Raw genomic sequence first — 57,671 nt, 5'->3', positions numbered from 1 at the left:
CAAGCGCCTCTTGGGTACGTCGCAGGGCAACCCAGCAGTTCGCGAGGTAGCTGTCGACGCCAACAGAGTGATCAACGCTAATTAACGCCTCTTGCGCCTGCTCAAATACTGCACGGCTCAAGGCATGCTGGGTGACGATGTCACTCGTCGGCGCCCACATCACCTGCGAGACCTGGCCTTGGCCCCGATCAATAGGCATGAAATGGCACAAGGTGCCGTGATGCTGATAAAGCTCGCCCCTCAATTGGCTAAGGCCCGCGACAAAGACCCCGAGTTCAGGCGGCACATTGATGAACCCAAGCATCGGCTGCGCGCCATCAGTCGACAGCGGGGTATTCATCCAACGGCTCGGCCCGCTGGGCAACGGGTCGTGATGGTTGACCATCCGCTCATGCAGCAACGACTCAGCCGCTTGCACAAAGGCCGCGTCTGCCGCACGCGGAGCGCCATAGGTGTAGAGTTGCAGGTCGGCAATATGCCGACGAATGCGCAGCATTTGGCTCAGGATCAACGCCACAGCCCCGTTCAATCCGTGCCCGCAGACCAACACTTTTTGACTGACGCAGCATTTATTCAAGTACGCGCCCACGCAGTCATAAACGTGCTTGGCGGCTTCGTAAAAACCGTGATGCACACAGCCCTCGCCCTCTGTAAATGGCACCTGGCGCATATCAGTGTCGCGCATGAAGTCAGCCGCCTTGCGCGTGCCGCGAAGGGCGATCAATAGCACGTCATCGTTATGGGCGATCAGGACCTGAGCCGTCGACACCGGCGCCACCTGCAAACGCTTCGAGTACGCCACGTCTTCGTAGAGCGGGCGGTAAGCTCGATGAACAGCGCGGTCTTGCGGTTGTGCAAAGGGACAATCATCCGCCGCGGCCATCAATGCCATTTGGTAGCGATTGAGTGCAGACAACGGTGCAGCGGCGCAGAGCATGGGGCTCAGTGCTCGCAACGGCCTAACCTGAAGCACCGTGAACCGGCCAACGGCCAAGCCCAGACCAAACTGACCACGCGCCTGCATGCAGTGTTGAGTGGGGGTATTAAGGGGGTAATGGCAATCGACCAAGGGTGGCAGGTGCGAAACATGCTCGACCAAGTGTCGGACTTCAATTTGGTAGTAGTCCGTGTCCACACTTTTTTTAGCGGGATTGTTACGCGTCCTGGCCCCGTTTTTGTTGGCATATCGGGTGTGTTCAGCCCTGAACTGAAGCTCTGTGATCTGAAGCCCCCCCTGCAATCGGGTAAACCGCACAACAGCAGGCCCGCCAAAAGGGCTGTCTATCGCACCACAGCCTGTGGCATCCAGATTACCGAGAGTGACCTGCCCTTCGCTATTTACAACCTCATACGCCAGCCCGGCAAAAGGCTCACCGGCCCCCTGCTCGTCGACCAATTGAAAGCGGGTGCGCGCGCGCGCAATAGCGTGTGTATGCATATCCATGTGCGTCATTGGAGGGTCAAAAGAAAGAGGGCTGACGCTAACGGATCGTTACGGGACAGGATGTAAGACAATTCTCAAAAGCGAGCGGGAAGAAGACTAATCAGATTAACGAGACCGCCAAAGGCATTGCCATAAAGCAAAAAGCCCCGACTCTTTCGAGCCAGGGCTTTTGGTTTGACGCTATCGCGGCTTAGCCGTTGAACACGTCATCCACGCTTTTGAGCGGGTAGTTTTTCGGATACGGCAGGGTTGCCACACCTGTCTCGATAGCGGCTTTGGCCACAGCATCAGAGATCAGGGTGATCAGGCGCGAATCCATTGGTTTCGGGATGATGTACTCACGACCGAATTCCAGTTTGATGCCGCCATAGGCGTCACACACTTCTTGTGGCACTGGCAGTTTGGCCAGTTCACGCAGTGCGTTGGCCGCTGCAATTTTCATTTCTTCGTTGATGCGCTTGGCGCGAACGTCCAAAGCACCACGGAAGATGAACGGGAAGCCCAGTACGTTGTTGACCTGGTTCGGGTAGTCCGAACGGCCAGTGGCCATGATCACGTCGTCACGGGTGGCGTGAGCCAGTTCCGGGGCGATTTCCGGGTCTGGGTTAGAGCACGCGAACACAATCGGGTTCGCTGCCATGGACTTCAGGCCTTCAGCGCTCAGCAGGTTCGGGCCTGACAGGCCGACGAACACGTCAGCACCGTGCAGGGCGTCAGCCAAGGTGCGTTTTTCAGTGGCGTGAGCGAATACTGCTTTGTACTGGTTCAGGTCATCACGGCCGGAGTGGATCACGCCGGTACGGTCAACCATGAAGATGTTTTCGATGGTTGCGCCCATGCTTACCAGCAGCTTCATGCAGGAGATGGCCGCAGCGCCAGCGCCCAAGCAAACGATCTTGGCTTCGGCCAGAGTTTTGCCAGCGATTTCCAGTGCGTTGATCATGCCGGCAGCGGTAACGATCGCGGTGCCGTGTTGGTCGTCGTGGAAAACCGGGATGTCGCACTGCTCGATCAGGGCACGTTCGATCTCAAAGCACTCAGGCGCCTTGATGTCTTCGAGGTTGATGCCGCCGAAGGTGATGGAGATGCGCTTAACAGTATCGATAAAGGCTTGTGGGCTTTCGGCGTCAACTTCGATGTCGAACACATCCACACCGGCAAAGCGCTTGAACAGTACGCCTTTGCCTTCCATAACAGGCTTGGAAGCCAATGGGCCGAGGTTGCCCAAGCCCAGAATTGCGGTGCCGTCAGAAATTACGGCGACTAGGTTGCCCTTGCCAGTGTATTTGTAGGCCAGTTCAGGATCGCGGGCGATTTCGCGTACTGGTTCGGCTACACCTGGGCTGTAAGCCAGCGCTAGATCGCGGGCAGTAGCGGTAGGTTTGGTGAGCTCGACACTCAGTTTCCCTGGACGGGGCTGGGCATGATATTCGAGAGCGGCGGTTTTCAAATCAGACATATGGGCATTCCGCTTTTTTTCTGTTGGACGACGGATCGCCGAGCATACGCGTGTAGCAAAGTCCCGACAAGACTGACCAGTCAGCAGTGTCAAGGGCTTTACCCTACGACTTTGGACCAAGAGCCGCGCCCTGCAAGGGCTGAGTGTCCACAATTTATATTTAAAACTGTCTACAATTTTTATTGCTCAGTCACTTTTAACATTCCGGGATGCGTCAATGACAACATCCAGCGTGCCTGGCCCGTTTTCGGGCCTGCGCCTTGTGCACGATCCAGCACCCAACCCCGCACTTCAACCTGTCTGCCCCGAAGGTTTGAGAGGTTAACTTGCTCGAAATTGCCCAATTGATCAGGGGCGATTCGGACCACTAAGCCGCCCTCCAGATCGATCCAGAGGCCGCCGCGATTGCGCTGAACCTTGCTGACTTTGCCGCCGACCAGCGCAAAGCCTGAACGACTTATTTGCTGCGGCGCCTGCACCGGCGATTGTTGCCACACACCCATTTTGGCCGCACGAGCGCCACGCTCAGCCGCTTGTTGGCAGTCGAGCATTTCAACGTTAGGCGCCAGCGCTATTTGAAACCCCAAGCCATCAGCCAGCAATTGCGCTTCAAGATTGCTGCCATTGGCGCCAAAGGCATAGGCCAGCGTGCGGCCATAGCGGTCTTGAGGCTGCTTGCCTGGCAATAACCCGACACGCCCGTCGCTCTGCGAGACCAGGCTTTGCAAGCGTTTGCGCGCGGCGTCGGCAAGGGGCTCGTCGGTTCGCCCTTTTTTGCCCGTCTCGGGGGCATTGAGGCCGATCAAACGCACGCTGCGGCCATCTTTAAGGCGCAGCGAGTCGCCATCGACCACGCGCTCAACCTGTACGTAGGTGACCGTGCGCGGCGCCGGGCACAGCACACCAGCCTGAGCGGTTGAAAACCAAATCGCGGGCACAAAAAAGGCGCCCGCGAGGGACGCCTTTTTCATTAACCCGGTCAGACCCAAAAGCCTGCCCAAGGTCATGTGCCTTACTCGGCGACTTTTTTAGCGCCGAAAGCGCCAAAACGAGTCTTGAAGCGATCAACACGACCGCCAACGTCCAGAGTTTTTTGCTTACCGGTGTAGAACGGGTGGCACTCGTTGCATACGTCAGTACCCAGTGGCTTGCACAGGTTCGAACGGGTTTCGAACTTGTTGCCGCAGCTGCAAGTTACTTGGATGACTTCGTACGCTGGATGGATATCGGCTTTCATGGGGTATTCCTCAGGCTAGCGTGCCGCCACTCAACACCATTGTTGAATACCGCACGTAAATTAGGGCGGTGATAATACCAGACCTTTACATAGACGCAAGCACCGGGGGTCGGCTCTTACCCCGCGAACCGTCTAAACTTTCAACGCCCGGCGACCCTGCTTTTAGTACCAAGGCGCGTTGTCTGCTAGGCTCCCGGCCCTATTGACCGTCCATCACATGAGAGCCCCGCGTGCCCGACGCCATTTTGCGCCTTGCCCTGCCTTCACCCTTGCGCCGCCTGTTTGATTACCGGGCGCCTGCGGGCGTGATGCGCAGTCAATTACAGCCAGGCATGCGCTTGCGGGTGCCGTTCGGGCGGCGCGAGATGATCGGCATCCTGGTCGAGGTGGTCGATCACAGCGAGGTCCCGGCCGATAAGCTTAAACCCGCCATTGCCTTGCTTGACGCTACGCCGCCACTGCCCGAGTCGCTATTCAAGCTGTGCCTGTGGACGTCGCAGTATTACCAGCACAGCCTGGGCGATACGCTGAACTGGGCGTTGCCCGTGCTGCTGCGCCAGGGCGAGTTGGCCGAAACCCGTCAGGAACGTTTCTGGCAGATAGCCCACGGTGCCAAGCTGGATGACCCGCGCATCGCTCGCGCACCGCGCCAGCGTGAAGCCTTGGCCACCCTCGCCCAGCACCCGCATGGCGTGGCCCATCAGTTGCTGAGCAAGTTGAAGCTGAACAAAGACAGCCTCGATCTACTGCTGGCCAAAGCGTTGGTAACCGTTGAAATTCGTCGCCACGCACCCAGCGCACGGCATGAACACTGGCTAGCCCAGCCCGAACTGCCACTCAACGATGAACAACGCGCTGCCTGCGAAGCGATTCGCGCCGGGTTCGACAGCTTTCATGCTTTTTTGCTGGCCGGGGTGACGGGCAGCGGCAAGACCGAAGTGTATTTGCAACTGATCCGCGAAACCCTCGAAGCCGGTAAACAAGCATTGGTGTTGATCCCAGAGATCAACCTAGGGCCTCAAACCCTGGCCCGCTTCGAGCAGCGCTTCAATGCACGCATCGCGCTGGTGCATTCAGCGGTCAATGACCGCGAGCGACTGGAAAGCTGGCTGGCCGCGCGCGACGGCGAAGCCGACATTATTATTGGCACCCGCTCGGCACTGTTTACCCCGATGAAAAACCCGGGGTTGATCATCATCGACGAAGAGCACGATGGTTCTTATAAACAGCAAGAAGGTTTGCGCTACCACGCCCGTGACCTGGCATTGGTGCGCGCCCGCCAAGAAAACATCCCGATTGTGCTCGGCTCCGCCACGCCATCCCTCGAAAGCCTGCACAACGCCTACACCGGTCGTTATGGCCTACTGCGCCTTAATGAACGTGCAGGCGGGGCCAAACAGCCGCGCTTCCTGCGTCTGGATGTAAAAAGTCGCCCGCTGGACAGCGGAATTTCTGGGCCTATGCAGCAAGCCATTGGACAAACCTTGGCAGCGGGCCAACAAGTGCTGGTGTTTCTCAACCGCCGCGGCTTCGCGCCGACACTGCTGTGCCATGACTGCGGCTGGATGTCGGAATGCCAACGCTGCGATGCGCGCATGACCGTTCATCAGCGCTCTGGCGAGCTGCGCTGTCATCACTGCGGCCACGTTGAGCGCGTACCCCGCAACTGCCCGCAATGCGGCAAGGTCGACCTGCGGCCGGTGGGCGCAGGCACTGAACGGGCTGAAGAACGGTTAGGGATTTTATTCCCGGACTACCCGGTACTGCGTGTCGACCGCGACAGCACCTCGCGCAAAGATGCAATGAACCAGCTGTTTGCAACGATCCAAAAAGGTCAGCCATGCATTTTGGTGGGCACGCAAATGCTCGCCAAAGGCCATCACTTTCCACGGGTGACGCTGGTGTCGATCCTGGATGCCGACGGCGGTTTGTTCTCTGGCGATTTTCGCGCCAGCGAACGCATGGCGCAGTTGATCGTTCAAGTCGCAGGCCGTGCAGGGCGGGCCGAAGAGCCGGGCCGAGTGATTATCCAAACCCACTTGGCTGACCATCCTTTGCTGATCCAACTGACTGAACAGGGTTACTTTGCCTTTGCCGAACAGGCCTTGAGCGAACGCCGGGCAGCAGGCTTACCGCCTTTTGCACACTTGGCGCTGTTGCGCGCGGAGGCCCATAAGCCGGGCCAGGCCGAAGGTTTTCTGGATGAAGCATGCAGTGAAGCCGAGCGCTTGCTGGGCGAGTTGAACGTGGGCGGTATTGAATTGCTCGGCCCCGTGCCTGCGCCAATGGAACGCAGGGCAGGACGCTACCGTGCTCAACTACTATTACAAGCCAACGCCCGAGCGCCGTTGCATCGGCTACTCAGCCACTGGCTGCTGTTCCTTGAACAAATGCCCAGCGGCAGACAAGTCCGCTGGTCGCTGGATGTCGACCCCGTGGACCTTTATTAGAGGAGCAGCGGCAAGCTGTGAGCTTCAAGCCGCAAGTAAAGGCAGTAAAGTTTCACGCTGACGGCTAAAAGCTTGAAGCTTGCAGCTCCGTTAGCAGACAATACCCAGTTTTTCCACCTGCGCACTGAAGCGCTACCGCGCTTGCGGTCGAAAGAGAAGACCATGAAAGACACCATTCGCCAGCTGATTCAACACGCCCTCGCTCAACTCGTCACAGAAGGAGTGTTGCCTGAAGGCCTGACGCCAGCGATTCAGGTGGAAAACGCCCGTGACAAAACTCACGGCGACTTTGCCAGCAACATCGCCATGATGCTGGCAAAGCCTGCCGGTATGAAGCCGCGTGATCTGGCTGAAAAAATCATCGCCGCCCTGCCGGCCGATGAGCAGATCAGCAAGACCGAGATCGCCGGTCCCGGCTTCCTGAACTTCTTCCAAAACACCCAAGCTCTGGCTTCGCGCCTAGACGCAGCACTGGCCGACCCGAAAATCGGTGTACACAAGACCGGCCCGGCCAAACGCACAGTGGTCGACATGTCAGCACCTAACCTGGCCAAAGAGATGCACGTGGGCCACCTGCGCTCGACCATCATTGGCGACGGCGTGGCGCGAGTGCTGGAGTTTCTGGGCGACGAGGTGATCCGTCAGAACCACGTGGGCGACTGGGGCACCCAGTTCGGCATGCTGATGGCGTATCTGGAAGAAAACCCGATCACCAGCGAAGAGCTGTCCGACCTCGAGAACTTCTACCGCGCCGCCAAACAGCGTTTCGACGAATCGCCCGAGTTTGCTGACCGCGCCCGTAGCTTGGTGGTCAAGCTGCAAGCCGGTGATCCGGACTGCCTGGCACTCTGGACCAAATTCAAAGACATCTCGCTGTCGCACTGCCAGAAAATCTACGAACTGCTGAACGTTAAATTGACCATGGCCGACGTGATGGGCGAAAGCGCCTACAACGACGACCTGATCAACGTGGTCAACGACCTCAAGGCCAAAGGCATGCTCGTCGAGAGCAACGGCGCCCAGTGCGTGTTCCTCGATGAGTTCAAAAATGCCGAAGGCGAGCCACTGCCGGTGATTATCGTCAAGGCAGACGGCGGCTACCTGTACGCCACCACTGACCTGGCGGCCATCCGCTATCGCAGCGGTGTACTGAAAGCCGACCGCGCGCTGTACTTCGTCGACCAGCGTCAGGCCCTGCACTTCCAGCAAGTGTTTGCCGTGGCGCGCAAGGCCGGTTTTGTGACCCATCCGATGGAAATGGAACACATGGGCTTCGGCACCATGAACGGCGCTGACGGCCGTCCGTTCAAGACCCGTGATGGCGGCACAGTCAAACTGATCGACCTGCTCAACGAAGCCAAAGAACGCGCCTACGCACTGGTGAAAGAGAAGAACCCTGAGTTGCCGGAAGATGAGCTGCGCGCCATCGCCAAGGTGGTCGGGATCGGCGCGGTTAAATACGCCGACTTGTCCAAGCACCGCGCCAGCGATTACAGCTTTAACTTCGACCTGATGTTGAACTTTGAAGGCAATACTGCGCCTTACCTGCTGTATGCCTACACCCGCGTCGCGGGCGTGTTCCGCAAGCTGGGTAAAACCTTCGAGCAAGTAGAAGGCCACATCGTACTGGCTGCACCGCAAGAGCAAGAGCTGGCCGCCAAATTGGCGCAGTTCGGTGAAGTGTTGAACAACGTTGCCGAAAAGGGCACGCCGCACACGCTGTGCACCTACTTGTACGAAGTGGCAGGTCTGTTCTCCAGCTTCTATGAGAACTGCCCGATCCTGAACGCTGAAGACGAAGCACAAAAACAAAGCCGTCTGCGCCTGGCAGCCTTGGCGGGCCGTACCCTCAAGCAAGGCCTGGAACTGCTAGGCCTGGAAACTCTGGAGCGCATGTAAGTTGGCCGCCAAGAAGAAACCTGTCCCCAAGCGAGGCGCCAGTCGTTATCAGGCGCCCGCCAAGAAGCCGATTCCGGGCTGGCTGTGGATGGCCATCGGCCTCACAGTGGGTGCATTCATCGTGTTTTTGATGAAGCTCGAACCCGGTAAGGGCGACGACGTTAAACGGGTCAAGCAAGAGCAACAGAAAGCATCGCAAGTGGCCGAAGCTAACAAGACTGCGCCGAGCCCGACTCAGCCAGTAAAGCCCAAGTACGACTTCTATACCTTGCTGCCAGAGTCGGAAGTGATCGTACCGCCAGAAGCTGTACCGGAAAAAACCTTGCCGACGCCGCAAACTGCGCCGCTGGCACCGGTAACACCAGCCGAAGCGGCGAAAATCGACACGGTGCGTGCTCAAGCTGCCCTGAACGGACTGACGCCACCGCCTGCGCCACCGGTGGCCAAAGCGGCACCCGTGACCAAGTTCTTCTTGCAGGCGGGTTCGTTCCGCAAACAGGCAGATGCTGACAAAGTGCGGGCGCAGATCCTACTGCTCGGCCAGACCGCTTCGGTTGAGTCGGGGACGGTGAAAGACGAAACCTGGTACCGAGTACTGGTAGGCCCGTTCAGCAATCGCGAACAATTGACCGTGGCTCAGAAACAACTGGCCAGTGGCGGCTTCAACAACCTGCTACTGCAACAGCGCCGCTGATCCCACCTGATCCCACAGGGGAAATACCCCCTGTGGGAGGTTCGCGCCCCTCTAAATCTCAATTCCATTCATCTGCATTCCCTCCCCCCGGTTGAAAAAAAACCTACAACCCCCATATGTATCTCCATCAGGCATTTTCGCCCCGCTGCGTGGAGACTCTCCCTTGACCACCATCGTTTCAGTTCGCCGCCACGGCAAAGTCGTTATGGCTGGCGACGGCCAGGTTTCACTTGGCAATACCGTGATGAAAGGCAACGCGAAAAAAGTCCGTCGCCTGTACCACGGCCAGGTGATAGCCGGTTTTGCCGGTGCTACTGCTGATGCATTTACCTTGTTCGAACGCTTTGAAGGCCAACTGGAAAAACACCAAGGCCATCTGGTTCGCGCTGCTGTCGAGTTGGCCAAAGAATGGCGTACCGACCGCTCGCTGAGCCGTCTGGAAGCCATGCTGGCAGTTGCCAACAAAGACGCCTCCCTGATCATCACCGGTAACGGTGACGTGGTTGAGCCAGAAGACGGCTTGATCGCAATGGGTTCGGGCGGTGCATTCGCCCAAGCGGCAGCCCGCGCCCTGCTGATGAAAACCGAACTGTCGGCCCGCGAAATCGCTGAGACCGCACTCGGCATTGCTGGCGACATCTGCGTGTTCACCAACCACAACATCACTATTGAGGAGCAGGACCTCGCTGAATAAGCCACCTGCTGGGCCAGTTCTCTGGCCCCTGTGTGTACCTTAAATCAGCTAGAGGAACGCCAATTACTATGTCCATGACTCCCCGCGAAATCGTCCACGAACTGAATCGCCACATCATCGGCCAAGACGACGCCAAACGCGCCGTCGCTATCGCTTTGCGTAACCGCTGGCGCCGGATGCAGCTACCAGAAGAGCTGCGCGTTGAAGTAACCCCCAAAAACATTCTGATGATCGGCCCTACCGGTGTCGGTAAAACCGAAATCGCTCGCCGACTGGCCAAGCTGGCTAACGCGCCGTTCATCAAGGTGGAAGCGACCAAGTTCACCGAAGTGGGCTATGTCGGCCGCGATGTTGAGTCGATCATCCGCGACCTGGCTGATGCTGCGATCAAACTGCTGCGTGAGCAAGAAATCGTCAAAGTCCGTCACCGTGCCGAAGACGCTGCTGAAGAGCGCATCCTCGACGCGCTGTTGCCGCCTGCCCGCACGTTTGGCGAAGAAGCCGCCGCACCGCAGGACTCCAACACCCGCCAACTGTTCCGCAAGCGCCTGCGTGAAGGCCAGTTGGACGACAAAGAAATCGAAATCGAAGTAGCCGACATTGCTGGCGTCGATATTTCCGCGCCGCCTGGCATGGAAGAAATGACCAACCAGCTGCAAAGCCTGTTTGCCAACATGGGCAAAGGCAAGCGCAAGAGCCGCAAGCTGAAAGTCAAAGAAGCCCTGAAAATGGTACGTGACGAAGAAGCCAGCCGCTTGGTCAACGACGAAGAGCTCAAGGCCAAGGCGCTTGAGGCCGTCGAGCAGCACGGCATCGTGTTCATCGACGAAATCGACAAGGTTGCCAAGCGCGGCAACGTGGGCGGCGCTGATGTTTCCCGCGAGGGCGTACAACGTGACCTGCTGCCGTTGATCGAAGGTTGCACGGTCAACACCAAGCTGGGCATGGTCAAGACTGACCACATCCTGTTTATCGCATCTGGTGCGTTCCACCTAAGCAAGCCAAGCGACCTGGTACCTGAGCTGCAAGGCCGTCTGCCGATCCGTGTCGAACTCAAGGCGCTGACCCCGGAAGACTTCGAGCGCATCCTCAGTGAGCCGCACGCTTCGTTGACCGAGCAATACCGCGAACTGCTTAAAACCGAAGGCCTGAACATCGAGTTCATGCCTGAAGGCATCAAACGTTTGGCGCAAATTGCTTGGCAGGTTAACGAGAAAACCGAAAACATCGGTGCTCGTCGCCTGCACACACTGCTAGAGCGTCTGCTTGAAGAGGTATCTTTCAGTGCCGGCGACATCGCCAGCGCACAGAACGAAGAGCCTATTCGAATTGATGCCGACTACGTGAATAGCCACTTGGGCGAACTGGCCGAGAACGAAGACCTCTCGCGCTACATCTTGTAAGCCGGGCACCTGTAGCCGCTGTCGCAGCCTGCGGCAGCGGCTATTGTGTTTGTGTGAAGACCAAAAGGTTATGACCATGATCCCCAGCGCCATCAACCTGCACAAAGCCTCAAAAATCCTGACCCTTAAATACGCCTCGGGCGAGGAATACCACCTGCCAGCTGAGCTTTTGCGCGTGCACTCCCCGTCTGCGGAAGTACAGGGGCATGGCAAGCCGATTCTTCAATTCGGCAAGATTAACGTTGGCTTGAGCAAAATAGAGCCTGCAGGCCAATACGCAGTAAAACTGACCTTCGATGACGGCCATGACAGCGGCCTATTTACCTGGGACTACCTGTACCAACTGGGGGTACGCAAAGATGAGTTGTGGCAGGACTATCTGGCCGAACTCAAAGCGGCCGGCAAGTCGCGCGACCCTTCGGAGTCAGTTGTAAAGCTGATGCTGTAGGAGCTGCCGAGGTACGAAGGCTGCGATCTTTTGATTTTAAAGATCAAAAGATCGCTGCCTTCGGCAGCTCCTACAGTTTGGGGATGTGCAACTCAGGATGGGGTGGTTGGCTCCGGGGCCTTCACTTCGGCTGGTTTTTGGACCGCTGCCGGTTTTTTAGCGGCGGGTTTGGCCGCTGTCTTGGCTGCCGGTTTTGCGGCTGCCTTGGCAGGGGCTTTAGTGACAGGTTTAGCGGCTGGTTTTGCCGCAGGCTTGGCCGCAGCGTTGACTGTCGGTTTAGCAGGTGCTGGCTTGGCGGCTGGTTTAGCGGCCGCGGGCTTGGCAGCAGCAGGTTTGGCCGCAGCAGGCTTAACGGCGGGCTTGGCGGTCGTCGCTTTGGCTGGCGCGCGCTTGCTCGCGGGTGCGGCGGCTTTAGTCGCGGTTACTTTTGCAGCAGCAGCGGTCAACTTTTCAATGTGTTTGGTCAACGTTTCTACTTGAGCGTGCAGCGTTTTCACCTCTTCACGGCTCGGAACTCCCAGACGGGATATAGCGCTAGTCAGGCGTTTGTCGAAAGCCTCTTCGAACTCGCTCCATTTTTCCAACGCCAAGTCTTTAACATCCTCAACACGTGAGCGCGCAGAAGAAGTCGATGCCTTTGCCTCTTCAACTAATTTACTGCCTGCACTCTTGGCCAGCTTTTCGGCTTTCTCGCCATCTTTGACCAAGGTATCAAACAGCTTGCTGCCGTCTGTATCGATCTTCGAATACACGCCCAAACCGGCTAGCCAGATTTTGCGCGAGTACTCTTCAACCTTGCCTACCCATGTGTTGCTTTCTGCTTTGTTTTCTTTAACTGTCGGTTTTTTAGCCGCCATCATGTTCCCCTCAATGTTCGGTTGCGACGCCTGTGAGCTAAAGCGTCGAATCATCAAGATGAACAACGTGCTCACCTCTATCAGGTTTAGACGCTAAACCGCCTTGTTTCAAGGCCGCATCACACATCCAGCCACTACAGCCTTATGGCGATGCAGAGCACCTGTCATCGCCATTTATCGCATCGTTAATTCACCCTTTCACGCCAGGGCTTTGTCCAACGAGCGCTCAATTTCGGATTGAATCATGCCGCTCATCGGTGACATCAACAGGCCCAGCTCAACGTCAACCTTGATGGTTTTCTCCCCAATTTCTAGGGTGCCGTTCACCCCCGAACGCTTCAGTTTTACCGTGTCGCCAGCCCAGTTAGGGGTCAGGCCATACTGCCCGGCCAGCTTATCAACCAGCGGTTGAGCTTTTTCACGTGCTGCCTCAAGGCCCAGGCTATGGGTCCGTTCAACGCTAATACGAGCCATTGGTTCACTCCGAGTAAATTAGGCCGTCACTATACGGGGTGAAGGCCACATTCAAACCTCAACAGCCCCCGGCCAAGACAAAGCCGGCCACCGGGATTAGAATGTCCAGCATTCTCTTCTGGTGACAGCGATATGACTGATCAGCGCAAAGGCAGCGATGCCGAACCCACCACCCACTTCGGCTTCAAGAACGTGCCGGAAAGCCAAAAAGCGGAAAAAGTCGCCGAGGTTTTCCACTCCGTAGCCGGCAAATATGACCTGATGAACGACGTTCTGTCGGGCGGCATGCACCGTCTGTGGAAGCGTTTCACTATCGAGTTATCTGGCGTACGCCCTGGCAACAAGGTGCTAGACATTGCTGGCGGTACTGGCGACCTAGCGCGCAAGTTCTCGCATCTGGTCGGCCCAACCGGTCACGTGGTGCTAGCGGACATCAACGCATCGATGCTCAAAGTCGGCCGTGATCGCCTGCTGGACAAAGGGGTGGCAGGCAATATTGAGTTCGTTCAGGCCGACGCCGAAAAGCTGCCGTTCCCGGACAACCATTTCGATTGCGTCACCATTGCCTTTGGCCTGCGTAACGTGACCCATAAAGAAGACGCGCTGCGCTCCATGCTGCGTGTGCTCAAGCCGGGTGGCCGCTTGCTGGTCTTGGAGTTTTCAAAACCTACCAACCCACTGATGTCCAAGGTGTACGACGCCTATTCGTTCGCCTTTATGCCCATGGTCGGCAAGCTGATCCTCAACGACCCGGAAAGCTATCGCTACCTGGCTGAGTCGATCCGCATGCACCCCAACCAAGAGACGCTGAAGTCGATGATGGTCGAGGCCGGTTTTGACCGCGTGACCTACCACAACATGACCTCAGGCATCGTCGCCCTGCACCGCGGCATCAAACCCTGATGTTGCTGCGCGGCCTTCTCGCCAGTGTCGAAAGCGGCGTCAACCGGGTTTTACGCCTGGACGGCACCGCCATGGCGCGCTTGCGCCCTTTAACTGGCAAGGTGATTGCCGTTCAAGGCACAAGCCCCTCATTGCAGCTATTTATCTTGCCCAGCGATGAAGGCCTGCTGCTGGCCTCGCAATGGGCCGCCGAGGCTGACTGCACCTTGCGTGCGCCTGCATCGAGCTTGCTGCGACTGGCGTTGAGCAAAGACAAAAGCGCCATTTTGCATAGCCCTGAAGTAGAGCTTGAAGGCGACAGCGCAGCGCTGATGGAGTTGGCTGCCGTGCTGCAAGACCTGGAGTTGGACTGGGAGTACGAGCTCTCGCACTGGATAGGCCCGGTGGCCACGGCGCTGATCGGCGGCCACCTGCGCAGTCGCGCTAACTGGTATCAGCACGGATTCGCCAGCCTCAATCAGAATCTGGCAGAGTACCTGAGCGAAGAAGCCCGCACTTTGGTTGGAGAACATGAAGCGCAAGCGCGTTTCGATGAACTCGACCAACTCAAACTCGACCTGGACCGCCTAGAGGCACGCTTCGAGCGTCTCAGCCGATCCCTCAATACCAGCGATAACGCATGAAGCTGCTTGCCATACGCCGTTTGTTTCGCATCCAGCGCGTCGTTATTCGCTACCGCCTGGATGACCTGCTGTTTGCCCTGCCGTTGCCGTGGTGGATGTTGTCACTGCGCTACGTGCTGCCGTGGCGCTGGTTCCCGCGTAAAAAACTGGAACTGAGTCGAGGGGCTGCCCTGCGCCTGGCACTCCAAGATTTGGGACCGATCTTCATCAAGTTCGGGCAAATTCTCTCGACTCGCCGCGACTTGCTGCCCCCGGACATCGCCGACGAGTTGATGCTGCTGCAAGACCGCGTGCCGCCGTTTGACCCGCAGGTGGCGGTCAAGCTGATCGAAGAGCAGCTCGGCGCCACAATCAGCGACGTTTTCAGCCGTTTTGACATTCAACCGCTGGCCTCGGCCTCGGTCGCTCAGGTTCACTCAGCCAAGCTCAAAACTGGCGAAGAAGTGGTGGTCAAGGTCGTGCGCCCGGGCCTCAAACCCATTATCGGTTCCGATCTTGCCTGGCTATTCATTCTGGCCAAGACCGCTGAGCGCTTGAGCGCAGACGCCCGCCTACTGCACCCGGTCGACGTGGTCAGCGATTACGAAAAGACCATTTACGACGAACTCGATTTGCTCCGCGAAGCGGCCAACGCCAGCCAGCTCAAACGCAACTTCGACGGTTCGCCGCTGCTCTACGTGCCGCAGATTTACTGGGATTGGTGCCGCCCAAAAGTCTTGGTAATGGAGCGCATCTACGGGATTCAAGTCACCGACCTGGCAGCGTTGGCCGACCAGCGCACCGACATGAAGATGCTCGCAGAGCGCGGGGTCGAAATCTTCTTTACCCAAGTGTTCCGTGACAGCTTCTTCCATGCCGACATGCACCCCGGCAACATCTTCGTCAGCACGGTGAACCCGTGGAGCCCGCAGTACATCGCCATTGATTGCGGCATCGTCGGCAGCCTGACGCCCGAAGACCAAGACTACCTGGCGCGCAACCTGTTCGCTTTCTTCAAGCGTGACTACCGGCGTGTGGCGCAATTGCACATCGATTCGGGCTGGGTGCCCGCGAACACTAAACTCAACGAGTTTGAAGCCGCGATTCGAACGGTGTGCGAACCGATTTTTGAAAAGCCGCTGAAAGAGATTTCCTTTGGTCAGGTACTGATGCGCCTGTTCCAGACAGCTCGGCGCTTCAATATGGAAGTCCAACCGCAGTTGGTTTTACTGCAAAAAACCCTGCTCAACATTGAAGGCCTTGGCCGTCAGTTATACCCCGACCTCGACCTGTGGAGCACCGCGCAGCCGTTCCTTGAGCGTTGGATGCGCGAGCGCGTGAGCCCTAAAACCTTGCTGCGCAACTTGCATAGCCAGGTTGAGCAAATCCCGCATCTGGCCGGTATGACCCGTGATTTGCTGGAGCGTTTATCGCAACCTCACGCTAAAAACCAGCAATTGAGGGTGCAAGAACCCAGAGATGGCTGGTTCTTGCGCTTGCTTGGGGCCGGGCATTTAGCCGCAGGCGCCTTGCTTGCCAGTATCGGACCGCTGCACACGGCAGGCTATTGGCCAGCGGGGATTCTACTGGCCATTGGTCTTTATCTGATCGTGCGCCGGGCTTAGATGCTGGCGCAGTCTGCGACAGCGCTTACAGGGAGTTCTAGCCACTCTTGGGTGAGGCTGGCAAACTGTGAAATCGCTAGGGCGGAGTCAAACATGAAAGACTGGCTGGACGAGATCAAATGGGACAACGACGGCCTAGTGCCGGCGATTGCCCAAGACCACAAAACTGGGCGCGTGCTAATGATGGCCTGGATGAACCGAGAGGCCTTGAGCCTGACGGCGGCCGAGAATCGTGCCATTTACTGGTCACGCTCGCGTGGCAAGCTGTGGCGCAAGGGTGAAGAATCAGGCCACGTGCAAAAATTGCATGAAATGCGCCTGGACTGTGACGCTGACGTCATCATCCTCATGGTTGAGCAAATCGGTGACATCGCTTGCCATACCGGCCGTCAGAGCTGCTTCTACCGCGTGTACGAAAACGCCGAGTGGAAGACCGTTGATCCGGTGCTTAAAGACCCTAACGCCATTTACCACGCAGGCCATTCTCATGACTGACACCCTAAGCCGCCTCGCTCAAGTACTCGAAGAGCGCAAAGGCGCCTCGCCAGACAGCTCCTATGTCGCCAGCCTGTACCACAAGGGCCTGAACAAGATTCTGGAGAAGGTCGGCGAAGAATCGCTCGAAACCATCCTCGCCGCCAAAGATGCCGCCATCAGTGGTGATTGCAGCGATGTGATTTATGAAACAGCTGACTTATGGTTCCACAGCATGATCATGCTCGCCCAACTGGGTCAGCATCCTCAGGCCGTACTGGACGAACTGGAACGCCGCATCGGCACCTCCGGACACGTGGAAAAGGCCTCGCGGCCATCCGCCTAACCCTTTTTACAAGGAGCACAGCATGGGCATTTTTGACTGGAAACACTGGATCGTCATTCTGGTAGTCGTGGTCCTGGTCTTCGGCACCAAAAAACTGAAAAACCTGGGCACTGACGTGGGCGAATCAATCAAGGGCTTTCGCAAAGCCATGAACGACGATGAAAAACCTGCAGAGCCTGTGGTTCCCCCTGCACAGCCCACTGCTGCGCCAACTCCGCACACCACTTCGCCCCTGAATGAGCCGCACACGATCGACGTGCAGGCACAAAAAGTCGAAGAGCCAACCCGTAAAGACGTGTGAGCCAAAACTAATGTTCGGTATCAGCTTCGGTGAACTGCTACTCGTCGGCCTGGTGGCCCTGCTGGTGCTTGGCCCCGAGCGCCTGCCAGGCGCTGCGCGTACGGCGGGCCTCTGGATCGGGCGCTTGAAACGCAGTTTCAATGCAATCAAACAGGAAGTTGAACGTGAAATCGGCGCAGACGAAATACGCCGCCAGTTGCACAACGAACACATCTTGTCGATGGAAGAGGAGGCCAAGAAGATCCTAGCCCCACTCCAGCCGCCTGTGCCGCCCGTGGTGCCGACTGAGCCCGTGATTGCGCCTGAGGTTGCGCCTGTAACCCCGCCGCCTACAGCGCCTGCCAGCGCCGCACCGATCAGCTTGAGCAAGACCGAGTCCGAGCCTGCGCCTCAACCGCCAGCGCCACACGACCCAACCCTGCCACCGCGAGCCCCTTAAGCGCATGAGCGAATCCCCCAAAAACGAGCAGCCAGAACACGACCAGCCCATGCCGCTGGTTTCGCACCTGACCGAGCTGCGCACCCGCTTGTTACGCTGTATTGCGGCGATTTTTCTGATCTTCGTCGCCTTGTTTTCCTTCACGCAGCAGATCTACACCCTGGTTTCCACGCCGCTGCGTGAATACCTGCCGGTGGGCGCCACGATGATCGCCACCGACGTGGCTTCACCGTTCCTCACACCGCTCAAGCTGACCATGATGGTCTCGCTGTTTATTGCCATTCCGGTGATCCTGCATCAGATCTGGGGCTTCATTGCGCCCGGCCTGTACAAGCACGAAAAGCGCATTGCCGTACCGCTGCTGATCTCCAGCATCTTTCTGTTCTACGCCGGCATGGCCTTCGCGTACTTCTTGGTGTTCCCGCTGGTGTTCAAGTTCTTCGCCGCCGCCACCCCCGAAGGCGTGGCGATGATGACCGACATCAGCAGCTACCTTGATTTCGTCATGACCCTGTTCTTCGCCTTTGGCGTGGCCTTTGAAATTCCGGTGGCGGTGGTGCTGCTGGTCTGGATCGGCATCGTCGACGTCAAATACCTGCGCAAGATTCGCCCGTACGTGATCATCGGCTGCTTCGTGGTCGGCATGATCTTGACTCCGCCGGACATCTTCTCGCAGACCTTGCTGGCCATTCCGATGTGGATGCTGTTCGAAATCGGCATTTTGTTTGGCAGCCTGATCACCAAAAACAAACACAGCGATGACGAAGAACCGGCTGACAGTGACACCAACGCTCAACCGCCAGCACCTCAAGCGTGAACCTGCTGCTCCTCGAAGAGGCTGACTTCATCGCTGTCGACCGCGTTATCTTGCGCGACCGGCGCTTGACGCACATGCAGGACGTACACCGTGCAGCCGTAGGCGACAGCCTGCGGGTGGGGCGTATTGGCGGGTTGATGGGCACTGCCGAGTTGGTGCGCCTCGAGGCCAAAGAAGCCGAATTGGTGATCTTAAGCCTCGACCAGCCACCGCCGCAAAAACTGCCATTGACCCTGCTGCTGGCCCTGCCGCGCCCGAAAATGCTGCGCCGGGTGCTGCAAACCGTGGCGTCGATGGGCGTGCCCAAGGTGGTGTTGGTTAACAGTTACCGGGTTGAAAAAAGTTTCTGGCAGACGCCATTTCTGGAACCTGAAGCGATTCGCGAGCAGCTTGTTTTGGGCTTGGAGCAGGCCCGTGACAGCGTTCTGCCTGAAATCATCATCGAAAAACGTTTTAAACCGTTTGTCGAAGACCGCCTGCCAACCATGGTCGAGGGCACGCTAGGTCTGGTCGGCCACCCCGGCGATTACCCGGACTGCCCGCGCGGCCTCAACGAAGCAGTGACCTTGGCCATTGGCCCGGAGGGTGGCTGGATTCCTTATGAAATCGACCTGCTGGCCAAGGCCGGCCTGCAACCGGTGCAACTCGGCGCCCGCATTCTGCGGGTCGAAACCGCCGTCACCGCCCTTCTCGCTCGCCTGTTCTAAACGCCAGAATCGCCTGTAGGCAGAGCTTGCCTCGCGGTCTTTTCAACGACCAAAAGATCGCAAAACAAGCTCACTCCTACAGTGGTTGAGGTGCCTTCCTGCGATCTCTGTCACACATTCGACGACTGTACTTTAGTTCTCTCCTCTGACGCCGATGCGCTATTAATCCATAAACGCCGTAAAGCAATGGACCGCTTTTCGTCTCTCGACCCGCGTCAATAAAGGAGCTGCACCATGTACCGTCGTCTAGCCCAACTACTCGGCAATATCAGCGTCAATCGTAAACTCGGGTTGGGCTTCGGCCTGGTGTTGGTTCTAACACTGCTGATCGCTGCAACTGGCTGGAATGGCTTAGTTTCTGTCATTGATCGAGGCGACAAGCTGGCCAACATTTCACAGATCATCGGGCAGACCAAAGACTTGCGCATTGCAAGGCTCAATTATCAGATTAGCCAGACCGATACCGCCTACCACGACGTCAATGCGCGGCTGAACGATCTGGACACCTCGCTGGGACTCTCACGCAAAGCATTAACCACACCCGAAGACTTGACCCTGGTCGATCAGCAACTTAAGGCCGCGGCTGAGTACAGAAAGGCTTTTACTGACCTCGCCCAAACCGGCGTAGGACACGAGCAAGCGTTGCAACACATGCAAGAACAAGGCAATAACCTGATCGAACTCAGCCAAAAATTGTCGTCGATACAAACCGCCAAGCGTGACCAAGACAGCCAGCAAGCCAAAGTGCTATTGGCCGGTTGCGCACTGCTGGCGCTGGTGATCGGAATCATCGCCGCGTGGATCATTACCCGTCAGATCGTTATCCCGCTGCACCGCTCGCTTAAAACCGTTCAGTTGGTCGCCGCAGGTGATCTGACCCGTAACATCCAGACCGATCGCCGTGATGAACTGGGCCAACTGCAAACCGCCATTCAACGAATGACCGAAGGCCTGCGTGAGTTGATTGGCGGGATCAGCGAGGGCGTGACCCAAATCGCCAGTGCCGCCGAGGAGCTTTCAGCGGTCACCGAGCAGACCAGCGCTGGGGTCAACAACCAGAAAGTTGAAACTGATCAGGTGGCCACGGCCATGAATGAAATGGCCGCGACGGTGCAGGAAGTCGCGCGCAATGCCGAAGAGGCTTCCGAAGCCGCTGCCGCCGCTGATCAGCAAGCTCGCGAAGGCGATAACGTGGTTGCGCAAGCGATCGCACAGATTGAAAAACTGGCCGTTGAGGTCGGTCACTCCACCGAGGCCATGAGCCATCTCAAGCGTGAAAGCGACAAGATTGGCAGCGTACTCGACGTGATCAAATCCGTGGCCCAGCAAACTAACCTGCTGGCGCTGAACGCCGCGATTGAAGCCGCCAGAGCCGGTGAAGCCGGGCGTGGTTTTGCCGTGGTGGCCGATGAAGTGCGCAGCCTTGCTCAGCGCACGCAACAATCCACTGAAGAAATCGAAGAGCTGATTGCTGGCCTGCAAAGCGGCACCTTGCAAGTGTCCAGCAGCATGGACAGCAGCCGCAGCCTGACCGACAACAGCGTCGACCTGACTCGTCGAGCAGGTCAGTCTTTGGGCAACATCACCCGCACCGTGTCCGCCATCCAGGCCATGAACCAGCAAATCGCGGCCGCGGCCGAACAACAGAGCGCCGTGGCCGAAGAGATCAACCGTAGCGTGTTGAACGTACGCGATGTGTCTGATCAAACGGCCGCTGCCAGCGAAGAAACCGCAGCGTCGAGCATTGAGCTGGCGCGATTGGGGACTCATTTACAAACGCTTGTAGGACGCTTCAAGGTCTAAGTACTTCCCGACAAATTTCGTCGTTTACCTGACAGTTTTGCCAGCTAGACGACGACAATGGGCCGCGACACACTCGTTTCTCCTCCAAATCGCTGGTAGAACGACCGTGACAACACCCACAACAACGTCGGTAACCCACTACGCGTACGACCCTCTGGACCGACTAACGACTGTCGCAACCGCCGCTAAGCCTCAGGCCCGCCGTTTTTACCTAAATAATCGGCTCATGACTGAAACTCAAGGCTCACGCCAACTGCACATTGTTCACTCGGACAACGTGCTGCTGGCCGAGCGACTGCATGATGGCGACATCACACATGTGCGTGCGCTCATGACGGACTATCAAGGCTCGGTTTTGCAAACCAAAGACGGGCGCACGGCCTACGCACCTTACGGGCACCGCTCAGAGAGCGTTGCAAGTACCCTGGGTTTCAATGGTCAACACGCTGACCCCGTCACTGGCCATTACCCCCTTGGTAACGGCCACCGGTTTTACAACCCGGTTGTGATGCGATTCAACAGTGCGGACCGTTTGAGCCCTTTTGCAGAGGGCGGATTGAATTGTTATGCCTACTGCGCTGGGGACCCGGTGAATCGCTACGACCCAAGCGGTCAAATGTTTGAAAACTTTGCATGGCTGGGCATGGCGATCGCGGACTTCACTACAGGTTATGTATTCCCTCTGTTCAAAAAAATAAGCCCCCTAAGACGCGCTGTTGCAAACAACCGCATCATCAATAGCACCCAATTCAAAAAAGTCTCAAATACGCTTGTTGAAGCAAGCGCTTTTATGGGCTCTACTTCATTTCTCGCCAGAAACACTTTGTACAACACCGACGCGCCAGCCTTGAGTAATGTCCTGTTCGGGATAACCATTGGGTCGGCAGCAGGGGCTGCGGTCGGTACCGTAACAAGCACTTTGCATAGCTTTGGTCAATTTCTGACGAAGCCTGCTCGGGTTATCAAACCTCCCACCATCAAGCGTTCAGCATCTATGTTTAATATGCGCCATACCTCTAAACAGGTATTCAGAGCCTCTGATGCACAGAGCGGTAGCCGCTCAAAACAAGCACGAAAGATTCAGCAAAACGCAAATCGATTCAAATTGGAGAGTGAACTTAACAACCGAGGTTCTAACCGAAAAGAATCAGCCTCTGACTCAGCACGCAATATTCGAGAGAAGAGCGTATAAGGCCGTGTTAGAGAAATAGCTAGGAGCTAGCCAGAGTCGCGTCAGACGCTCAACGATGAGTGTGCGACGGCTCTGGCCATGGTGCGGTCTTACAACACCTGACGCAAAAACGCTTGGGCGCGCAGGTCTTTTGGCGAGTTGAAGAAGTCCTCCGGGGCGGAGTCTTCCAGCAATTTGCCGTGATCGAAGAACAGCACACGGTTGGCGACTTCTCGGGCAAAGCCCATTTCGTGAGTCACGCAGACCATGGTCATGCCTTCCTGCGCCAAGGTCTTCATCACGTCGAGCACTTCGCCGACCATCTCCGGGTCGAGCGCCGACGTCGGCTCATCGAACAGCATGACCTTAGGGTCCATCGCCAGCGCACGGGCAATGGCCACGCGCTGTTGCTGACCACCCGAAAGGCGCGAGGGGTATTCGTTGGCCTTTTGCCCGATCCCGACCTTTTCCAACAGCTCACGGGCCTTAGCCTCGCGCTCGGCTTTACCACGCTTGCGCACGACCTTCTGCGCCAGGCACAGGTTTTCGAGCACGGTCATGTGCGGGAACAGGTTGAAATGCTGAAACACCATGCCGACTTCTCGCCGGTAAGCGTTGACGTCCGTTTTGGGGTTGGCCAAATCCACGCCATCGATGCTGACCGAGCCTGAGTCAAATTCTTCCAGGCCGTTGAGGCAGCGCAGAAAGGTCGACTTGCCGGAACCGGACGGGCCGATCACCACCAACACTTCGCCCTTGGCAACCTGAGTGGTCACGTTATCGACTGCACGCACGATGTGCCCGCGCGTATCGAAGACTTTTACCAGTTCGCGAACTTCAATCACTTTGCGCGAGCCTCCGCTCAAGCCGGCTGGCCAAATGCGACAGCGGCAGGTTAATCAACAAGTACAGGCCCGCCACGCAGAACAGGATTTCGAACGGCGAGAACGAGGTGGTGATGACTTCACGGCCACTTTTAAGCAGCTCGGTAATGGCAATCACCGACACCAGCGAGGTGTCTTTGACCAAGCTGATAAATTGCCCGGCCAAAGGCGGCAGGACCCGCTTGAAGGCTTGCGGCAGTACCACGTGGCGCATCGATTGGCTGGCATTCAAGCCCAGCGAGCGTGCCGCTTCGCTTTGCCCTCGGGCGATGGACTGCACGCCCGAACGAACGATTTCGGCCACATACGCACCGGTGAACAACGACAAGGCGGCAATACCGGCAAATTCGCGGGACAGGTTGAGTACGGTGCCAATAAAGAAGTAGAAGATGAAAATCTGTACCAGCAGCGGCGTCCCGCGCACCAATTCGACGTACAGGGTCGAGAGGTCGCGCAAGGTTGGGTTATTTGACAGTCGGCACAGGCCAGTGGCCAGCCCGATTATCAAGCCCAACACGCCAGAGACCAGTGACAACCACACGGTGGTCCATAAGCCCAGAAGCAGCGGCCCTGCGGCCCAATGGCGGTTAACACCGATCACATCGCCTTCGGCAACATCGTCGCCTTCAGCCAGTTGCAGGCTGTTGTCAGCGACGGTCAGACGCTGTTCGGCGCCATCGTCGCCGCGCAGCACGACCTCGGCCTTGCCGCCGTTGCGTACTACTTCAATCACGGTCGATGTTTCAGCGGCCCGTTGAGCTTCTTCGGCCTGATAGGCGAAGTACTGCGGGACTCGATTCCAGCGCCACTCGTAAGACATCAGCGAGGTGGCGTAATACAACGCACCTGCCAGACCGATGAGTATCAGCACGGTCAGTACGTGCCAGGGCCACTGGGCTTTTTTCTGTTTGATCACTTTGCAATATTTCCGTAGAGGGCAGCACGAACAATTACCGTAGTCGCTGCCGCAGGCTGCGAAGAAGTCCGTGGAGACTTCAAAAAAACGGGTTGCTGCGCAACCCTTCGCAGCCTTCGGCAGCGACTACGGCAGGGAATCGCGCTTATTCCATGTCTTTGAGCCAAGTGGTGTCTTTAAACCACTTGTCATGGATGCGATCGTAGGTGCCGTCTTCGTGGATCTGGTGCAGGAAGTTGTTAATGAAGTTAATGCTGTCGTAGTCGCCTTTCTTCAGACCAAAGGCCAACGGCTCGTAGGTGAACGGCTTGTCGATGAACTCCAGCTTGCCGTTACCGAACTTGTTAACCGCCACAACGTTGTAAGGCGCGTCGTAGATAAACGCATCAGCTTTGCCGTTAACCACGTCAAGCACGGCTTCTGGCTCGTTGTCGTAGCCATGGTACTGGGCTTTGGACATGAGTTTGCGTGCAACGATTTCACCCGTCGTGCCGATTTTCGAGGTCAGGCGGTATTGCGGGTCGTTAAGGTCTTTGTACGACTTGATCTTGTCTGCCAGTTCCTTGCGAATCAGCAGGGTCTGGCCGACCACGATGAAGGGTTCGCTGAAGTTCAGGCGCAGGTTGCGTTCCTGAGTCAGGGTCATGCCACTGCCGATCATGTCGAACTTGTTGGTCATCAGGGCCGGGATGATGCCGTCATAGGCGGTGGATACCAGCTCCAGCTTGACGCCCATGGACTTGGCCATGGCTTTGAGCAGGTCGACTTCAAACCCAATGATCTGACCACGTTTGTTGGTCATTTCGAAGGGCATGTAAGTCGGGTCCATACCCACTTTCAATGTGCCGCGCTTGACCGCGTCGTCAATGGCGCCTGCATGGGCTGCGCTCACCGCCAATAATGCAGCGACGCCGCACAGCAGTTTCGAGACAAACTTCTTCATCATCCACTCCCCTCAACCTACTCAATAAAGGTGTTGGCCTGCGGCGGGCTCGATTCATAAAGCCAATAAAGCCGGGCACTCACCCATTCGGAGACGGATGCTAACTCACAGAAGGTTAGGAGACGAGTTTTGAGAGAGAAAAGCACGACCGGCGGGGGAGATAGATCGAAAACCAGTGGGAGTGGGCTTGCTCGCGATGCAGGCGACGCGGTGTATCAGAAAGGCCAAGGTGACGCCATCACGAGCAAACCCGCTTCTACAAAAGCAGAAGCGGGTTTCTCACGTCAGATCACGCCGCAGGTTGCAACGGCAACGAAGGCGCGTGGGGCTGCGACGCCACGGTTTCACGCCAAGCGTTAAGCCAGTCTTCGTGACCTTCGCTCCACACCAACGCGTGCAGGCGTGCCAGCGCCACAGGATCGCTCAACAACGCCATACGCTCGTTGTTGTTCAGACCTTGCGGGCCAACCTTGAGCGCCTGACGTACCCGCTCGGTACGCAGCCATTCAATCGGCTCGGCTTCACGGTGGCGCGAGGTCGCCAAGGCACAGGCCAGGGCGTTCTGCTGTGGATCGACCACAGCACGCACAAAACCATCGTTGAGCGCGTGGTAGCGGTTCTCGTGGGTGTATTCAGCGGTAGCCGACAACTCACGCGGCGGTGCGTATTCCTCAGGGATCAGGAACAGGCTTTCGTCACGGGATTTGAGGCCCAACTTAACCCGGCTGGAGATCACCGACACCGGAATCGACAGCATCAAAGACCCGACAATCGGTACCAGCCACCACAGGAAGCTCGGATTCAACCACAACACCAAGGCAGCCCAAGCTGCACCCAGCAGGGTTTGCGGACCATGGCGACGCACCGCTTCGCTCCACGGCGTGGAGTCGTCGTCACGTTGTGGCGAGTTCCAGGTCGCGGCCCAGCCCAGGAAGGCGGCCAGCACGAAGCGAGTGTGGAAGATCATACGCACGGGTGCCAGCAGCATCGAAAAGAGCATTTCGAGCAGCATCGACAACGTGACCTTGAACTTGCCACCGAACTGTTTTGCGCCTTTGGCCCAGATCAGGATGATGCTCAGCAACTTAGGCAAGAACAGCAACACGATGGTGGTCGAGAACAGCGCAACTGCTTTGTCCGGGTGCCATTGAGGCCACAGTGGATACAGCTGGCGAGGCTCCATGAAGTACTGCGGTTCCATCAGCGTGTTGACTGCCAGCAAGGCCGTCGACAGCAGCAAGAAGAAGAACCACAAGGGCGCCGAAAGGTACGACATCACGCCGGTCAGGAACACCGCACGGTGCACCGGGTGCATGCCTTTAACCAGGAACAGGCGGAAGTTCATCAAGTTACCGTGGCACCAGCGACGGTCACGCTTGAGTTCGTCCAGCAAGTTAGGCGGCAGCTCTTCGTAGCTGCCCGGCAGATCGTAGGCAATCCACACGCCCCAACCTGCACGGCGCATCAACGCGGCTTCGACGAAGTCGTGAGACAGGATCGCGCCCGCAAATGCACCCTTGCCCGGCAACGGCGCCAAGGCGCAGTGCTCGATAAACGGCTTCATGCGGATGATCGCGTTGTGGCCCCAGTAGTGGGATTCACCCAACTGCCAGAAGTGCAGGCCAGCGGTGAACAACGGCCCGTAGACCCGCGTTGCAAACTGCTGCATGCGGGCATACAAGGTGTCCATGCCCGACGCTCGGGGCGCGGTCTGGATGATGCCTGCGTCTGGCGTGGCTTCCATCAAGCGCACCAGGCTGGTCAGGCATTCGCCGCTCATGACGCTGTCGGCATCGAGCACCACCATGTACTTGTAATCGCCGCCCCAGCGACGGCAGAAGTCGTCGAGGTTGCCGCTTTTACGCTTTACACGACGGCGACGACGGCGATAGAAAATCCGCCCGAAGCCTTCTGTTTCGCGGCATACATCCAACCAAGCCTGTTGCTCGGCGACGCAAATATCAGGGTCGTTACTGTCACTGAGGACGAAGAAGTCGAAGCGATCCAGGTCACCCGTTGCCGCTACCGATTCGTAGGTTGCCCGCAGGCCCGCAAACACACGGGTTACGTCTTCGTTACAGATCGGCATCACCAGCGCAGTACGTGCCTGCTCCGGGATCGGCTCATTGCCAGCGCTAGCGCCGGAAATGCGGTATTTGTCGTGCCCGGTCAGCAGCTCAAGGAAGCCCATGAGGGCGGTCCAAAACCCCGCTGAAACCCAGCAAAACAAGATCCCGAACAAAATCAGGATGCTGGTTTGCAAGGCATACGGCAGCACTTGCTGCGCGGTCTGCATCAGAGGTTGATGCAGCACTTCGTCCAGATCAACGAACGACCAGCCCTGGTACGGCATGATGCCCTTCATGTACCAGCCAGCGACGATGGTTTGACCGAGCATCAGAATCAGCAGGATGTAACGGCGGATAGAACCCACCGTCCGCCAGCGAGCCTTAGGCAGCACGCGCTCGTCAATTTTCGGCGCAGGCGGGTTGGTACGGCCAGTCAGACGGCGCCACCCACGAACCAGAATATTGGTACGCCACGGCTCGGGCACCACTTTGGTGCGACGAATCGGCGGCGTGGCCTTGAGCACCACCCGGCCACTGGCGTCGAGAGCGAGCATTTCTGCTTCCTCGAGTTCGGCAGCCGTTGTGAGATTCAGGCGCGTGCCGACCGACGCCTGAGCGGCCTCGGCAGCATCGACGTCAGTGCGCGCTGACAGACGTTCATGCAGCTCGGCGAACGAGGTGCAGTTCGCCAAGTCGGCGCGCTGCGCCTCGCTCAGTGGCAAGTGCGCCAGGTACTCGTCAAGCGAGACTGGCTGAGTGTGAGCATTACTCATCGGCTGGCAACTGGTAGCTCCAGGTCTCGGTCAACACTTTTTCAGTCTTCACCGGCTCTGGCGTGGCAGGGGCAGCTTCGGTTGCTGGAGCTTTAGCACCCTTGGCGTCCTTGGCTTTATCGTCTTTGTGCTCTTTGGCCTCTTTCTTCTCGTGCACCTTGGCTGCAATTTTCTCAGCCTTAGCCACGGTTGCAGGGGCTTGCTCAACGTCTTGAACCAACGCAGCACGCAGCTCGGTGGACTTGCTCGGGTCTTTGACTTTCAGGCGCAAGGTCAAGCGCCAGCCTTTGGTTTCCGGGTTGTAGCGAAGGTTGTTTTCAACCAGATCAGCGTTGTCACCCACGCTCACTTGGCTACGAACAGGCGCATCAGCTGGCAGTTTTTCCAGCGACGGACCTTCGAAGTCAATCAGGTAGGCCACGCTGCCGTCAGGCTGACGAATCAGGTTGGATTGCTTGACGTCGCCAGTCGAACGTAAGGTTTGTTTAACCCACGCGCTGTCAGTCGGGTGCAGTGCAGCTTCGTCCAAGGTCCAGTGCAGGCGGTAGGCATAGTCAAACGGTTTGCCTGGCTCTGGCAACGTGCCCGGGCTCCAGAACGCAACGATGTTGTCGTTGGTCTCGTCAGCAGTCGGAATTTCGACTAGGTCGACAGTCCCTTTACCCCAATCACCCTGTGGCTCGATCCACGCGCTTGGGCGTTTGTCGTAACGGTCGTCGAGGTCTTCGTAGTGGCTGAAGTCACGGCCACGTTGCAGCAAGCCAAAACCACGCGGGTTTTCAACGGCAAAGTTGCTCACGGCCAAGTGTTTCGGGTTGTTCAGCGGACGCCAGACCCACTCGCCGTTGCCGGCATGAATCGCCAGGCCCGACGAATCGTGCAGTTCGCGGCGGTAGTTAAGCACTTTGGACGGCTGGTTAGCGCCGAACAGGTACATGCTGGTCAGCGGAGCGATGCCCAGCTTGCCTACTTTGTCACGCAGGAACATTTGCGCTTTCACGTCGACGACAGTGTCAACGCCAGGACGCAGGATAAAGCGATATGCGCCGGTCGCACGCGGCGAATCCAGCAAGGCGAAGATCACCAGGTGTTTGTCGTTAGGCTTTGGACGTTCAACCCAGAACTCGGTGAAACGCGGGAACTCTTCACCCGATGGCAACGCGGTATCAATCGCCATGCCACGCGCCGATAAGCCGTAGGTCTGGCCCTTGCCGATCACGCGGAAGTAGCTCGCGCCCAGCATGGTCATGATTTCGTCTTGCTTGTCCGCTTTGTTGATTGGGTACAACACGCGAAAACCCGCCCAGCCGAGGTTCTCGGTGGCTTTAGGGTCAAATTTGACGTCACCAAAATCAAAGCGACTCGCGTCGTACTTGATCTCTTCGACCTTGTCGGCGGTCACTTCGTTGATTTTCACCGGGGTGTCGAAATGCATGCCCTGGTGATAGAAGGACAGTTTGAACGGGGTCTTGTCCCCGGCCCACTGGGCTTTTTCACGCTTGAACTGAATTTTCTGGTAGTCCGCGAACTTCATGTCGCGGAACTCATTTGGCAAGTTGCTGCGTGGCGCTTGGTATTTCTGCTCGGCCAGGGTTTTAGCCTGCGCCGCCACGTCATCCAGACTGAATGCCCACAGTTGACCCGCACCGAACAAGCAAAAGAGCGCGGAGCCCGTCACCAGTGCGTTACGCAACCGCTTGGCAGACATTTTTGGTGCATTAAATGGACTAACAATCACGAGCAAACCTCGCCGAAAACAGATGATGAAACCAACGGCCAGCGTTCTACATGCCGGGTTGGCGAGCACTGTTCCGACCGTAAAAGGGAAGAATGATTCCCCAAGCACGTCGGATTAGTGTCTATGTTAGCGCGGGATTATCTAGTAGGCCGCGTTACAACGCATCTACTCTCAGCAAGTATTTATCGCTACCCCCCCCTGTTTTCAGACGAAAACTCGGTTTTTCAAGGTTTTAGATGTGTAACAAGAATGTCACAGGGCCATCATTGACCAAATGCACCTGCATGTCGGCGCCAAAACGCCCGGTTTCGACCCTCGGGTGAAGCCGCTTGGCCTCCTCCAGCAAGTGCTTGAACAGTGTTTCGGCTAACGCAGGAGGTGCCGCCGTGGAAAAACTTGGCCGCAACCCGCTTTTAGTGTCAGCCGCCAGCGTGAATTGCGACACCAGCAACAATCCGCCGCCGACATCGGCTAGCGACAGGTTCATTTTGCCGTCCGCATCGCTGAACACCCGGTAATTGAGCAACTTGTGCAACAACTTGGCCACATGGGCTTGCGTGTCCCCAGGTTCGACGGCCACCAGTACCAACAAACCCTGATCAATTGCGCCTACAACCTCACCGCCCACTTCGACCCGCGCGCCACTGACACGCTGCAACAAGCCCCTCATGCTTCGTCGGGCTGCAGGTTGAGCAGGCTGCTCGCCATTTGCTCGGTTGCGCGCACCAGTGCATCGGTAATACCGGTTTCAGAGGCTGCGTGCCCCGCATCGCGGATCACTTGCAGTTCGCTGCCTGGCCAGTTCTGGTGCAGTTCCCAGGCGTTATCCAGCGGGCAAATCACGTCGTAGCGGCCATGCACGATCACCGCTGGCAAATGGGCGATCTTATGCATGTCACGGATCAGTTGATTAGGCTCAAGAAAGGCACTGTTGGTGAAGTAATGGCATTCGATACGGGCAATCGACAAGGCGCGATGCGGGTCGCAAAAACGCTCAACCACTTGCGGGTTGGGACGCAGCGTCGCCGTGCGGCCTTCCCACGTCGACCAAGCCTTGGCCGCGTGCATTTGTGCGATCTGGTCATTGCCGGTCAAGCGCTTATGGAAGGCGGTGAGCAGATCGTCGCGCTCTTCCGGCGGAATCGGCGCGATATAGTCCTGCCAATAGTCCGGGAAGATTCGACTGGCGCCCGCTTGGTAGAACCATTCGATCTCTTGCGGACGCGCTAAGAAGATGCCCCGCAGAATCAGGCCGTGTACCCGGTCTGGATGGCTTTGCGCATAGGCCAGCGACAGGGTAGAACCCCACGAGCCGCCAAACAGCACCCATTTGTCGATGCCTAGGAACAGACGAATCCGCTCCATATCTGCCACCAGATCCCACGTCGTATTGTTATCAAGGCTGGCGTGCGGGGTTGAACGCCCGCAACCGCGCTGATCGAAGGTGATGATGCGGTACACGCCCGGGTCAAAATAGCAGCGGCTGTTGGCATCACAGCCCGACCCCGGCCCCCCGTGGACAAACACCACCGGCAAACCGTCGGGTGTGCCACTTTCATCGACATAAAGTACATGCGGCCCATCAACAGCGAGATCGTGCCGGGCGTAGGGTTTGATCTGCGGGAACAAGGTCTGCATTACACACTCCGCGGGAGGGTTGAGGTCATCCCAGATGAGGACTTCAAAAAATGGTGCCGATTGGCATCATAAACCCGATTGGCGGAATGAGCATGGGGTTAAAGCGGATGGTGATCTAGACCGCATGCGCTCCCTAGACCCTCACCCCAACCCTCTCCCGGATGGAGAGGGTTAGGGTGAGGGTGTTTTTGATTTTCAGCGTTTGGCATACCGCTCTTGCCCCCACGCAATCATCCGCGTCAGCAACTGCTCAAGCACCACCTGCGTCGGTGCCGCCAGGTCCTCGCGGTAGTTAAATGGCTCAAGCTCTTCCATGTAGTTGCACTGCGCCAGCTCCAGTTGCACGGCATGGATGTTATCCACAGGGCTGCCGTAATGCCGGGTGATGTGGCCACCCTTGAAACGCCCGTTCAGGACATGGCTGTAAGCCGGGTGCTCGGCGCAGAGGGCTTCAAGGTCACTCGCCAGTTGCGGATCGCAACTGGCGCCATTGAACGTCCCGAGATTGAAGTCCGGCAAGCGTCCTTCAAACAGGTGCGGCACGTGCGAGCGAATAGAGTGCGCGTCAAACAGCAGCGCATAGCCAAACTCTTCTTTGAGACGTTTTAGCTCTTGCTGCAAGGTCCGGTGGTAGGGCTGCCAGATGGTTTTCAGGTAGGTCGCTCGTGCTTGCGCAGTCGGCACTTGCCCTTCGCGAAACAACGGCACGCCGTCAAACAGGGTGGCCGGGAATAACCCGGTGGTCGCGCCCGCGTACAGCGGGGCGTCGTCTTCGGGGCGATTGAGGTCGATCACAAACCGCGAATACTCCGCCGCTAACGTGCTGGCCCCCAACTCAGCGGCAAATGCGTATAGACGCGGGATGTGCCAGTCAGTGTCCGGCAAGCTTTGCGCCTCAGGAATCAGCCCGGCCTCAACCGCTGGCGTCAGTTTTATACCCGCGTGGGGCATGCTGATCAGCAAGGGCACTCGCCCCTGTTTGAATGTCAGTACCTTATCCACTGCCTTTTCTCCTAAAACGTGACGTCTACGCCATTGCGCACGACGCGTTTGTCCAGATCACCGCCCAGCCAGTACGCGAGGTCTGCCGGGCGATCTATGTTCCAGGCTACAAAATCAGCCACTTTGCCAGGTTCCAGTGAGCCGTGAGTTTCGCCCATGCCCAAGGCCGTGGCCGCGTGCAAGGTGACGCCCGCCAAGGCTTCCTCGGGGGTCATGCGAAACAAGGTGCAGGCCATGTTCAGCATCAGGCGCAGCGACAAACCCGGCGAGGTGCCCGGATTGAGGTCGCTGGCGATGGCGATTTTGACTTTGTGCTTGCGCAGGGCCTCCATCGGCGGCAGTTGGGTTTCACGCAAAAAGTAGAACGCGCCCGGCAACAACACCGCTACGGTCCCGGACTGAGCCATGGCGATGGCGTCTTCTTCGGTCATGAATTCCAGGTGATCCGCCGACAACGCCTGATAACGCGCCGCCAGGCTTGAGCCGTGCAACGAGGACAATTGTTCGGCGTGCAACTTGACCGGCAACCCCAACTGCTGCGCCACTTGGAACACCCGTTCGACTTGCTGCGGCGAAAACGCCAGGTATTCGCAGAAGGCATCCACCGCATCCACCAGCCCTTCGGCTGCCAACGCAGGCAGCATCTCAGTGCAGATGTGTTCGACGTAGTCGTCGGCGCGATCCTTGTATTCCGGCGGCAAGGCGTGCGCCGCCAGGCAGGTGCTGCGCACAGTGACCGGCAGTTCTTCGCCCAGGCGACGAATCACCCGCAGAATTTTTCGTTCACTCTCAAGGCTTAGGCCGTAGCCAGACTTGATCTCTACGCTGGTCACGCCATCGCGCAGCAAACACAGCAAACGCTGACGGGCACTGGCGAACAGTTCGTCTTCACTGGCGGCGCGGGTCGCACGCACGGTGCTGGCAATCCCGCCACCCGCAGCGGCGATGTCGGCATAACTCACACCTTGCAGGCGCTGTTCGAACTCGCCACTACGATTACCACCAAACACTGTGTGGGTGTGGCAATCGATCAACCCCGGCGTGACCCACGCGCCCTCAAGGCAAACGCTCTGATCGTACTCGCCTTGTGGCAGATGCAGACGAGGGCCGACCCACTCGATGTATTCATCGCGGGTCACGATGGCCGCATCTTCGATGATCGAGTACGCGCCATTGGCCATGGTTGCAACGTTGCAGTGCTGCCAAAGCGTTTTCATCCACTCACTCCGTCAATAATCAAACACTCAGGAAACCTTGGAGGCGACCTCAAGCGCGCGCCCTGCGGTGGGTTTTACCCACAGCAAATAAGCCACTATCAGCAACACAATCCAGACGGCACCCACCATTAGCGCCGCTTGGGTTTCAGGGAAGTAACCCAGCACGCCAAAGATGAACACCATGAATACGATGGCGGCAATAGGCGCATACGGCCAAAAAGGCACAGGAAACTTAAGCGCGGCCACTTGTTCGCGGGTCATTGAACGGCGCATGGCAACGTGAGTTACCAGAATCATCAGCCATACCCACACCGTCGCGAAGGTCGCAATAGAGGCGATGACCAGGAAGATGTCCTTCGGGATCAAGTAGTTCAGCACCACACCGCCCAACAACGTCGCGCCCATCACCAGGACGGTCATCCACGGCACGCCGTGGCGGGATATTTTGGCAAAGCCTTTTGGCGCCTGACCTTGCTGGGCCAGACCATACATCATGCGGCCAGCGCCGAAGATGTCGCTGTTGATGGCCGATACCGCGGCCGAGATCACCACGATGTTCAGCACGGTCGCTGCCGAGCTAATGCCTAGACTGTCGAAGATTTGCACAAACGGACTGCCTTGGCTGCCGATCTGAGTCCACGGGTAAATGGCCATCAATACGAACAATGTCAGCACGTAAAACAAGAGGATGCGTAACGGCACCGCGTTGATCGCCTTGGGGATCACACGGTGTGGGTCTTTGGCTTCACCGGCAGTAATACCGATGATTTCAATACCGCCGAACGCGAACATCACGACCGCAAACGAAGCGATCAAACCGCCAATCCCGTTGGGCATAAAGCCGCCATAGGCCCACAGATTACTGATGCCTGTGGCTGCCGCGTCAGTACCGGACGTGCCGATGCCAAACAGCATGATGCCAAAACCGGCCAAAATCATTGCCACAATGGCCGCCACTTTAAGCAACGACAGCCAGAATTCCATTTCGCCGAAGACTTTAACGCTGCACAGGTTCAATCCGCCGATGAGCAGTACGATGCCCAACACCCAGATCCAGCGAGCCACATCGGGGAACCAGAACCCCATATAAATACCGAATGCGGTGATATCGGCCAAACACACGATGATCATTTCAAAGGCATAGGTCCAGCCGAGAATAAAACCGGACATTGGCCCCAAATAGGTGCTGGCGTAATGGCCGAACGAGCCAGCTACGGGGTCGCGCACAGCCATTTCGCCCAGCGCACGCATCACCATAAAAACAGCAGCGCCCCCGATCAGGTAGGCGAGTAACACAGCAGGACCCGCCATTTGGATTGCAGCAGCGGAACCATAAAAAAGACCCGTTCCGATCGCTGATCCCAGCGCCATAAAACGGATGTGACGAGCCGATAGCCCGCGCTTCAAACCTTGAGTCTGATTTTGCATTTCGCGTCCTTAATTATTTTTGTCAGCGAAAACAGGTACACAGAGCGCACCCCAGGGTGCGCTCTGCGTTTGGGTGGTTACAGACTGGGGAGAACCTGAGCAGGCACCAGTGTGTTTAAGCACCGCGAGGCCAACAGTTGAATGGCCGCTTCAATGTCAGGGGCGAAGAAGCGATCTTTCTCATAGAAAGCGACTTTGCTGCGCAGAGCAGCGCGGGCGATTTCGAGTTTGGCCGAGGTTTTCAAACCGTCGCGCAAATCCAGCCCCTGGCACGCAGCCAGCCATTCAACAGCCAAGACGCCGCGTGTGTTCTCAGCCATTTCCCAAAGACGCTTGCCTGCCGCAGGGGCCATGGAAACGTGGTCTTCCTGGTTGGCCGAGGTCGGGATGCTGTCAACGCTGTGCGGATGCGCCAACGCTTTGTTTTCGCTGGCCAATGCAGCGGCTGTCACTTGCGCGATCATGAAGCCCGAGTTGACGCCGCCATTGGCTACCAGGAACGGCGGCAGCTGCGACATATGTTTGTCCATCATCAGCGAAATACGGCGCTCACTCAGCGAGCCTATTTCGGCAATCGCCAACGCCATGTTGTCCGCCGCCATCGCAACGGGTTCGGCGTGAAAGTTACCCCCGGAGATCACATCACCTTGCTCGGCAAATACCAACGGGTTATCCGAGACGGCATTGGCCTCAATGGCCAGCACTTCAGCCGCCTGACGGAACTGGGTCAAGCAGGCGCCCATCACTTGCGGCTGGCAGCGCAGAGAGTACGGGTCTTGTACCTTGTCGCAGTTTTTGTGCGACTCCGACACCTCGCTGCTGGTGCCCAACAGGTCGCGATAAATCGCGGCGGCGTCGATTTGCCCACGCTGGCCGCGTGCGGCATGGATACGCGGGTCAAAGGGCGAGCGGGAGCCCAATACCGCTTCAACGGTCAGGCCACCGCACGCCATTGCGGCAGCGAACAAGTCTTCGCCTTCAAACAGGCCGCGCAACGCATAGGCCGTCGACACTTGCGTGCCGTTGAGCAAAGCCAGACCTTCTTTGGCGGCCAACGTCAGCGGCTCTAGACCCGCTTGTTTCAGGGCCGCAACGGCATCCAGCCACTCACCGTTGTAGCGTGCTTTACCTTCGCCCAACAGCACGAGCGACATGTGCGCCAGCGGTGCTAAGTCGCCCGAGGCGCCTACCGAGCCTTTGAGAGGAATGTGCGGGTAGACCTGCGCATTGATCAGCGCGATCAACGCGTCGATGACAACCCGGCGAATACCCGAGAAGCCACGGCTCAGGCTGTTGACCTTGAGCACCATGATCAAACGCACCAGGTCGTCGCTCAGCGGCTCGCCGATACCGGCCGCGTGAGACAACACCAAGGATCGCTGAAGGTTCTCTAGGTCTTCGCTGGCAATCTTGGTCGACGCCAACAAACCGAAGCCGGTATTGATGCCATAGGTTGTGCGGTTCTCGACCAAAATCTGCTCAACGCACGCCACACTGGCATCAATCTGCGCCGACGCACTTTCGTCCAGGCTCAGGGTGACTGGCTGCTGATAGATGTCACGCAGTTGGGCAAGGCTCAGTTGGCCGGGGATCAGGTTTAACTCAAGCACGTTAATACTCCTTCACGCGTGTAACCGAAATGATGAAAACTGATGGTGTAGTCGCTGCCACAGGCTGCGATCGAGCCCGCAGCGGCTACAGCGTTGTTCAATTAACCGTTGATCATCGGCAGGTTCAGACCCTGCTCGTTTGCACAGTCGATGGCGATGTCGTAACCCGCATCGGCATGGCGCATCACGCCGGTGGCCGGGTCGTTGTGCAGCACGCGGGCAATGCGTTCTGCCGCTTCATCGGTGCCGTCGCACACAATCACCATCCCCGAGTGCTGCGAGAAGCCCATGCCGACGCCGCCGCCGTGGTGCAACGACACCCAGGTCGCGCCGCTCGCGGTGTTGAGCAAGGCATTGAGCAGTGGCCAGTCGGAGACTGCGTCCGAGCCGTCTTGCATCGATTCGGTTTCACGGTTCGGGCTCGACACCGAGCCGGAGTCCAGGTGGTCACGACCAATCACAATCGGCGCTTTCAGCTCACCACTGCGGACCATTTCGTTGAACGCCAGACCGAGCTTGGCGCGCTGGCCCAGCCCTACCCAGCAAATACGAGCCGGCAAGCCCTGGAAGCTGATGCGCTCGCGCGCCATGTCCAGCCAGTTATGCAGGTGGGCGTCGTCTGCGATCAGTTCTTTAACTTTAGCGTCGGTTTTGTAGATGTCTTCGGGATCACCCGACAGCGCCACCCAACGGAACGGGCCTACACCCCGACAGAACAAGGGGCGGATATACGCCGGAACAAAGCCTGGGAAGTCGAATGCGTTGTCGACCCCCACTTCTTTGGCCATCTGACGGATGTTGTTGCCGTAGTCGAAGGTGGGAATGCCAGCCTTCTGGAATGCCAGCATGGCTTCAACGTGTTCGCCCATCGACGCTTTGGCGGCTTTAACCACACCCGCCGGATCGGTCAGGGCGCGGTCGCGGTACTGCTCCCAGGTCCAGCCTTTTGGCAGGTAGCCATTGAGTGGGTCGTGGGCGCTGGTCTGGTCGGTGACCATGTCCGGGCGCACGCCACGGCGCACCATTTCTGGCAGCAGTTCAGCGGCGTTGCCGCACAGGGCGATGGAAATCGCTTTGCCTTCGGCAGTGTATTTAGCGATGCGGGCCAGTGCGTCATCAAGATCGGTGGCTTGCTCGTCAACGTAGCGGGTGGCCAGACGGAAATCGATGCGGCTTTGCTGGCATTCGATGTTCAGCGAACAGGCGCCAGCCAGGGTGGCGGCCAACGGTTGAGCCCCGCCCATGCCGCCTAAGCCTGCGGTCAACACCCATTTGCCGACCAAGCTGGCGTTGTAGTGCTGGCGACCGGCCTCTACAAACGTTTCGTAGGTGCCCTGAACGATGCCTTGGCTACCGATGTAGATCCAACTGCCGGCGGTCATCTGGCCATACATGGCCAAGCCTTTGGCGTCGAGTTCGTTGAAGTGCTCCCATGTGGCCCAATGCGGTACCAAGTTGGAGTTGGCGATCAGCACCCGTGGCGCGTTGCTGTGGGTTTTGAACACGCCGACCGGCTTGCCCGATTGCACCAACAGGGTTTCGTCGTCATTGAGGTTGGTCAGGCTTTCGACGATTTTGTCGTAGCACTCCCAGTTACGCGCTGCACGTCCAATACCGCCATACACCACCAGCTCAGTCGGGTTCTCGGCAACCTGCGGGTCGAGGTTGTTCATCAACATCCGCAACGGGGCTTCGGTCATCCAGCTTTTGGCCGTGAGTTGGGTGCCACGGGCAGCGCGGATTTCACCCTCACGGTGACGGGTGAAAGCAGAAGGCGATTTAGGGGTAGTTGAAGTCACGGGTAACTCCTCAGCATTAGACAGATGCACACTTATGTACTTGTACATACAAGCATATGCAAGTTAACGGCCAACGTGGGAGTGGTTTCCATGAAATTGTGTTGAGCAGGGCGCTAAGGCCCAGAGATAAAGGTGAAGAAGCGCGTAGGAGGTTTCTTCATCAAGACGACGGCGGTGTTCGGGGATGTTACCGGAAGGGCGATTTGCGCCTTTTTGGGGCGTTAGGTAACACGATGGGGCGCGGGATCAGTCACTGCTTTTCGTAGGAGGTGCCGGATCCCGGGGGGCTTTAGATTGCGCTTAATTCAATCACGCAGATGCGGCCTGTGACCGCAATTTCCAGCAGCTCACGATTACCGTTCAGTTGCAGGCAGTCGTAAAGGCCCAGTTGTTCGTGAGCCGTATTACCCAGTTCCACGCCAACCTGCCCATCGGCGCTGAAGATTAATAACGTCTGCGCCGAACTGTAGAACCGGCCGCCCACGTCCAGCCACTGCACGCGTGCGCTGTAACGATCCGGGGCGTAGATCAGGTTGAAATCGCGAATCGACCCGTCGATCAAGGTGCAACTGACAGCGCTCTCGCCTTTAAAAGCGAAAGCGTCAAAAGGTAACAAGGCCCGACTGCGCACATCATCAACGCTCAGGTGCATGCCCGCACCTTGCAGCACGCTGATTACCCGCTGGTAGCCGTCAAAGCGCGAGAAACCACCCGACTCGCCAATGTCAGCAATCGACAGGCGCCAGCCAAAGCCATCCAGGCCTTCGCCTGCGTCGCGGGTGATTTCTTCGGTGCTGCCACCGCCGTTTTTCCACGGCATGCGCGGGTAATCGGCTGCACGTAAAACGGTGAGTTCACTCATTTGCTGAAACGTCCTTCCAGGCGATGACGGGAGCCCGGGTGGATCAAGCGCGCAGCGGTCACAGGCTGGCGGCCCGACCATGTGCGGCGGCGTATCAGTAGGCACGGCTCGCTAGGTTCAATTTGCAGCAACTTGCACTCTTGGGGATCAGCCAGAATGGCTTCAACCACGTGCTCGCCTTCGGTCAGTGGAGCGACCTGAGACAGGTAGGCGTAAGGCGTTTGCAGGGTGAAGTCTTGCTTAAGGTAGTCCGGCGCCACTTGGGCATTGACGAAACGGTCCTCAATTTGCACGGCAATCCCGTTTTCGTAATGCACGATCAGCGAGTGAAAGACTTTCTGCCCTTCGCGCATGTCGAGCACGGCAGCGCGTTCGGAGCCGGCCAGCTCTTCGCCCAGGCTGATCACGTTGCACGTGTGCTTGTGTCCGCGGGCGGCGATTTCGTCAGCGATGTTGTTGACTTCAAACAGCGCAGACTGGGTTTTGGGCTCGGCCACAAACGTGCCGACACCCTGCATGCGTACCAGCAAACCGTCGGCAGTCATCTCACGCAGCGCCCGGTTGATGGTCATGCGGCTAAAGCCCAACTGAGTGACTAGCTCGCTTTCGGAGGGCACGCGGTAGTGCGGCGGCCAGTTTCCGCTCCGAATTTGCTGGGTGATCATCTGCTTTACGCGGGCATAAAGCGGGGCTGGACTGTCGCCCATGTGGGCGGCCAGCGGGGGCACGACAGGCGGAGTCGACACAGGCAATCCTTGTTCATGAGGTGTGGGGGCGTAGCTTGCCGGAGTTTACCGAGCAGGCAAACGTCTGTATATGTATATACAAATTTCAAACAATGGGGTGCCGTACCGATGTCCGTGTTCTTTGCCGAACGTGCGCTGTTACCCACAGGCTGGGCTGCCAATGTCCGCATCGAGGTCGGAGCCGATGGCTATCTGACCCGAATTGAAGACGATTCCGACGCTCAGGGCGCCCAGCGTCTGAACGGACCGTTGTTGCCGGGCATGCCGAATCTGCACTCGCACGCATTTCAGCGCGCCATGGCCGGCTTGGCCGAAGTGGCGGGCAACCCCAATGACAGCTTTTGGACGTGGCGCGACCTGATGTATCGGCTAGTGGGCAAGATTGGCCCCGAGCAACTCGGTGTCATCGCCCGTCAGTTGTACATCGAAATGCTCAAGGCCGGTTACACCTCGGTCGCTGAATTCCATTACGTGCACCACGACCTTTCGGGCCAGCCTTATGCCAACCCCGCAGAGCTGGCGCTGCGCATCAGCGAGGCCGCCCGCTCGACCGGCATTGGCCTGACCCTATTGCCGGTGCTCTACAGCCATTCCGGTTTTGGCGGCCAAACGCCGAACGACGGCCAACGCCGCTTTATCAACAGCACCGAGCGCTATCTGACCTTGCAGCAGCAGTTAACGCCTGTGCTGGCGCAACAACCTGCTCAACAACTGGGCCTGTGCTTTCACTCGTTGCGGGCCGTTACACCTGAACAAATCTACGAAGTGCTGCGCGCCAGCGACACAACGTGCCCGGTGCATATCCACATCGCAGAGCAGCAAAAAGAAGTCGACGACTGCCTGAGCTGGAGTGGCAAGCGCCCTATCCAATGGCTGTATGACAATGTTGAAGTCGATGCCCGATGGTGCTTGGTACACGCCACTCACGCCAATGCCGATGAAGTGCAGCGTATGGCCCAAAGCAAGGCGGTGGCCGGGCTTTGCCTGACCACAGAAGCCAACTTGGGTGACGGCATTTTTCCGGCCGTGGACTACCTCGCTCAGGGCGGGCGCATGGGCATCGGCTCAGACAGCCACGTGTCGTTGAGCGTGGTCGAAGAGCTGCGCTGGCTGGAATACGGCCAGCGTCTACGTGACCAGCGCCGTAACCGAATGTACCGCAGCGATCAGCCGATGGTAGGGCGTACGTTGTACGACGCAGCCTTGGCCGGTGGCGCACAGGCGATGGGGCATGCGGTGGCAGGCTTAGCCGTGGGCCAACGCGCAGACTGGCTGGTGCTCGACGGCAACGACCCGTACCTGGCCACGGCGCAGGACGACGCAATTCTCAACCGCTGGTTGTTTGCGGGCGGTGATCGTCAGGTGCGCGATGTGATCGTTAACGGCCAATGGGTAGTGCGCGATGGCCGCCATGCTGATGAAGACATGAGTCGCCGCGACTTCACCCGTGTGCTGCGTGAGTTGTTGGGGTAGTTCATGCTCCTTTGCTCACGATCTCTTTTAAGATCAAAAAATCGCGAGCAAGCTCGCGGCTATAAGCGGGGCATGTGTTGCGCGGCCCAGTCGCGCACTTGAGCGTAGGGGTAATTTTCCAATGCCCCAAACCCCGGAATCGTCCGCGCCTTGATTTTGGTGAATAACGGCACGCTGATCCCGCACAGAAATCGGGTCAGGCGTTCCGGCGGGGGATAACTTCCCGTGTATGCCTCATGCCTGTGGATAAATGCAGTACACAGCGCTTCGAAGTTTTTATCCACAAGCGGCACCAGCGCGGGCGGCTCGGGCAACTGCGCGACCTGCCCCGCACACACCGAACAATGCCCGCACTGCTGCGGCGCCTGCTCATCACCAAAGTACTGCGCCAGTCGATAACTCAGGCAGGTAGTGCTGGCGAACAACGCCAACATCGCATGAATGCGCTCGATCTCGCCGCGCTCATGGGCGGTGAAGTAGTGATGCAGCTCAAGGCTCAAGGCTTGCACATCAACGTCTGTGACCAACAGGTGGTAGACCTCGGTCATCTGCTTGCTTTCAAGCTCGACCCAGCCCTTTTCCTGAAAGTAATCCAGCGCTTTGACCACTCGATTGCGGTCTGCTTGATGCTGTTTGTACAACGTGTCGAAATTCACCGTGGCCCAGGTTCTAGCGCGCGGGGACGTCTGAATGATCGACGAAACGAAGTGTTGGCGCTCGCCCTCAAACTTGGCCAGCAACGCCTCGGGTTCAATCAAATACTTGAAACGGTACTCGGCGAAATAGGCGTAACGCGGCGCGATAAGGCCGCGTAGCTCCAGTTGCACCAATAAGGTTTTGAGCGGCAGTTGCCGGATATTGCTTTGATCAGACAGCGGTAACAGCATGAATTCCCACTGGCCTTCAGGAATCGCCGCACTTAGTTCATCCAGCACACAGCGAATGCCTTGCAGCTCTGGCGTGTCGCCGTATACAAAGTTTTCCAACACGTTAAGGCTGTCGCGGTTAGCCAGCACCAAGCAGTCGGATGACGCGCCATCGCGCCCGGCACGGCCGATTTCCTGGCTGTAGTTTTCGACCGATTTGGGCAGGTCAAAATGCACCACGTTACGGATGTCGCTCTTGTCGATGCCCATGCCGAAAGCGATGGTGGCAACGATGCAATTGAGCTGCCCACCCATGAACTGACGCTGGATGGCCTCACGTTGCTCGTGAGGCAGACCCGCATGATAGGCGTTGGCGCTGATCCCGTGCTGGTTGAGGTGCTGAGCGATCAACTCGGCGGTTTTTTGCAGCGTGACGTACACGATGCTCGGCTGGCCAATGCGCGCGCCCATCCACTGCACCAATCGCTCACGCTTTGCCGCGCCGGTCACTGGCTCGACCCACAGATTAAGATTGGCGCGGTAAAAACCGGTGGTGATCACATCCGACTCGGCAATCGCAAATTTGCGTTGCATGTCGGCGATCACATTGGGCGTCGCAGTGGCCGTCAACAGCAGCGCTTGCGGGATGTTGAACTGGCGCTGGTAGTCCGGCAGCTTCAAGTAATCCGGGCGAAAGTTATGCCCCCACTCGGAAATACAGTGCGCCTCATCGACCACCAGCAACGAAATCGGCACCTGCTGCAAAAAATTACGGAAGCGCTCGTTTTTTAGACGCTCGACCGAAATCATCAGAATCTTCAATTCGCCCGCTTTGGCCCGCGCCATAACGGCACTGACCTCATCGCGGCTTTGCGCCGAGTCGATACTGGCAGCGGCGATCCCGTGGCGCTGTAAAAAGGCCAATTGGTCCTGCATCAGGGCCAACAGCGGCGATACCACCAGGGTGAGGTGCGGCAGCAACAAAGCGGGCAATTGGTAACACAACGACTTGCCCGACCCGGTGGGGAAAATCGCCGCCGCCGAACGCCCGGCCAACACCGCGCTGATCGCCGCCTCTTGGCCTGCGCGAAACTGTGGATAACCGAAAACCTGTTCCAGGGTGTCGTACATCACTGTCACTCCGTTGACCGCTGCAAAGTGCTGAACCGTAACCCAGGGTTTGCGGCGAATCGAGAAAAGGTCGGGGGCAAATTAAGAGGGGATGATACAGGGACTGACGCAAACGCCTTAATGGCCACCGCGATTTACATAAGGCGCTTTTTGGCGGCTATGTAGGCGGCATTGTCATCACGCTTGCCTACTCCAAGCACTAGAACCACCAACCTGTTATCAATCACTTCATACACCAGCCTCACGCCGCTGGCGCGCAGTTTGATCTTGTAACAGTCAGGCATATTGCTGAGCTTGGCAGCAGGGACCCTTGGTGATGACAAGCGTGATTTGAGTTTTTTCAGCAATTGGATTTGAATTACTTTATCGAGTTTGGACAGTTCTCTTTTTGCTTCAATTACAAATTCAAGCGCATAGAGCTTGATCGTATCTGCCGGTACTTCACTCTTTTTCGGCAGTTGCGATGAGCTCATCGATATCGACCTTGATAGTGGGATTGCCACGCCGTTCGTTGATCAGTCTTGCCAATTCGGCATCGTCAATCATCTCCAGCAGCAACTCGTAGCGCTCTGGCGAAAGAATATAAAAGGCAGGCTCGTTACGATTGAGAATGACCAATGGGTCTCCCCCGCTTTCACGGTAAGTGCCCATAGGGTCTTTTTTTAGATCGGTGACAGATGCTGCAACTTTAGCGAGCATGGCGAATGTCATGATATGGCCTCATATCTGTGAGATTGGGATGAAATGTCCGGTATACCTGTAGTCATCGGAGTCACATAGGACGACTTCCGTTGCGCTACGCCAGCCAGCACTGCCCAAGGCAACTGAACTGGACATCGCTCAACAAGCACCGAAAATAGCACTCCTAATAGAATCTCTAAAGACACTTTTAAGAGTGTTCAATATAAACAATGCTCTGTATCCACCAGTTCATGGAAACCCACGATGAAGCTCGCCACCAATCTCCCGGACACGCCCACCCTGCGCGAGCTGATGCAGTTGCTGCATGAAGAAATCGGCCTGCCAGAGCACAAAACCATTAGCCTCAAGACGTCGATCAACCTCGACCTTGGCTGCAACGGCAGTGACGCTCAGCATGTGATGGAAACCCTTGAGGAGCGCTTCGGGCTGGAGCTGGCCGATTACGATGCGTATCGCTATTTTCAGCCTGCTGGCAACGATCCGCACTTCAAACGCAATGCCAAAGGCCGGGGCACCAAGGTGCCGCTGACGATCGGCATGCTGTATGAGGCGATTCAGGCTGGGCATTGGGATACGCAAACCCTGGAAGCTTGAATCACAGGCACAAAAAAACCGCCCTTTCAGGCGGTTTTTTTGTGGGTCAGTACGTTGACCGAATGCTTACAGCTTCGGGCCAGCCGCTTTGATCGCGTCGCTTACGTCGAACTTTTTGAAGTTCTCAACGAACAGACCAGCCAAGGCTTTGGCGGCTTCGTCGTAGGCGGCTTGGTCAGCCCACGTGTTGCGTGGGTTCAGCAGAACAGTGTCAACGCCCGGCACGGCCAATGGCACGTCGAGGTTGATGGTGTCTAGGTGCTCGGTTTCTGCGCCGATCAGAGCACCGCTCTGGATCGCTGCAATCACGCCACGCGTGGTCGGGATGTTGAAACGCTTGCCAACGCCGTAGCCGCCGCCAGTCCAGCCGGTGTTAACCAGGTAAACCTTGGAGCCGAAACCACGGATGCGCTTGATCAGCAATTCTGCGTATTCGCCAGCTGGACGCGGGAAGAATGGCGCGCCAAAGCAGGTGGAGAACGTCGACTTGATGCCGCTGCCCGACCCCATTTCAGTCGAACCAACCAGTGCGGTATAACCCGACAGGAAGTGGTAAGCCGCTTGTTCTTCGCTGAGGATCGACACCGGTGGCAGAACGCCAGTCAGGTCGCAGGTCAGGAAGATCACAGCGTTTGGCTCGCCACCGAGGTTTTTCGGTGCGCGTTTTTCAATCAGTTCACGCGGGTATGCCGCGCGGCTGTTCTGCGTCAGGCTGTCGTCTGCGTAGTCAGCTTTTTTGGTGACTGGATCAATAACAACGTTTTCCAGTACCGCGCCGTGCTGGATGGCTTTCCAGATCACCGGCTCGTTTTTCTCGGACAGGTCGATGCACTTGGCATAGCAACCGCCTTCGATGTTGAACACAACGCCCACGCCCCAGCCGTGTTCATCGTCACCGATCAGGTAACGGCTTTCGTCAGCCGACAAGGTGGTTTTACCGGTGCCCGACAGGCCGAAGAACAGGGTCACGTCGCCCTCTTCGCCCATGTTGGCAGCACAATGCATCGGCAGAACGTCAACCGCTGGCAGCAGGAAGTTCTGAACCGAGAACAGGGCTTTTTTCATTTCGCCGGCGTAACGCATGCCTGCGATCAGTACTTTTTTGGCTGCAAAGTTGATGATCACGCAACCGTCGGAGTTGGTGCCATCACGCTCTGGCTCGCACACGAAGTTCGGTGCGTTGATAACTTGCCACTCGTCTTTGCCCGCTGGGTTGTACTGTTCAGGGTTGATGAACAGGCAACGGCCAAACAGGTTGTGCCATGCAGTCTCGGTGGTCATCTTAACTGGCAGGTAGTGCGCCGGATCAGAACCTACATGAACGAAGGAAACGAAACGCTCGCGTTCGCCCAGGTAAGCGGCAACACGGTCCCACAGAGCGTCGAACTTGTCAGCCGGGAACTTGCGGTTGATCGGGCCCCAAGCGATTGCGTCCTGGGTGGTCGGCTCTTCAACAATGAAGCGGTCAGCTGGTGAACGGCCCGTGCGGTGGCCCGTTTTAACAACCAGTGCGCCGCTGTCGGCAAGCTCGCCTTCACCACGGTTCAGGGCTTCTTTAACCAGATCGTTGATGCTCAGATCGGTGTACACGGCGTTATTAGCTTGCGTCATGAGGTTCCCCGTCGGCCATTGGCCGAGTGCGCCAAACGTTTTGTAGTAGAAAAATTTGCACTACTACCGCGAAAAAAGTGGGCCGGATTATGCCAGAAATGCCCACAAAAAGTAGGGTCCACCTGTCAGAACCGCGCAAGAACAGTATTTGACAGGTGTTTCACCTGCGCTGAAACGTTTTAGTGGTGAGTGCCGGAAGGCGAATGAACCCCCGCACCGGAGAATAATTGGTCCACATCGGCCGCATCAAAGAGGTACCGCTGATTGCAGAACTGGCAATCAATCTCGATGTGACCTCCGTGTTCAGAGACCAGATCGAGCGCATCTTGATGGCCCAGGCTAGTCAAAGCATTGCCGGAACGCTCACGCGAGCAGCTGCATTTGAACTCAACGGCTTCATGGTCGAACAGCCGCACTGTTTCCTCGTGGTACAGGCGATGCAGAATGGTTTCGTTGTCCAACCCCAGCAGCTCTTCTGCCTTGAGCGTATCGCCCAGCATCAGCAGTTTTTCCCAGCTGTCGACACGCTCGTCTTCATCGTCGATGACGTCAGCAGGCAGTTGTTGCAAGAACATGCCACGTGCACGCAGGCCATCAGCGACCAACCAAAAACGGGTCGGTACTTGCTCAGACATGACGAAGTAGTTGGTGAAGCAGTCAGCCAGGGTTTCACCGTTAAGGTCAACGATGCCCTGGTAGCGCTTGCCAACCTTGGGGTCAACCGTAATGGCCAGCACACCATTAGGCAGCAGGTCGGCCAATGTAGCGTCCGGCGCAATGCTGTCAGCGTCAAAACGAGCCAGACCGCGGATTTCACGCTCGCTGGTGCACTCGATCATCAGCAACGGTACCGGGCCTTCGGAACGGGCTTGCAAGCTCAGCAAACCATCAATTTTCTGGTTGCCCACTAACAATGCAGCGGCGGCCATCAACTCGCCCAACAACTGCTGAACCGGCTGCGGATAAGCATGTTTGGCCAACACGTCAGCGTAGCTATGCTCCAGCGAAGCCAGCTCGCCACGGGCATCGCTGGTGTCGAACATAAAGCGTTGTGTGGCATCTTTTTTAAGTAGATCGGACATAAGAATAGGTTCTGAATTAGTTACTAAATGTGTTCGGGTCTTTGATACGGCGCATTGGCAATACGCTGACAGGCCACAAGCTAATGAACGTATATGGCGCCATACATGTACGGATACAAGTCATGCGCCCGCAGACGCGACATACGGCCTGCGAAAAAACCTAAACGTCTCACTCCACGTCGCTCACTTCATGAAACTGATGCAACTGACGGCGTTGCTTTTTAGTCGGTTTGCCATCGGTACTGATCCCCATCGCCCCAGCCTTGCGCAGAGCGGCCGCGTTTTCGCGCTTGGCGATGCTTTGTTCGGTTTCGTTGTACAGCGTTTGCGCTTCTGGAGCGCCGCGACGCACGACTGACAGGGCTTTGACTTCCACAGTGCGCTCCTCAAGCCCCACCCGGATTTGCAGCTCGTCCCCAACGCGCGGCTCCTTGCTCGGCTTGCAGCGCTCGCCCCGGCAGTGAACTTTGCCGCTTTCAATCGCTGCCTTGGCCAACGCTCGGGTTTTGTAAAATCGTGCAGCCCATAGCCACTTATCCAAACGGATTTTGTCGTCCTCTGCTTGTTTCTGCGACATTGGAGCACCTCTTCGTTTAAATACTCAGAACTGTACTACTACTTTTGATGAGCAAAGGATGGAACCTGCCCGATAGAATGCCCACCTGCGGAAAGACTGCGGCTAAAAAACATCACACAGGGTACACGTAGAAAACTGTCGCATTTACCGGATATTCTGCGTAAACACCGTGTGTAAGCATCAAATCGACACTCGTCGATGGCTTTATCTGCAGGTTCCGCCCTGCGGCCTGAATACGTTAATCGCTGGTTACTTATATTGAAGACTTTTGATCATTTGACCGTTGTCGGTCTGCGCGAGTGGGTGGCGCTCCCTGATCTGGGAGTTGCAGGCCTGCGAGCGAAAATCGACACCGGTGCCAGTACCTCCAGTTTGCACGCCACTGAAATCGAGCCATTTGAGCGCGACGGTGTCGAGTGGGTACGTTTTAATGCCCATTTGGGCACGCTGGTACAACTGCGTCATCGCCGTTGTGAAGCGCCACTGGTGGCGATAAAAACCATTAAAAGCTCTAACGGCCACACGCAAGTTCGCTATGTAATTCGTACCGGCCTGGCGCTGGGGGATCGGGTATGGCCTGTGGAGTTTACCCTCGCCTGCCGCAAATCGATGCGTTACCGCCTGTTGCTTGGCTCCAAAGCGCTGGTCGATGGCCAATTGGTCGTTAATCCGGGGCTGAAATACGTACAAGACAAGCCGGTGTTCCCGGTCACTACTACCTCTGTCACAGGTGCTGCATGAAGATCGCTGTGCTGTCGCGCAACCCGCGTCTGTATTCCACTCGTCGTCTGGTTGAAGCCGGGACCGAACGAGGCCATCAAATGGTAGTGATCGATACCTTGCGCGCCTATATGAACATTGCCAGTCATAAGCCGCAGATCCACTATCGCGGCAAGCCGTTGGAAGGCTTTGACGCAGTAATCCCGCGTATTGGCGCCTCCGTGACGTTCTACGGCTGTGCGGTGTTGCGCCAGTTCGAAATGATGGGCGTATTCCCGCTCAATGAATCGGTTGCCATTGCCCGCTCGCGGGACAAGTTACGTTCGCTGCAACTGCTGTCGCGTCGAGGGCTGGGCTTGCCGGTGACTGGTTTTGCGCACTCGCCGGATGACATTCCTGACTTGATCGAAATGGTTAACGGCGCGCCGCTGGTGATTAAAGTGCTGGAAGGCACGCAAGGCATTGGCGTGGTGCTGTGCGAAACCGCCACGGCGGCCGAGTCGGTGATTGAGGCCTTCATGGGACTCAAACAAAACATCATGGTGCAGGAATACATCAAGGAAGCCGGCGGCGCTGATATTCGCTGCTTCGTGGTGGGTGACAAGGTGATCGCGGCCATGAAGCGCCAGGCCAAGCCGGGGGAATTCCGTTCCAACCTGCACCGTGGCGGTAGCGCCAGCCTGATCAAAATCACCCCAGAAGAACGCATGACAGCCATTCGTGCGGCCAAAGTCATGGGGTTGAGCGTGGCGGGGGTCGATATTTTGCGTTCCAATCACGGCCCGCTGGTGCTGGAGGTCAACTCATCGCCAGGGCTTGAAGGTATTGAAACCACGACTGGCAAGGACGTGGCGGGGATCATCATTCAGCATCTAGAAAAAAACAGCAGCCCGCACATGACGCGGACTAAAGGGAAGGGATAAAAGCAGCAGCAAGCTTTTAGCTACAAGCGGCAAGTAAAGGAAAAGGCAGATCTGCTTTTGCCTTTACTTGCCGCTAAAAGTTTGCCGTTTGCAGCTCGCTACAGCGCCTAAACTGCTCCTCTTGGCAACATCAGGCCCAGTGGCAGTCGCACTCTTGCCTCAAGCCCACCCCCCGCACGGTTACGCAGTTCAACATTGCCGCCGTGCATGGAGGCGATGCGTTTAACGATCGCCAGCCCCAAGCCTGTCCCCTTGCCGCCGCGAGCGCGGTCACCGCGAATGAACGGGTTGAAGATGTCTTCAAGCTCGGAGGGGTCAATGCCCGCACCCCGATCCAACACACTCAGCACCACGTAAGGCGCACTGGTATCTCCAGACACATAGGCCGCCACTTCAACGTCATCGCCAGCATGGTGCAAGGCGTTGCCGATCAAGTTATTAAGCAAACGTTTCATCGAGACCCGACGCAATGCAAACGGCTGAATCGGCTGTAGGCGCAAGCGCACTTGTTCTTCGTTTTGGTTATAGGGCGCTACGACTTCGCGGATCAATTCACACAGGTCAACTTCCTCGACCGGTTCATCGCGACCGTCCCGAATAAACGCCAAAAACTGGTCAAGAATGGCGTCCATGTCTTCAATGTCGCGCACCATGTCGTCTGTCAGGTCGCTGTGGTTGCCCATCAATTCCAGTGACAAGCGCAGGCGGGTCAGCGGGGTTCGTAAATCATGGGACACGCCAGCGAGCATCAACTCACGTTCGCGGCCTGCCTGTTCCACGTCTTCAGCCATTTGGTTAAAAGCGCTGTACACCTCCGTCATTTCGCTCGGTGTATCACTGATCGGCAAACGCACACTGCGCCCCTGTCCTAACTGCCTAGCCGCATAGACCAAACGCTTGAGTGGCTGATTGAGTTGGCTGACGAAAATCCACGCGGACGCGGTAGATAACAACCCAATGGCCAGGAACCACCCCAGCACGCTCCATATTTTCTGCCCACGCAGCGGGTGCGGATACAACGGCACTTTCAGCCAACCATCGCCCAGACTCGGGGCGCGGACCCATAACGCCGGAGGTGAATGCATGCGTAAACGAACTTCAGTGTCGGCACCCAGTTCGGCCTGCATCTGACGCTCGTAAATCTCACTGTAAGGCCAGTGTTGCTCGCCTTCGGGCACGCCACCGCCCACCACGCGGGTCAGCGTTGCCGCATCAGCAATTTTTTCCCTGTTTTCTTCATCGGCCGCCCAATAGGCGCGCAATACCAAGCCCACGCCGTGACTGTATTGGCGGTCGACCAGCATGTCTTCGTTCATCAACAGGTAAACCAGCGTCAGTGCCTTGGAGAACAGCACAACGATGAGCACCAGCCAGAGCGTGCGGGAGAAGAAACTTTGCGGGAACCACAGAGGGGTTTTCATAAACGGTGTTTACACTTTGCAGGAGCGAGTACCAAGACCCGCAAGAAAATGGATCGCGAGTCACTGGGCTACCCGAAGGCAACTGCGTGACTCGCTCCTACAAATGACCCATCACTTGGTTGCGTTGCCATCTGGCACGAACACATAACCCACGCCCCAGACAGTCTGGATATAGCGTGGCTTGGAAGGATCGGGTTCGATCATGCGGCGCAGACGGGAGATTTGAACGTCGATAGAACGCTCCAGTGCATCCCATTCACGGCCACGGGCCAGGTTCATCAGCTTGTCGCGGGTCAAAGGCTCGCGAGCGTGCATGACCAAGGCTTTAAGCACTGCAAACTCACCGGTGGTGAGCATGTGCACTTCATCACCACGCTTAAGTTCGCGGGTGGCTAATGACAACTCGTAATCACCAAAGGTAACGCTTTCGTCTTCGCTGCCCGGTGCGCCTGGCACTGGGGCTGCCTGACGACGCAACACGGCGCGCACGCGCGCCATCAGTTCATCAGGGTTGAAAGGTTTGGCCAGGTAATCATCAGCGCCAAGCTCCAGGCCTTTGATGCGGCTGAGTTCGTCACCTTTGGCGGTGAGCATGATGATCGGCACCCGATTACCCGCGGCACGCAAGCGGCGGCACGCAGATAGTCCGTCTTCGCCGGGTAGCATCAGGTCCAGTACCACAAGGTTAAATACCTCACGAGCCAGCAAACGGTCCATTTGCTCGACGTTCGGCACGGCACGGGCGCGGTAGCCCTTGCTGACGAAGAAACGTTCCAGCAAGCTGCTCAGCCCTGGATCGTCATCAACGATGAGAATTTTTTCGCCTTCAGCCGGTTGTGCAATGCTGCTCATTAGATGCTCCTGTGATCTCGGCGCGCATTATGGCTTAGCTGCTCTTATACGCATCGTGTGCATTGTTAGCAGATTTTTCCTGCGCGGCTAGTACACAGTTCATAGCGGACACAGCGTGCAATCCCCTGAATCCGGGAACGCTGGTTATAATGCGCCGCCTTTTGTGTCAGGCAACCTCGGATTTTCAAACATTGCGCCCGCATTTATTTTTTCAACGGCTGGCGTAATGTGCTGATTTCACGGGTCAACAGGCTGCCCTTTTGGCCCAGTAGCGGCGCCCTCCGGGCCGCTCAACCAGCCTCGCAAGCCTTACAGAACAGGCCTGCGAGGCTGCATCACAATTTGTCAGGTGGTTTATGGACAGCATCAACAGCCGCATTGCCGAAGAACTTGGCGTGCGCCCGCAGCAGGTCGAAGCGGCCGTCGCTCTTCTGGATGAAGGCTCCACCGTACCCTTCATCTCTCGCTACCGTAAGGAAGTGACAGGCAGCCTGGATGACACCCAATTACGTCACCTGGAAGAACGCCTACGCTACTTGCGTGAACTCGACGAACGGCGCATTAGCATCCTCGCCAGCATCGAAGAACAAGGCAAATTGACCCCTGAGTTGGCACGCGACATCAAACTCGCCGACACCAAGACCCGCCTCGAAGACTTGTACCTGCCCTACAAGCAAAAACGTCGCACCAAGGGCCAGATCGCCCTTGAAGCTGGCCTCGGTGAGCTGGCCGACGGCCTGTTCAACGACCCTAGCCTGAGCCCGGAAACCGAAGCCGCCCGCTTTGTTGACGCCGAAAAAGGCTTCGCAGACATCAAGGCCGCTCTGGATGGCGCCAAGTACATCCTCATGGAGCGCTTCGCTGAAGACGCCAGCCTGCTGGATAAACTGCGCAGCTTCTTGAAGCAGGAAGCCACCCTCAGCGCCCGAGTTATTGCGGGCAAAGAAGAAGAAGGCGCCAAGTTCCGCGATTATTTCGAACACGACGAGCCGCTCAAAAGCATGCCGTCGCACCGCGCACTGGCCATTTTCCGTGGCCGCAACGAAGGTATTCTCAGCTCTTCGCTCAAGGTGGGTGAAGAACTACCGGGCAGCATGCACCCTGGCGAAATGATGATTGCCCAGCGCTTCGGCCTGGAAAATCAAAACCGCCCGGCAGACAAATGGCTCGCTGAAGTGGTGCGCTGGACCTGGAAGGTCAAGCTCTACACCCACCTCGAAACCGACCTGCTGGGTGAACTGCGAGACGCGGCCGAAACCGAAGCCATCAACGTGTTCGCCCACAACCTGCACGACCTGCTGCTGGCCGCACCTGCTGGCCCGCGTGCCACTTTGGGTCTGGACCCGGGCCTGCGCACCGGCTGCAAAATCGCTGTAGTTGATGCCACTGGCAAACTGCTCGAACACGCCACCGTGTACCCGCACGTGCCACACAACAAGTGGGACCAGACCATCGCCGTCATGGCCGCCCTGTGCGCCAAACACTCGGTTGAACTGGTCGCCATCGGCAACGGTACCGCGAGCCGCGAAAGCGACAAGCTGGTGATTGACCTGATCAAAAAATACCCAGCGCTGAAAGTCACCAAAGTGATGGTCTCTGAGGCGGGCGCTTCGGTGTACTCGGCGTCTGAACTGGCAGCCAAAGAATTCCCAGACCTCGACGTGTCGATCCGTGGTGCGGTATCGATTGCCCGCCGCCTGCAAGACCCACTGGCCGAGCTGGTAAAAATCGATCCGAAGTCGATTGGTGTCGGCCAATACCAGCACGACGTGTCCCAGCTCAAACTGGCACGCGGCCTGGACGCAGTGGTTGAAGACTGCGTAAACGCCGTAGGCGTAGACGTGAACACCGCCTCGGTGGCGCTGCTGGCCCGCATCTCCGGCCTCAATGCCACCTTGGCGCAAAACATCGTGAGCCATCGCGATGAAAACGGTGCGTTCAAAACCCGCGCGGCGCTGAAAAAAGTCAGCCGCTTGGGCGAAAAAACCTTCGAACAGGCTGCCGGTTTCTTGCGCGTAATGAACGGCGACAACCCGCTCGACGCCTCGGCCGTTCACCCGGAAGCCTACCCGCTGGTGAAACGTATTGCCTCGGACACCGAGCGCGACATTCGCTCGCTGATCGGCGACGCGGGCTTTCTAAAGCGCCTGGATCCGAAGAAATTCACCGACGAAACCTTCGGCCTGCCGACCGTTACCGACATTCTGCAAGAACTTGAAAAACCGGGCCGTGACCCGCGTCCAGAGTTCAAAACCGCCGAGTTCCAAGAAGGCGTCGAAGACCTCAAAGACCTGCAACTGGGCATGATCCTCGAAGGCGTCGTGACCAACGTGACCAACTTCGGTGCTTTCGTCGATATCGGTGTACACCAGGATGGCTTGGTGCACATCTCGGCATTGTCCGAGAAGTTCATCAAAGACCCGCGTGAAGCGGTTAAAGCCGGTGATGTGGTTAAGGTCAAAGTCATGGAAATTGACATCCCACGCAAACGCGTTGGCCTGTCGATGCGCATGAGCGATACCCCCGGCGAGAAAATCGACGGTGCTCGCGGCGCACGCCCAGGCTCAGCCCCGCGTCAGCAAAACACCGCTCCACGCAAAGAAACTGTTGCCGCTGCGCCGAGCAACAACGCGATGGCTTCGCTGTTTGCCAACGCTAAACAGTTGAAGAAACGCTAATGGCGATCCCCGACGGCTTAGCCGAAAGCGCCTTCAGCCACTTGATTGGCTGCCGCGTGCAGTCTGTGGAAGACGGCAAAGCGCAGGTTGCGCTTAGCCTGGAGCCCCACCTGCGCAATCGCGGCGGCAAAATGCACGGCGGGGTTTTATTCAGCTTGGTCGACATCACCATGGGCCTGGCCTGCTCCGGCGCCCATGGTTTTGACCGACAAAGCGTGACCATCGAGTGCAAAATTAACTACTTGAGGTCAGTGTCGGAAGGCGAAGTGCTGTGCATCGCCAACGTCATTCACCCGGGCCGACGTACGTTTGTCGTCGAAGCTGACGTGATGCAAGGCGACAAACTGGTCGCAAAAGCGCAAGGCACGTTCGCTCTCCTGTAGCGGTCATTAGGTCATTTGAGTTAATTTCGGCACTGCACACGCAGTGCCGAAATGCGCTTGGAGCGCCAAAAACCGGAACAGGGACGAAGCCCAGCAATACCGACAAAGCCAGGCGACCACGCCAGTTTCAACTTCACCCTTGTAGACCGTCCTGACCACCCCCATATTGGGGCGACTGACGCGTGAAGGAATCCAACTTGAGCGAACTTCTCAACCGCCGCCTGGCTCTGCTCGGCGAGCGCGCCAACCTCACTCTGCTCGAGCAGTGCCTGCACGGTATCGAGCGCGAATGCCTGCGCGTCACGGGCGATGCACGCCTGGCGCAGACACCGCACCCCGAAGAGCTGGGTTCGGCCCTGACCAACGACCAAATCACCACTGACTATTCCGAGTCGCTGCTGGAGTTTATTACCCCGGCCCTGCCCGACCCTGCGGACACGCTGGCCAGCCTCGACAAGATTCATCGTTTTGCCTACAGCAAACTCGGCAACGAGTACCTGTGGAGCCCTTCGATGCCGTGTCCGTTGCCGGCCGAAGAAGACATCCCGATTGCCTATTACGGCACCTCCAACATCGGCCAGCTCAAGTACGTGTACCGCAAAGGCCTGGCCCTGCGTTACGGCAAGACCATGCAGTGCATCGCCGGGATCCACTACAACTTTTCCCTGCCCGAAGCCCTGTGGCCTGTACTCAAGCAAGCTGAAGGTTTTGTCGGCACCGACCGCGATTACCAATCAGACGCCTACATCGCGCTGATTCGTAACTTCCGTCGCTACAGCTGGTTGCTGATGTACCTATTCGGCGCTTCGCCTGCGCTGGATGCTGGCTTCTTGCGTGGCCGTTCGCACCAGTTGGAGCAACTGGACGCCGACACGCTCTACCTGCCGTATGCCACCAGCCTGCGCATGAGCGACTTGGGTTACCAGAGCAACGCCCAGGCCGGCCTTACGCCGTGCTACAACAACCTCGACAGCTACACCGACAGCTTGCGTAAGGCTGTGGCCACGCCATACGCGCCGTATGTTGAAATCGGCACGCACAAAGATGGCGAATGGGTGCAACTGAACACCAACATCCTGCAAATTGAAAACGAGTACTACTCCAACATACGCCCCAAGCGGGTGACCTACACCGGCGAGCGTCCGATCCAGGCATTGGTCTCGCGTGGGGTGCAGTACGTTGAAGTCCGTTTACTCGACATCAACCCGTTCATGCCGGTCGGCATCGACTTGCCGGAAGCTCGCTTCCTGGATGCCTTCCTGCTGTATTGCGCGCTGCAAGACAGCCCGCAATTTGAGAACATCGAATGCGGTCATTGCACGTCCAACTTCCTGAGCGTGGTCAAGGAAGGTCGTCGTCCGGGGCTGCAATTGCAGCGCGATGGCCAAGCGGTCGACCTGAAGGAATGGGCGGCAGAACTGCTGGAAAAAATCGCGCCTCTGGCCGCGCTGCTCGACCAAAGCCACGGCGGTGACGCCCACAGCAAAGCGCTGGACGAACAGTTCGCCAAGGTCCAGAACGTCTCGCTGACCCCATCAGCCAAAGTCCTGGCCAGCATGATCGAACACAAAGAAAGCTTCGCCCAGTTCTCCATGCGCCAGAGCCAGGCCCACGCCGAGTACTTTCGCAGCGAACCGCTGAGCGCCGAAGACCAAGCCGCCTTCGAAGAAAAAGCCCGCCAGTCACTGCATGAACAAGCCGAGACTGAAAAGGTAGAAGAAGGCGATTTCGACCTGTTTGTCGCGTCGTATCAGGCGAGTATTTTGTCGATCAGTTACTGAGGCGTGACGCACCGTAGCGCTTGAAGTAAACAACATGCCGGCCTACCCGGCATGTCATAAAGCGCTAACGTTTATAGTTAAATGAAACTTGGTAGTCGAATGGCTTGCCCACCAGTTTGCTTAGGGCTATTAGTTGATCAGCCCTGAGGTCGTATCCTTCCCGCCCCTGCTGCTCAGTTGTCCATTCCATAATTTTCTTTACTTCGATGTCGTAGCACGCAGGTATTGCAACCTCGAAAGCCAGTAGCTCAGTTGTTTTGTCAAAGGCCTCTACTACGTATTTCATGGCTAAACTCCCCTGCTGCGTGCGACAGTTCCAACATTTAAATTCTTAGCTTGCATAATGCGCAAGGTACAAGTCTAAATTATTCGGAAGTTCTATTAAGGCAAGCGACGCGATATGCGCTGCTTGATCGGGTGAGAGTGGAAAATCCGCGCCGATACAATCAGTACTTTCAGCCCAATGCATAATAGGCATTAACTCAGAAACGCATAGATCGATTTTTTTTTCGTAAACTATGTCGTCTTTATCTTCCTGAAAACCCATTATTAAAAAAATCATGGTTCAACCCTCCGGGTCTTATCAGCAGGTTTTGTTTGTTCGCCAGTATTTGGATCAAATTCACCCAAATGCTTCCCGCGCTTGTTGTATTTCTCTAACGCTCCATGCTGTCTGTCCCACTCATAAAAATCGCCTGATGGGTCATTCCATCTTGGACGAAGTCCACCACCCCCCTGAAGGGATGTTTTTGAACGCCCACGGATTGCATCAGGAAAGGCGATTAAAGGGCCTTTTGGAGTTGGATAGTATTTGTGCCCCGGCACATTCAAAACAATATAAAGCGGCAAGACCCCCGAATCAGCCGGGAACACAAGAATGAAGTCCTTGTAATCCGGCGGGTAGATCGGGTTGACGATGATGGTGTCGGCGTTTTTGGTTGGCGGGAAGATCCAAATATGGGGCGTGGGTGACGCGCCTTTTAAGGGGGGAATGCCGAGGGTGTT

Annotated in this window: 55 protein-coding genes (1 of these 55 running past the window's edge); 24 read left to right on the top strand and 31 right to left on the bottom strand. The window is 57.3% G+C overall.

Annotation, left to right across the window (positions count from 1 at the left end; all coding sequences use genetic code 11):
- The 4 genes from B347_RS25380 to rpmE all read right to left on the bottom strand — a co-directional run.
- Positions 1-1,444, bottom strand: the 5' portion of a protein-coding gene (locus B347_RS25380; protein WP_019412287.1) for a lipase family protein. It extends 344 nt beyond the left edge of the window; the window shows 1,444 of its 1,788 coding nt (coding positions 1-1,444); the start codon lies at positions 1,442-1,444; its stop codon lies beyond the left edge, outside the window.
- Positions 1,445-1,634: 190 nt separating this feature from the next.
- Positions 1,635-2,903, bottom strand: a complete 1,269-nt coding sequence (locus B347_RS0124245) for a malic enzyme-like NAD(P)-binding protein (protein ID WP_019412286.1) — start codon at positions 2,901-2,903, stop codon at positions 1,635-1,637.
- A 179-nt stretch (positions 2,904-3,082) separates the two neighbouring features.
- Positions 3,083-3,910 carry a thermonuclease family protein gene (locus B347_RS0124240; protein WP_019412285.1) on the bottom strand — a complete coding sequence of 276 codons (828 nt, stop codon included), beginning with the start codon at positions 3,908-3,910 and terminating at the stop codon, positions 3,083-3,085.
- A gap of 5 nt (positions 3,911-3,915) precedes the next feature.
- Positions 3,916-4,140 carry a 50S ribosomal protein L31 gene (gene rpmE / locus B347_RS0124235; protein WP_019412284.1) on the bottom strand — a complete coding sequence of 75 codons (225 nt, stop codon included), beginning with the start codon at positions 4,138-4,140 and terminating at the stop codon, positions 3,916-3,918.
- A gap of 230 nt (positions 4,141-4,370) precedes the next feature.
- Between rpmE and B347_RS0124230 the strand changes: the two genes are divergently transcribed.
- The 6 genes from B347_RS0124230 (at position 4,371) to B347_RS0124200 (ending at position 11,728) form a co-directional block, all read left to right on the top strand.
- Positions 4,371-6,590, top strand: coding sequence for a primosomal protein N' (locus tag B347_RS0124230; protein ID WP_019412283.1), 2,220 nt, complete (start codon positions 4,371-4,373; stop codon positions 6,588-6,590).
- Between the two features lie 162 nt (positions 6,591-6,752).
- On the top strand, positions 6,753-8,489 hold the full coding sequence (argS, locus tag B347_RS0124220; RefSeq protein WP_019412281.1) for an arginine--tRNA ligase: 1,737 nt from the start codon (positions 6,753-6,755) through the stop codon (positions 8,487-8,489).
- Position 8,490: 1 nt separating this feature from the next.
- Positions 8,491-9,183 carry an SPOR domain-containing protein gene (locus tag B347_RS0124215; RefSeq protein WP_019412280.1) on the top strand — a complete coding sequence of 231 codons (693 nt, stop codon included), beginning with the start codon at positions 8,491-8,493 and terminating at the stop codon, positions 9,181-9,183.
- 163 nt (positions 9,184-9,346) lie between these two features.
- The gene (gene hslV / locus B347_RS0124210; protein WP_016783176.1) at positions 9,347-9,877 is read left to right on the top strand and encodes an ATP-dependent protease subunit HslV; all 531 of its coding nucleotides are present in this window, start codon (positions 9,347-9,349) and stop codon (positions 9,875-9,877) included.
- A 68-nt stretch (positions 9,878-9,945) separates the two neighbouring features.
- On the top strand, positions 9,946-11,280 hold the full coding sequence (gene hslU / locus B347_RS0124205; protein ID WP_019412279.1) for an ATP-dependent protease ATPase subunit HslU: 1,335 nt from the start codon (positions 9,946-9,948) through the stop codon (positions 11,278-11,280).
- A 70-nt stretch (positions 11,281-11,350) separates the two neighbouring features.
- Positions 11,351-11,728, top strand: a complete 378-nt coding sequence (locus tag B347_RS0124200) for a gamma-butyrobetaine hydroxylase-like domain-containing protein (protein WP_019412278.1) — start codon at positions 11,351-11,353, stop codon at positions 11,726-11,728.
- A 92-nt stretch (positions 11,729-11,820) separates the two neighbouring features.
- Here the strand turns inward: B347_RS0124200 and B347_RS0124195 are convergent, their stop codons facing one another.
- Together B347_RS0124195 and B347_RS0124190 are read right to left on the bottom strand one after the other, a co-directional pair.
- Entirely contained in the window at positions 11,821-12,585 is a 765-nt protein-coding gene (locus B347_RS0124195) for a phasin family protein (RefSeq protein ID WP_033388259.1), read from the bottom strand.
- A gap of 198 nt (positions 12,586-12,783) precedes the next feature.
- Entirely contained in the window at positions 12,784-13,059 is a 276-nt protein-coding gene (locus tag B347_RS0124190) for a polyhydroxyalkanoic acid system family protein (protein WP_019412276.1), read from the bottom strand.
- Positions 13,060-13,191: 132 nt separating this feature from the next.
- Here B347_RS0124190 and ubiE point away from each other — a divergent pair, with 132 nt between their 5' ends.
- The 11 genes from ubiE (at position 13,192) to B347_RS25655 (ending at position 22,268) form a co-directional block, all read left to right on the top strand.
- Positions 13,192-13,962: a bifunctional demethylmenaquinone methyltransferase/2-methoxy-6-polyprenyl-1,4-benzoquinol methylase UbiE gene (gene ubiE, locus B347_RS0124185; protein WP_019412275.1), complete on the top strand. Its 771-nt coding sequence runs from the start codon at positions 13,192-13,194 to the stop codon at positions 13,960-13,962.
- Complete coding sequence (locus B347_RS0124180) at positions 13,962-14,585, top strand: ubiquinone biosynthesis accessory factor UbiJ (RefSeq protein WP_019412274.1); 624 nt, start codon at positions 13,962-13,964, stop codon at positions 14,583-14,585. Before ubiE ends, B347_RS0124180 begins: the two co-directional genes overlap by 1 nt.
- Complete coding sequence (gene ubiB / locus B347_RS0124175; protein WP_019412273.1) at positions 14,582-16,189, top strand: ubiquinone biosynthesis regulatory protein kinase UbiB; 1,608 nt, start codon at positions 14,582-14,584, stop codon at positions 16,187-16,189. The genes B347_RS0124180 and ubiB overlap by 4 nt, the downstream gene beginning before the upstream one ends.
- Before the next feature lie 93 nt (positions 16,190-16,282).
- Positions 16,283-16,684, top strand: a complete 402-nt coding sequence (gene hisI / locus B347_RS0124170) for a phosphoribosyl-AMP cyclohydrolase (protein WP_019412272.1) — start codon at positions 16,283-16,285, stop codon at positions 16,682-16,684.
- Positions 16,677-17,009, top strand: a complete 333-nt coding sequence (locus B347_RS0124165) for a phosphoribosyl-ATP diphosphatase (protein WP_019412271.1) — start codon at positions 16,677-16,679, stop codon at positions 17,007-17,009. The genes hisI and B347_RS0124165 overlap by 8 nt, the downstream gene beginning before the upstream one ends.
- 22 nt (positions 17,010-17,031) lie before the next feature.
- Positions 17,032-17,310 carry a twin-arginine translocase TatA/TatE family subunit gene (locus B347_RS0124160; RefSeq protein WP_019412270.1) on the top strand — a complete coding sequence of 93 codons (279 nt, stop codon included), beginning with the start codon at positions 17,032-17,034 and terminating at the stop codon, positions 17,308-17,310.
- Positions 17,311-17,320: 10 nt separating this feature from the next.
- The gene (gene tatB, locus B347_RS0124155) at positions 17,321-17,749 is read left to right on the top strand and encodes a Sec-independent protein translocase protein TatB (protein ID WP_019412269.1); all 429 of its coding nucleotides are present in this window, start codon (positions 17,321-17,323) and stop codon (positions 17,747-17,749) included.
- A 4-nt stretch (positions 17,750-17,753) separates the two neighbouring features.
- Entirely contained in the window at positions 17,754-18,566 is an 813-nt protein-coding gene (tatC, locus tag B347_RS0124150) for a twin-arginine translocase subunit TatC (protein ID WP_019412268.1), read from the top strand.
- The gene (locus B347_RS0124145; RefSeq protein ID WP_019412267.1) at positions 18,563-19,273 is read left to right on the top strand and encodes a 16S rRNA (uracil(1498)-N(3))-methyltransferase; all 711 of its coding nucleotides are present in this window, start codon (positions 18,563-18,565) and stop codon (positions 19,271-19,273) included. Before tatC ends, B347_RS0124145 begins: the two co-directional genes overlap by 4 nt.
- Before the next feature lie 234 nt (positions 19,274-19,507).
- The gene (locus B347_RS0124140; protein ID WP_019412266.1) at positions 19,508-21,076 is read left to right on the top strand and encodes a methyl-accepting chemotaxis protein; all 1,569 of its coding nucleotides are present in this window, start codon (positions 19,508-19,510) and stop codon (positions 21,074-21,076) included.
- Positions 21,077-21,302: 226 nt separating this feature from the next.
- Positions 21,303-22,268 carry an RHS repeat-associated core domain-containing protein gene (locus B347_RS25655; protein ID WP_019412265.1) on the top strand — a complete coding sequence of 322 codons (966 nt, stop codon included), beginning with the start codon at positions 21,303-21,305 and terminating at the stop codon, positions 22,266-22,268.
- A gap of 89 nt (positions 22,269-22,357) precedes the next feature.
- Here B347_RS25655 and B347_RS0124130 read toward each other — a convergent pair whose 3' ends face one another.
- The 14 genes from B347_RS0124130 to hutC form a co-directional block, all read right to left on the bottom strand.
- Entirely contained in the window at positions 22,358-23,092 is a 735-nt protein-coding gene (locus B347_RS0124130; protein ID WP_019412264.1) for an amino acid ABC transporter ATP-binding protein, read from the bottom strand.
- Positions 23,085-24,044: an amino acid ABC transporter permease gene (locus B347_RS0124125; protein ID WP_423812791.1), complete on the bottom strand. Its 960-nt coding sequence runs from the start codon at positions 24,042-24,044 to the stop codon at positions 23,085-23,087. Before B347_RS0124125 ends, B347_RS0124130 begins: the two co-directional genes overlap by 8 nt.
- 148 nt (positions 24,045-24,192) lie before the next feature.
- Entirely contained in the window at positions 24,193-24,990 is a 798-nt protein-coding gene (locus B347_RS0124120) for a transporter substrate-binding domain-containing protein (RefSeq protein WP_026014399.1), read from the bottom strand.
- Between the two features lie 289 nt (positions 24,991-25,279).
- Positions 25,280-27,832 (bottom strand): glucans biosynthesis glucosyltransferase MdoH, encoded by a 2,553-nt coding sequence (mdoH, locus tag B347_RS0124115; RefSeq protein ID WP_019412261.1) that lies wholly within the window; start codon positions 27,830-27,832, stop codon positions 25,280-25,282.
- Positions 27,825-29,570, bottom strand: a complete 1,746-nt coding sequence (locus B347_RS0124110) for a glucan biosynthesis protein G (RefSeq protein ID WP_026014398.1) — start codon at positions 29,568-29,570, stop codon at positions 27,825-27,827. Before B347_RS0124110 ends, mdoH begins: the two co-directional genes overlap by 8 nt.
- Positions 29,571-29,802: 232 nt before the next feature.
- On the bottom strand, positions 29,803-30,240 hold the full coding sequence (gene dtd / locus B347_RS0124105; protein WP_019412259.1) for a D-aminoacyl-tRNA deacylase: 438 nt from the start codon (positions 30,238-30,240) through the stop codon (positions 29,803-29,805).
- Positions 30,237-31,208 (bottom strand): prolyl aminopeptidase, encoded by a 972-nt coding sequence (pip, locus tag B347_RS0124100; RefSeq protein ID WP_019412258.1) that lies wholly within the window; start codon positions 31,206-31,208, stop codon positions 30,237-30,239. The genes dtd and pip overlap by 4 nt, the downstream gene beginning before the upstream one ends.
- Positions 31,209-31,403: 195 nt before the next feature.
- On the bottom strand, positions 31,404-32,210 hold the full coding sequence (hutG, locus tag B347_RS0124095) for an N-formylglutamate deformylase (protein ID WP_019412257.1): 807 nt from the start codon (positions 32,208-32,210) through the stop codon (positions 31,404-31,406).
- 11 nt (positions 32,211-32,221) lie between these two features.
- Positions 32,222-33,427: an imidazolonepropionase gene (hutI, locus tag B347_RS0124090; protein ID WP_019412256.1), complete on the bottom strand. Its 1,206-nt coding sequence runs from the start codon at positions 33,425-33,427 to the stop codon at positions 32,222-32,224.
- A 27-nt stretch (positions 33,428-33,454) separates the two neighbouring features.
- Positions 33,455-34,855 (bottom strand): amino acid permease, encoded by a 1,401-nt coding sequence (locus B347_RS0124085; protein ID WP_019412255.1) that lies wholly within the window; start codon positions 34,853-34,855, stop codon positions 33,455-33,457.
- 77 nt (positions 34,856-34,932) lie between these two features.
- Positions 34,933-36,465 carry a histidine ammonia-lyase gene (gene hutH, locus B347_RS0124080; RefSeq protein ID WP_019412254.1) on the bottom strand — a complete coding sequence of 511 codons (1,533 nt, stop codon included), beginning with the start codon at positions 36,463-36,465 and terminating at the stop codon, positions 34,933-34,935.
- Between the two features lie 101 nt (positions 36,466-36,566).
- A complete protein-coding gene (gene hutU, locus B347_RS0124075) occupies positions 36,567-38,264 on the bottom strand; it encodes a urocanate hydratase (protein WP_019412253.1) in 1,698 nt (565 codons plus the stop codon).
- Positions 38,265-38,553: 289 nt separating this feature from the next.
- A complete protein-coding gene (locus B347_RS0124070; RefSeq protein WP_019412252.1) occupies positions 38,554-39,126 on the bottom strand; it encodes a HutD/Ves family protein in 573 nt (190 codons plus the stop codon).
- Entirely contained in the window at positions 39,123-39,833 is a 711-nt protein-coding gene (gene hutC, locus B347_RS0124065; protein WP_192812415.1) for a histidine utilization repressor, read from the bottom strand. The genes B347_RS0124070 and hutC overlap by 4 nt, the downstream gene beginning before the upstream one ends.
- A gap of 147 nt (positions 39,834-39,980) precedes the next feature.
- On the opposite strand from hutC, the gene B347_RS0124060 reads away from it, so the two are divergent.
- The gene (locus B347_RS0124060) at positions 39,981-41,345 is read left to right on the top strand and encodes a formimidoylglutamate deiminase (protein ID WP_019412250.1); all 1,365 of its coding nucleotides are present in this window, start codon (positions 39,981-39,983) and stop codon (positions 41,343-41,345) included.
- 59 nt (positions 41,346-41,404) lie between these two features.
- Here the strand turns inward: B347_RS0124060 and B347_RS0124055 are convergent, their stop codons facing one another.
- From B347_RS0124055 to B347_RS25370, 3 genes are all read right to left on the bottom strand, one after another.
- A complete protein-coding gene (locus B347_RS0124055; RefSeq protein ID WP_019412249.1) occupies positions 41,405-43,342 on the bottom strand; it encodes a RecQ family ATP-dependent DNA helicase in 1,938 nt (645 codons plus the stop codon).
- 134 nt (positions 43,343-43,476) lie between these two features.
- Entirely contained in the window at positions 43,477-43,815 is a 339-nt protein-coding gene (locus tag B347_RS0124050) for a type II toxin-antitoxin system RelE family toxin (RefSeq protein WP_019412248.1), read from the bottom strand.
- Positions 43,784-44,053: a type II toxin-antitoxin system Phd/YefM family antitoxin gene (locus tag B347_RS25370; protein WP_019412247.1), complete on the bottom strand. Its 270-nt coding sequence runs from the start codon at positions 44,051-44,053 to the stop codon at positions 43,784-43,786. Before B347_RS25370 ends, B347_RS0124050 begins: the two co-directional genes overlap by 32 nt.
- A 234-nt stretch (positions 44,054-44,287) precedes the next feature.
- On the opposite strand from B347_RS25370, the gene B347_RS0124040 reads away from it, so the two are divergent.
- Positions 44,288-44,638: a DUF1493 family protein gene (locus B347_RS0124040; protein ID WP_019412246.1), complete on the top strand. Its 351-nt coding sequence runs from the start codon at positions 44,288-44,290 to the stop codon at positions 44,636-44,638.
- Between the two features lie 66 nt (positions 44,639-44,704).
- On the opposite strand, the gene B347_RS0124035 is transcribed toward B347_RS0124040, so the two are convergent.
- The 3 genes from B347_RS0124035 to B347_RS0124025 form a co-directional block, all read right to left on the bottom strand.
- Complete coding sequence (locus tag B347_RS0124035) at positions 44,705-46,249, bottom strand: phosphoenolpyruvate carboxykinase (RefSeq protein ID WP_019412245.1); 1,545 nt, start codon at positions 46,247-46,249, stop codon at positions 44,705-44,707.
- A gap of 179 nt (positions 46,250-46,428) precedes the next feature.
- Positions 46,429-47,331: an Hsp33 family molecular chaperone HslO gene (hslO, locus tag B347_RS0124030; RefSeq protein ID WP_019412244.1), complete on the bottom strand. Its 903-nt coding sequence runs from the start codon at positions 47,329-47,331 to the stop codon at positions 46,429-46,431.
- Between the two features lie 169 nt (positions 47,332-47,500).
- Positions 47,501-47,908, bottom strand: a complete 408-nt coding sequence (locus B347_RS0124025; RefSeq protein WP_019412243.1) for an RNA-binding S4 domain-containing protein — start codon at positions 47,906-47,908, stop codon at positions 47,501-47,503.
- Between the two features lie 258 nt (positions 47,909-48,166).
- Here B347_RS0124025 and B347_RS0124020 point away from each other — a divergent pair, with 258 nt between their 5' ends.
- Positions 48,167-48,649, top strand: a complete 483-nt coding sequence (locus B347_RS0124020) for an ATP-dependent zinc protease (protein WP_026014396.1) — start codon at positions 48,167-48,169, stop codon at positions 48,647-48,649.
- A complete protein-coding gene (rimK, locus tag B347_RS0124015; RefSeq protein WP_019412241.1) occupies positions 48,646-49,551 on the top strand; it encodes a 30S ribosomal protein S6--L-glutamate ligase in 906 nt (301 codons plus the stop codon). Before B347_RS0124020 ends, rimK begins: the two co-directional genes overlap by 4 nt.
- Positions 49,552-49,658: 107 nt before the next feature.
- On the opposite strand, the gene B347_RS0124010 is transcribed toward rimK, so the two are convergent.
- Together B347_RS0124010 and ompR are read right to left on the bottom strand one after the other, a co-directional pair.
- The gene (locus B347_RS0124010; protein WP_019412240.1) at positions 49,659-50,972 is read right to left on the bottom strand and encodes an ATP-binding protein; all 1,314 of its coding nucleotides are present in this window, start codon (positions 50,970-50,972) and stop codon (positions 49,659-49,661) included.
- 111 nt (positions 50,973-51,083) lie between these two features.
- Positions 51,084-51,824 (bottom strand): two-component system response regulator OmpR, encoded by a 741-nt coding sequence (ompR, locus tag B347_RS0124005; protein ID WP_019412239.1) that lies wholly within the window; start codon positions 51,822-51,824, stop codon positions 51,084-51,086.
- Between the two features lie 356 nt (positions 51,825-52,180).
- On the opposite strand from ompR, the gene B347_RS0124000 reads away from it, so the two are divergent.
- The 3 genes from B347_RS0124000 (at position 52,181) to gshA (ending at position 56,666) form a co-directional block, all read left to right on the top strand.
- Positions 52,181-54,502, top strand: a complete 2,322-nt coding sequence (locus B347_RS0124000; RefSeq protein ID WP_019412238.1) for a Tex family protein — start codon at positions 52,181-52,183, stop codon at positions 54,500-54,502.
- The gene (locus tag B347_RS25650; RefSeq protein ID WP_019412237.1) at positions 54,502-54,885 is read left to right on the top strand and encodes a PaaI family thioesterase; all 384 of its coding nucleotides are present in this window, start codon (positions 54,502-54,504) and stop codon (positions 54,883-54,885) included. The genes B347_RS0124000 and B347_RS25650 overlap by 1 nt, the downstream gene beginning before the upstream one ends.
- Before the next feature lie 197 nt (positions 54,886-55,082).
- Entirely contained in the window at positions 55,083-56,666 is a 1,584-nt protein-coding gene (gene gshA / locus B347_RS0123990) for a glutamate--cysteine ligase (RefSeq protein WP_019412236.1), read from the top strand.
- Between the two features lie 64 nt (positions 56,667-56,730).
- Here gshA and B347_RS0123985 read toward each other — a convergent pair whose 3' ends face one another.
- From B347_RS0123985 to B347_RS0123975, 3 genes are all read right to left on the bottom strand, one after another.
- Positions 56,731-56,952: a DUF7683 domain-containing protein gene (locus tag B347_RS0123985; RefSeq protein ID WP_019412235.1), complete on the bottom strand. Its 222-nt coding sequence runs from the start codon at positions 56,950-56,952 to the stop codon at positions 56,731-56,733.
- A gap of 45 nt (positions 56,953-56,997) precedes the next feature.
- Entirely contained in the window at positions 56,998-57,228 is a 231-nt protein-coding gene (locus B347_RS0123980) for a hypothetical protein (protein ID WP_019412234.1), read from the bottom strand.
- Positions 57,225-57,671, bottom strand: a 447-nt coding sequence (locus B347_RS0123975; RefSeq protein ID WP_019412233.1) for a colicin E3/pyocin S6 family cytotoxin, incomplete at its 5' end; no start/stop codon positions are given. The genes B347_RS0123980 and B347_RS0123975, both read right to left, overlap by 4 nt.

The organism is Pseudomonas psychrophila HA-4, assembly GCF_000282975.1.
Classification (GTDB): domain Bacteria; phylum Pseudomonadota; class Gammaproteobacteria; order Pseudomonadales; family Pseudomonadaceae; genus Aquipseudomonas; species Aquipseudomonas psychrophila_A.
Note: the sequence above shows the minus strand (reverse complement) of the source record. Positions and strands in the feature narration are given on the sequence as shown.

Excerpts from the sequence above, each read along its gene's own strand:
- B347_RS0124160 (WP_019412270.1), top strand. The coding sequence starts at position 17,032 with ATGGGCATTTTTGACTGGAAACACTGGATCGTCATTCTGGTAGTCGTG.
- B347_RS25655 (WP_019412265.1), top strand. The coding sequence starts at position 21,303 with ATGACTGAAACTCAAGGCTCACGCCAACTGCACATTGTTCACTCGGAC.
- tatB (WP_019412269.1), top strand. The coding sequence starts at position 17,321 with ATGTTCGGTATCAGCTTCGGTGAACTGCTACTCGTCGGCCTGGTGGCC.
- B347_RS0124190 (WP_019412276.1), bottom strand. The coding sequence starts at position 13,059 with ATGGCTCGTATTAGCGTTGAACGGACCCATAGCCTGGGCCTTGAGGCA.
- hutC (WP_192812415.1), bottom strand. The coding sequence starts at position 39,833 with ATGGGCGACAGTCCAGCCCCGCTTTATGCCCGCGTAAAGCAGATGATC.
- dtd (WP_019412259.1), bottom strand. The coding sequence starts at position 30,240 with ATGAGGGGCTTGTTGCAGCGTGTCAGTGGCGCGCGGGTCGAAGTGGGC.
- B347_RS0124200 (WP_019412278.1), top strand. The coding sequence starts at position 11,351 with ATGACCATGATCCCCAGCGCCATCAACCTGCACAAAGCCTCAAAAATC.
- B347_RS0124120 (WP_026014399.1), bottom strand. The coding sequence starts at position 24,990 with ATGAAGAAGTTTGTCTCGAAACTGCTGTGCGGCGTCGCTGCATTATTG.
- B347_RS0124035 (WP_019412245.1), bottom strand. The coding sequence starts at position 46,249 with ATGACGCAAGCTAATAACGCCGTGTACACCGATCTGAGCATCAACGAT.
- B347_RS0124070 (WP_019412252.1), bottom strand. The coding sequence starts at position 39,126 with ATGAGTGAACTCACCGTTTTACGTGCAGCCGATTACCCGCGCATGCCG.
- B347_RS0123985 (WP_019412235.1), bottom strand. The coding sequence starts at position 56,952 with ATGAAATACGTAGTAGAGGCCTTTGACAAAACAACTGAGCTACTGGCT.
- B347_RS0123980 (WP_019412234.1), bottom strand. The coding sequence starts at position 57,228 with ATGATTTTTTTAATAATGGGTTTTCAGGAAGATAAAGACGACATAGTT.
- B347_RS25370 (WP_019412247.1), bottom strand. The coding sequence starts at position 44,053 with ATGACATTCGCCATGCTCGCTAAAGTTGCAGCATCTGTCACCGATCTA.
- hisI (WP_019412272.1), top strand. The coding sequence starts at position 16,283 with ATGAAAGACTGGCTGGACGAGATCAAATGGGACAACGACGGCCTAGTG.
- B347_RS0124245 (WP_019412286.1), bottom strand. The coding sequence starts at position 2,903 with ATGTCTGATTTGAAAACCGCCGCTCTCGAATATCATGCCCAGCCCCGT.
- rpmE (WP_019412284.1), bottom strand. The coding sequence starts at position 4,140 with ATGAAAGCCGATATCCATCCAGCGTACGAAGTCATCCAAGTAACTTGC.
- hutI (WP_019412256.1), bottom strand. The coding sequence starts at position 33,427 with ATGAAAACGCTTTGGCAGCACTGCAACGTTGCAACCATGGCCAATGGC.
- B347_RS0124010 (WP_019412240.1), bottom strand. The coding sequence starts at position 50,972 with ATGAAAACCCCTCTGTGGTTCCCGCAAAGTTTCTTCTCCCGCACGCTC.
- B347_RS0124055 (WP_019412249.1), bottom strand. The coding sequence starts at position 43,342 with ATGTACGACACCCTGGAACAGGTTTTCGGTTATCCACAGTTTCGCGCA.
- hslO (WP_019412244.1), bottom strand. The coding sequence starts at position 47,331 with ATGTCCGATCTACTTAAAAAAGATGCCACACAACGCTTTATGTTCGAC.
- B347_RS0124050 (WP_019412248.1), bottom strand. The coding sequence starts at position 43,815 with ATGAGCTCATCGCAACTGCCGAAAAAGAGTGAAGTACCGGCAGATACG.
- hslU (WP_019412279.1), top strand. The coding sequence starts at position 9,946 with ATGTCCATGACTCCCCGCGAAATCGTCCACGAACTGAATCGCCACATC.
- ompR (WP_019412239.1), bottom strand. The coding sequence starts at position 51,824 with ATGAGCAGCATTGCACAACCGGCTGAAGGCGAAAAAATTCTCATCGTT.
- ubiB (WP_019412273.1), top strand. The coding sequence starts at position 14,582 with ATGAAGCTGCTTGCCATACGCCGTTTGTTTCGCATCCAGCGCGTCGTT.
- mdoH (WP_019412261.1), bottom strand. The coding sequence starts at position 27,832 with ATGAGTAATGCTCACACTCAGCCAGTCTCGCTTGACGAGTACCTGGCG.
- B347_RS0124060 (WP_019412250.1), top strand. The coding sequence starts at position 39,981 with ATGTCCGTGTTCTTTGCCGAACGTGCGCTGTTACCCACAGGCTGGGCT.
- B347_RS0124140 (WP_019412266.1), top strand. The coding sequence starts at position 19,508 with ATGTACCGTCGTCTAGCCCAACTACTCGGCAATATCAGCGTCAATCGT.
- B347_RS0124000 (WP_019412238.1), top strand. The coding sequence starts at position 52,181 with ATGGACAGCATCAACAGCCGCATTGCCGAAGAACTTGGCGTGCGCCCG.
- ubiE (WP_019412275.1), top strand. The coding sequence starts at position 13,192 with ATGACTGATCAGCGCAAAGGCAGCGATGCCGAACCCACCACCCACTTC.
- B347_RS0124025 (WP_019412243.1), bottom strand. The coding sequence starts at position 47,908 with ATGTCGCAGAAACAAGCAGAGGACGACAAAATCCGTTTGGATAAGTGG.
- argS (WP_019412281.1), top strand. The coding sequence starts at position 6,753 with ATGAAAGACACCATTCGCCAGCTGATTCAACACGCCCTCGCTCAACTC.
- B347_RS0124085 (WP_019412255.1), bottom strand. The coding sequence starts at position 34,855 with ATGCAAAATCAGACTCAAGGTTTGAAGCGCGGGCTATCGGCTCGTCAC.
- B347_RS25650 (WP_019412237.1), top strand. The coding sequence starts at position 54,502 with ATGGCGATCCCCGACGGCTTAGCCGAAAGCGCCTTCAGCCACTTGATT.
- rimK (WP_019412241.1), top strand. The coding sequence starts at position 48,646 with ATGAAGATCGCTGTGCTGTCGCGCAACCCGCGTCTGTATTCCACTCGT.
- pip (WP_019412258.1), bottom strand. The coding sequence starts at position 31,208 with ATGCAGACCTTGTTCCCGCAGATCAAACCCTACGCCCGGCACGATCTC.
- B347_RS0124180 (WP_019412274.1), top strand. The coding sequence starts at position 13,962 with ATGTTGCTGCGCGGCCTTCTCGCCAGTGTCGAAAGCGGCGTCAACCGG.
- B347_RS0124195 (WP_033388259.1), bottom strand. The coding sequence starts at position 12,585 with ATGGCGGCTAAAAAACCGACAGTTAAAGAAAACAAAGCAGAAAGCAAC.
- B347_RS0124040 (WP_019412246.1), top strand. The coding sequence starts at position 44,288 with ATGAAGCTCGCCACCAATCTCCCGGACACGCCCACCCTGCGCGAGCTG.
- B347_RS0124165 (WP_019412271.1), top strand. The coding sequence starts at position 16,677 with ATGACTGACACCCTAAGCCGCCTCGCTCAAGTACTCGAAGAGCGCAAA.
- B347_RS0124240 (WP_019412285.1), bottom strand. The coding sequence starts at position 3,910 with ATGACCTTGGGCAGGCTTTTGGGTCTGACCGGGTTAATGAAAAAGGCG.
- tatC (WP_019412268.1), top strand. The coding sequence starts at position 17,754 with ATGAGCGAATCCCCCAAAAACGAGCAGCCAGAACACGACCAGCCCATG.